General features: G+C 63.3%; 53 protein-coding genes and 1 pseudogene (2 of these 54 only partly in view). 29 read left to right on the top strand and 25 right to left on the bottom strand.

The features are described 5' to 3' along the window. From U4Y88_RS02540 to U4Y88_RS02500, 9 genes are all read right to left on the bottom strand, one after another. Positions 1-1,331, bottom strand: partial view of a BNR repeat-containing protein gene (locus U4Y88_RS02540; protein WP_321782004.1) — the 5' portion only. It extends 10 nt beyond the left edge of the window; 1,331 of the gene's 1,341 nt are visible here — the first part of the coding sequence; the start codon lies at positions 1,329-1,331; the stop codon falls past the left edge of the window. A gap of 19 nt (positions 1,332-1,350) precedes the next feature. Then, a complete protein-coding gene (locus U4Y88_RS02535; RefSeq protein ID WP_321782003.1) occupies positions 1,351-2,514 on the bottom strand; it encodes a glycosyltransferase family 2 protein in 1,164 nt (387 codons plus the stop codon). Continuing rightward, a complete protein-coding gene (locus U4Y88_RS02530; RefSeq protein WP_321782001.1) occupies positions 2,511-3,761 on the bottom strand; it encodes a hypothetical protein in 1,251 nt (416 codons plus the stop codon). Before U4Y88_RS02530 ends, U4Y88_RS02535 begins: the two co-directional genes overlap by 4 nt. Next, positions 3,758-5,038, bottom strand: coding sequence for an O-antigen polymerase (locus tag U4Y88_RS02525; RefSeq protein ID WP_321781999.1), 1,281 nt, complete (start codon positions 5,036-5,038; stop codon positions 3,758-3,760). The genes U4Y88_RS02530 and U4Y88_RS02525 overlap by 4 nt, the downstream gene beginning before the upstream one ends. Then, positions 5,038-5,859: a hypothetical protein gene (locus tag U4Y88_RS02520; protein WP_321781997.1), complete on the bottom strand. Its 822-nt coding sequence runs from the start codon at positions 5,857-5,859 to the stop codon at positions 5,038-5,040. The genes U4Y88_RS02525 and U4Y88_RS02520 overlap by 1 nt, the downstream gene beginning before the upstream one ends. Positions 5,860-5,977: 118 nt before the next feature. Next, positions 5,978-8,242, bottom strand: a complete 2,265-nt coding sequence (locus U4Y88_RS02515) for a polysaccharide biosynthesis tyrosine autokinase (protein WP_321781995.1) — start codon at positions 8,240-8,242, stop codon at positions 5,978-5,980. Between the two features lie 82 nt (positions 8,243-8,324). Continuing rightward, positions 8,325-8,765: a low molecular weight protein-tyrosine-phosphatase gene (locus U4Y88_RS02510; protein ID WP_321781993.1), complete on the bottom strand. Its 441-nt coding sequence runs from the start codon at positions 8,763-8,765 to the stop codon at positions 8,325-8,327. Then, a complete protein-coding gene (locus tag U4Y88_RS02505) occupies positions 8,762-9,730 on the bottom strand; it encodes a UDP-glucose dehydrogenase family protein (RefSeq protein WP_321781991.1) in 969 nt (322 codons plus the stop codon). The genes U4Y88_RS02510 and U4Y88_RS02505 overlap by 4 nt, the downstream gene beginning before the upstream one ends. 46 nt (positions 9,731-9,776) lie before the next feature. Next, positions 9,777-10,970: a polysaccharide biosynthesis/export family protein gene (locus U4Y88_RS02500; protein ID WP_321781989.1), complete on the bottom strand. Its 1,194-nt coding sequence runs from the start codon at positions 10,968-10,970 to the stop codon at positions 9,777-9,779. A 985-nt stretch (positions 10,971-11,955) separates the two neighbouring features. On the opposite strand from U4Y88_RS02500, the gene U4Y88_RS02495 reads away from it, so the two are divergent. Beyond that, positions 11,956-12,330 (top strand): hypothetical protein, encoded by a 375-nt coding sequence (locus U4Y88_RS02495; protein WP_321781987.1) that lies wholly within the window; start codon positions 11,956-11,958, stop codon positions 12,328-12,330. Between the two features lie 1,443 nt (positions 12,331-13,773). On the opposite strand, the gene U4Y88_RS02490 is transcribed toward U4Y88_RS02495, so the two are convergent. Next, complete coding sequence (locus tag U4Y88_RS02490; protein WP_321781985.1) at positions 13,774-14,730, bottom strand: GlxA family transcriptional regulator; 957 nt, start codon at positions 14,728-14,730, stop codon at positions 13,774-13,776. A 302-nt stretch (positions 14,731-15,032) separates the two neighbouring features. After that, a pseudogene (locus tag U4Y88_RS02485) lies at positions 15,033-15,483 on the bottom strand (IS5/IS1182 family transposase); the annotation flags it as partial. Between the two features lie 474 nt (positions 15,484-15,957). Between U4Y88_RS02485 and U4Y88_RS02480 the strand changes: the two are divergent. The 13 genes from U4Y88_RS02480 to U4Y88_RS02420 all read left to right on the top strand — a co-directional run bounded on the left by U4Y88_RS02480 (position 15,958) and on the right by U4Y88_RS02420 (position 26,092). Next, the gene (locus U4Y88_RS02480) at positions 15,958-16,296 is read left to right on the top strand and encodes a hypothetical protein (RefSeq protein ID WP_321781983.1); all 339 of its coding nucleotides are present in this window, start codon (positions 15,958-15,960) and stop codon (positions 16,294-16,296) included. Further along, on the top strand, positions 16,293-16,775 hold the full coding sequence (locus U4Y88_RS02475) for a type II secretion system protein (RefSeq protein WP_321781981.1): 483 nt from the start codon (positions 16,293-16,295) through the stop codon (positions 16,773-16,775). The genes U4Y88_RS02480 and U4Y88_RS02475 overlap by 4 nt, the downstream gene beginning before the upstream one ends. A gap of 8 nt (positions 16,776-16,783) precedes the next feature. Next, positions 16,784-17,167: a prepilin-type N-terminal cleavage/methylation domain-containing protein gene (locus U4Y88_RS02470; protein ID WP_321781979.1), complete on the top strand. Its 384-nt coding sequence runs from the start codon at positions 16,784-16,786 to the stop codon at positions 17,165-17,167. Continuing rightward, positions 17,161-17,631, top strand: a complete 471-nt coding sequence (locus tag U4Y88_RS02465; RefSeq protein WP_321781977.1) for a type II secretion system protein — start codon at positions 17,161-17,163, stop codon at positions 17,629-17,631. Before U4Y88_RS02470 ends, U4Y88_RS02465 begins: the two co-directional genes overlap by 7 nt. Before the next feature lie 362 nt (positions 17,632-17,993). After that, on the top strand, positions 17,994-18,959 hold the full coding sequence (locus tag U4Y88_RS02460) for an AraC family transcriptional regulator (protein WP_321781975.1): 966 nt from the start codon (positions 17,994-17,996) through the stop codon (positions 18,957-18,959). Positions 18,960-19,187: 228 nt separating this feature from the next. Beyond that, positions 19,188-19,787 carry a carboxymuconolactone decarboxylase family protein gene (locus tag U4Y88_RS02455; RefSeq protein ID WP_321781973.1) on the top strand — a complete coding sequence of 200 codons (600 nt, stop codon included), beginning with the start codon at positions 19,188-19,190 and terminating at the stop codon, positions 19,785-19,787. Continuing rightward, positions 19,784-20,899: an acyl-CoA dehydrogenase family protein gene (locus U4Y88_RS02450; protein WP_321781971.1), complete on the top strand. Its 1,116-nt coding sequence runs from the start codon at positions 19,784-19,786 to the stop codon at positions 20,897-20,899. The genes U4Y88_RS02455 and U4Y88_RS02450 overlap by 4 nt, the downstream gene beginning before the upstream one ends. After that, positions 20,896-21,741 carry an ABC transporter ATP-binding protein gene (locus tag U4Y88_RS02445; RefSeq protein ID WP_321781970.1) on the top strand — a complete coding sequence of 282 codons (846 nt, stop codon included), beginning with the start codon at positions 20,896-20,898 and terminating at the stop codon, positions 21,739-21,741. The genes U4Y88_RS02450 and U4Y88_RS02445 overlap by 4 nt, the downstream gene beginning before the upstream one ends. A gap of 90 nt (positions 21,742-21,831) precedes the next feature. Then, the gene (locus tag U4Y88_RS02440; RefSeq protein ID WP_321781968.1) at positions 21,832-23,022 is read left to right on the top strand and encodes an ABC transporter substrate-binding protein; all 1,191 of its coding nucleotides are present in this window, start codon (positions 21,832-21,834) and stop codon (positions 23,020-23,022) included. Continuing rightward, entirely contained in the window at positions 23,015-23,860 is an 846-nt protein-coding gene (locus tag U4Y88_RS02435; RefSeq protein ID WP_415774381.1) for an ABC transporter permease, read from the top strand. Before U4Y88_RS02440 ends, U4Y88_RS02435 begins: the two co-directional genes overlap by 8 nt. A gap of 118 nt (positions 23,861-23,978) precedes the next feature. Then, positions 23,979-24,980, top strand: a complete 1,002-nt coding sequence (locus U4Y88_RS02430; protein WP_321781966.1) for an aliphatic sulfonate ABC transporter substrate-binding protein — start codon at positions 23,979-23,981, stop codon at positions 24,978-24,980. 157 nt (positions 24,981-25,137) lie between these two features. Next, positions 25,138-25,467, top strand: a complete 330-nt coding sequence (locus tag U4Y88_RS02425) for a DHCW motif cupin fold protein (protein ID WP_321781964.1) — start codon at positions 25,138-25,140, stop codon at positions 25,465-25,467. A gap of 64 nt (positions 25,468-25,531) precedes the next feature. Then, positions 25,532-26,092 carry a DNA-binding protein gene (locus tag U4Y88_RS02420; RefSeq protein WP_321781962.1) on the top strand — a complete coding sequence of 187 codons (561 nt, stop codon included), beginning with the start codon at positions 25,532-25,534 and terminating at the stop codon, positions 26,090-26,092. Positions 26,093-26,117: 25 nt separating this feature from the next. Here U4Y88_RS02420 and U4Y88_RS02415 read toward each other — a convergent pair whose 3' ends face one another. Continuing rightward, on the bottom strand, positions 26,118-26,366 hold the full coding sequence (locus U4Y88_RS02415; protein ID WP_321781960.1) for a hypothetical protein: 249 nt from the start codon (positions 26,364-26,366) through the stop codon (positions 26,118-26,120). A 75-nt stretch (positions 26,367-26,441) separates the two neighbouring features. Next, a complete protein-coding gene (locus tag U4Y88_RS02410; protein WP_224006185.1) occupies positions 26,442-27,092 on the bottom strand; it encodes a response regulator transcription factor in 651 nt (216 codons plus the stop codon). A gap of 507 nt (positions 27,093-27,599) precedes the next feature. On the opposite strand from U4Y88_RS02410, the gene pstS reads away from it, so the two are divergent. Continuing rightward, complete coding sequence (gene pstS, locus U4Y88_RS02405) at positions 27,600-28,679, top strand: phosphate ABC transporter substrate-binding protein PstS (protein WP_415774380.1); 1,080 nt, start codon at positions 27,600-27,602, stop codon at positions 28,677-28,679. A 49-nt stretch (positions 28,680-28,728) separates the two neighbouring features. Here the strand turns inward: pstS and U4Y88_RS02400 are convergent, their stop codons facing one another. The 7 genes from U4Y88_RS02400 to U4Y88_RS02370 all read right to left on the bottom strand — a co-directional run bounded on the left by U4Y88_RS02400 (position 28,729) and on the right by U4Y88_RS02370 (position 33,597). Beyond that, positions 28,729-29,445: a 2OG-Fe(II) oxygenase gene (locus U4Y88_RS02400; RefSeq protein WP_321781959.1), complete on the bottom strand. Its 717-nt coding sequence runs from the start codon at positions 29,443-29,445 to the stop codon at positions 28,729-28,731. Positions 29,446-29,482: 37 nt separating this feature from the next. Continuing rightward, entirely contained in the window at positions 29,483-30,235 is a 753-nt protein-coding gene (locus U4Y88_RS02395; protein ID WP_321781957.1) for a 2OG-Fe(II) oxygenase, read from the bottom strand. 108 nt (positions 30,236-30,343) lie between these two features. Beyond that, complete coding sequence (locus U4Y88_RS02390) at positions 30,344-30,619, bottom strand: DUF3325 domain-containing protein (protein ID WP_224006176.1); 276 nt, start codon at positions 30,617-30,619, stop codon at positions 30,344-30,346. Beyond that, a complete protein-coding gene (locus U4Y88_RS02385; protein ID WP_415774379.1) occupies positions 30,619-32,286 on the bottom strand; it encodes a PepSY-associated TM helix domain-containing protein in 1,668 nt (555 codons plus the stop codon). Before U4Y88_RS02385 ends, U4Y88_RS02390 begins: the two co-directional genes overlap by 1 nt. Further along, positions 32,286-32,597, bottom strand: a complete 312-nt coding sequence (locus U4Y88_RS02380; RefSeq protein WP_224006170.1) for a DUF3649 domain-containing protein — start codon at positions 32,595-32,597, stop codon at positions 32,286-32,288. The genes U4Y88_RS02385 and U4Y88_RS02380 overlap by 1 nt, the downstream gene beginning before the upstream one ends. Further along, positions 32,594-32,839 carry a hypothetical protein gene (locus U4Y88_RS02375; protein WP_321781955.1) on the bottom strand — a complete coding sequence of 82 codons (246 nt, stop codon included), beginning with the start codon at positions 32,837-32,839 and terminating at the stop codon, positions 32,594-32,596. Before U4Y88_RS02375 ends, U4Y88_RS02380 begins: the two co-directional genes overlap by 4 nt. Before the next feature lie 98 nt (positions 32,840-32,937). Further along, on the bottom strand, positions 32,938-33,597 hold the full coding sequence (locus U4Y88_RS02370) for an NADPH-dependent F420 reductase (RefSeq protein WP_321781953.1): 660 nt from the start codon (positions 33,595-33,597) through the stop codon (positions 32,938-32,940). 166 nt (positions 33,598-33,763) lie between these two features. On the opposite strand from U4Y88_RS02370, the gene U4Y88_RS02365 reads away from it, so the two are divergent. Beyond that, on the top strand, positions 33,764-34,651 hold the full coding sequence (locus tag U4Y88_RS02365) for a LysR family transcriptional regulator (RefSeq protein ID WP_224006161.1): 888 nt from the start codon (positions 33,764-33,766) through the stop codon (positions 34,649-34,651). Positions 34,652-34,688: 37 nt separating this feature from the next. Here the strand turns inward: U4Y88_RS02365 and U4Y88_RS02360 are convergent, their stop codons facing one another. Next, positions 34,689-35,030, bottom strand: a complete 342-nt coding sequence (locus U4Y88_RS02360) for a hypothetical protein (RefSeq protein ID WP_065063018.1) — start codon at positions 35,028-35,030, stop codon at positions 34,689-34,691. A 681-nt stretch (positions 35,031-35,711) separates the two neighbouring features. Here U4Y88_RS02360 and U4Y88_RS02355 point away from each other — a divergent pair. The 7 genes from U4Y88_RS02355 to dbpA all read left to right on the top strand — a co-directional run bounded on the left by U4Y88_RS02355 (position 35,712) and on the right by dbpA (position 43,707). Then, entirely contained in the window at positions 35,712-37,631 is a 1,920-nt protein-coding gene (locus tag U4Y88_RS02355; protein WP_321781951.1) for an SMP-30/gluconolactonase/LRE family protein, read from the top strand. 120 nt (positions 37,632-37,751) lie between these two features. After that, entirely contained in the window at positions 37,752-38,399 is a 648-nt protein-coding gene (locus U4Y88_RS02350; RefSeq protein WP_310631098.1) for a TetR/AcrR family transcriptional regulator, read from the top strand. A 57-nt stretch (positions 38,400-38,456) separates the two neighbouring features. Further along, the gene (locus tag U4Y88_RS02345) at positions 38,457-39,440 is read left to right on the top strand and encodes an MDR family oxidoreductase (protein ID WP_321781949.1); all 984 of its coding nucleotides are present in this window, start codon (positions 38,457-38,459) and stop codon (positions 39,438-39,440) included. A gap of 197 nt (positions 39,441-39,637) precedes the next feature. Next, positions 39,638-40,537 carry an alpha/beta hydrolase gene (locus tag U4Y88_RS02340; protein ID WP_321781947.1) on the top strand — a complete coding sequence of 300 codons (900 nt, stop codon included), beginning with the start codon at positions 39,638-39,640 and terminating at the stop codon, positions 40,535-40,537. Between the two features lie 51 nt (positions 40,538-40,588). After that, positions 40,589-41,188 (top strand): CGNR zinc finger domain-containing protein, encoded by a 600-nt coding sequence (locus U4Y88_RS02335; RefSeq protein WP_321781945.1) that lies wholly within the window; start codon positions 40,589-40,591, stop codon positions 41,186-41,188. A gap of 202 nt (positions 41,189-41,390) precedes the next feature. Further along, entirely contained in the window at positions 41,391-42,044 is a 654-nt protein-coding gene (locus U4Y88_RS02330; RefSeq protein ID WP_321781944.1) for a DsbA family oxidoreductase, read from the top strand. A gap of 265 nt (positions 42,045-42,309) precedes the next feature. After that, complete coding sequence (gene dbpA, locus U4Y88_RS02325; protein WP_224006136.1) at positions 42,310-43,707, top strand: ATP-dependent RNA helicase DbpA; 1,398 nt, start codon at positions 42,310-42,312, stop codon at positions 43,705-43,707. A 42-nt stretch (positions 43,708-43,749) separates the two neighbouring features. Here dbpA and U4Y88_RS02320 read toward each other — a convergent pair whose 3' ends face one another. Further along, a complete protein-coding gene (locus tag U4Y88_RS02320) occupies positions 43,750-44,868 on the bottom strand; it encodes an ATP-binding protein (protein WP_321781942.1) in 1,119 nt (372 codons plus the stop codon). Continuing rightward, positions 44,868-45,581, bottom strand: coding sequence for a response regulator (locus tag U4Y88_RS02315; protein ID WP_321781940.1), 714 nt, complete (start codon positions 45,579-45,581; stop codon positions 44,868-44,870). The genes U4Y88_RS02320 and U4Y88_RS02315 overlap by 1 nt, the downstream gene beginning before the upstream one ends. Before the next feature lie 296 nt (positions 45,582-45,877). On the opposite strand from U4Y88_RS02315, the gene U4Y88_RS02310 reads away from it, so the two are divergent. The 4 genes from U4Y88_RS02310 to U4Y88_RS02295 all read left to right on the top strand — a co-directional run bounded on the left by U4Y88_RS02310 (position 45,878) and on the right by U4Y88_RS02295 (position 52,773). After that, the gene (locus U4Y88_RS02310) at positions 45,878-47,119 is read left to right on the top strand and encodes an efflux RND transporter periplasmic adaptor subunit (RefSeq protein ID WP_321781938.1); all 1,242 of its coding nucleotides are present in this window, start codon (positions 45,878-45,880) and stop codon (positions 47,117-47,119) included. A gap of 8 nt (positions 47,120-47,127) precedes the next feature. Continuing rightward, a complete protein-coding gene (locus U4Y88_RS02305; protein WP_321781936.1) occupies positions 47,128-50,259 on the top strand; it encodes an efflux RND transporter permease subunit in 3,132 nt (1,043 codons plus the stop codon). After that, on the top strand, positions 50,256-51,779 hold the full coding sequence (locus U4Y88_RS02300) for an efflux transporter outer membrane subunit (RefSeq protein WP_321781934.1): 1,524 nt from the start codon (positions 50,256-50,258) through the stop codon (positions 51,777-51,779). Before U4Y88_RS02305 ends, U4Y88_RS02300 begins: the two co-directional genes overlap by 4 nt. Positions 51,780-51,879: 100 nt before the next feature. Next, positions 51,880-52,773, top strand: coding sequence for a LysR family transcriptional regulator (locus tag U4Y88_RS02295; protein ID WP_224006116.1), 894 nt, complete (start codon positions 51,880-51,882; stop codon positions 52,771-52,773). Positions 52,774-52,817: 44 nt separating this feature from the next. Here the strand turns inward: U4Y88_RS02295 and U4Y88_RS02290 are convergent, their stop codons facing one another. After that, a complete protein-coding gene (locus U4Y88_RS02290) occupies positions 52,818-53,828 on the bottom strand; it encodes an aldo/keto reductase (RefSeq protein WP_310634056.1) in 1,011 nt (336 codons plus the stop codon). Positions 53,829-54,109: 281 nt separating this feature from the next. On the opposite strand from U4Y88_RS02290, the gene U4Y88_RS02285 reads away from it, so the two are divergent. After that, positions 54,110-54,811 (top strand): carboxymuconolactone decarboxylase family protein, encoded by a 702-nt coding sequence (locus U4Y88_RS02285; protein ID WP_321781932.1) that lies wholly within the window; start codon positions 54,110-54,112, stop codon positions 54,809-54,811. Positions 54,812-55,086: 275 nt separating this feature from the next. Then, entirely contained in the window at positions 55,087-56,400 is a 1,314-nt protein-coding gene (locus U4Y88_RS02280) for an MFS transporter (protein ID WP_310634058.1), read from the top strand. Positions 56,401-56,427: 27 nt separating this feature from the next. On the opposite strand, the gene U4Y88_RS02275 is transcribed toward U4Y88_RS02280, so the two are convergent. Continuing rightward, on the bottom strand, positions 56,428-57,169 hold the 3' portion of the coding sequence (locus tag U4Y88_RS02275) for a CoA transferase (RefSeq protein ID WP_321781930.1). Its footprint extends 494 nt past the window's final position; 742 of the gene's 1,236 nt are visible here — the last part of the coding sequence; its start codon lies off the right edge, out of view; the stop codon is at positions 56,428-56,430.

Genomic DNA, 57,169 nt, shown 5'->3' with positions numbered 1-57,169 from the left:
TCAAGCTGGATCAGGAACAACTTCGATGACAAAACGCACTTGTCCTCCTGATCGCCGCATCGTCGTGGCTCGTCATGGTTGTCTGGTGGATAAGTCCCCCAGATGATGGCAAATCTGCCGACGCCAGGACCTCGTACTCTCATCGCGTTGCGCTTCAACGGTTTGACGATATCGACTGCCGTGGTTGCGGCTAGCGGCGTCTCGTCTGCGATTTCGACGACATCTAACCCGCGTGCATCGAACAAATAGCGCTTGGTACCGTACTTTCGATGCGTAATCGTCTCAATCGATCGACCGCTATCTGTTCGCAAACCGGAAAACGAGATCTCGCTTTCGATGGAGTGTGTCCCGCCAAAATCCCACCGGTAGTCCCATTGCGTCACGCTTTTAACAATCCATCGGCCATTCATAAGTACGGCGTGGAATAGCTGGGTGAATCCCTTATCGTCGTATTTCAAGAAAGATATGACCGGGTCACCCTGCTCATTCCTGCCGAGTTCAATGTTGTTGAATAGCCCTGTATTCTCTGGCACGTCCACAACCTCGGCCCCATCGCCCTGATTTATCGGAAGCCTGAGTGCGACACCGTCAAATCGCGTCCAGACTTTCATGTCCGCACTACATGCGTAGGCGATGTCAGAGTTGGTCCTGACGTCTGGAGTACGCCGCCAGACCCATGCAACACAATATCCACCGTTCCGACGTGCCTGAAACTGCGTCGGATACGCGCTCACAGTACCAGCGACGCCCTTGTCGCCAAACAAGGGGCTGCTCAACATATCTTTCCACGCGCCGTCAACAAACCGCTTTATAACGTAGTTGCCGTCTCCACTTCCACCATCCCGATAGATAAACAGCGTGTCACCACGATCGTCGTTGAGAAACTTCGGATATGTGACACGTTGCTCCCGGTTTCCATTCATGCGATTGATTAATGTCAGCGACGTTAGATCATTTGACCGGTTCGTCCTTGCGTAGAGAAGTGGTGTTGCGTGTTCATTTCCGGAAACGTGAAGGATGCCGGCGCTGTCGTAGTCTAGCGCTATGTAGTTATGGGAATCCCATCCCGCAAATTGACTGGCAAGACGAATCGTTCGCACCGCTCCGGTCCTCAAATCTGCCTCAGCGACAGTCAGGTAGCGAGACGCGTCGTAGTAGCCGACATATGCCTTATCACCGACTCTCAACGCATCAAAGCCGACGCGCGTGCCAGCCCACACGTTATCAATGAAGATTCTTGACTGCAGCGGAGAGGCGGCCTGCGACACTATCGACAAGCCTTGGAGAACACACCACGTGATGGCCACCAATCCCGATGTGAATCGCTTCATTCCCTCCCCCGTTTAATGTTCATTGCCGCACGCTACCCGCCTTTTCCCAGACAGATACGCGCTGACCTACAACAAATCGGAAAATCGCAACGGCGGCGGCTATGTTAACCATGCAGAAGTAGAACGGAATCGCAGCAATTTTTTTCCTCCTAATCTCGAACACGTTCACCGCTCCAAGTAGAGCGAAGAGGTAGAAAATACCTTGCCCAGTGAGCGCAACCGTCGCAATCAGCGGATTGCTGTCGATGAGCAAAACGCTCAGCAACAGGATGGCGACCTGAAGAAAGGCGCCAAACCAGCGAATTACCTTGTGAGAGACGAACACAAAAAGCCGGGCACCCCGCAGCTCCTGGATATTTCTGAAGAAGCCTGTGAGTCCGCGAACCACGATACGAGTCTTGCGGCGATATTCCTCCCCTGCCTTCGTCGCCGAATTTTCGAAGGACAATGCCTTATCCTGGAAGACAACACGCCATCCACTGTTGCCAATCTGCATCGGTGTCTCGAAGTCGTTAGCAACATCGTCACTAAGTTGACGAAACAACTCGCGCCGTATCGCCAGGATCGGTCCGTTACCCACAATCACAAGCCCAAACCGGTTCAATGCCTCCTTGATTCTATTCTCGAATCGCCAATAGACACCATCGCTTTTCGCTGTCCCGCTATCCTTCTTCGCGGACCGACTTTCCTTGCCTACAACGCATCCAACGTCCGCAGAATCGAATCCTTCCACCAGATAGAGAATCGCCATCTCGTCGAACATCGCGTTCGCGTCCGTGAAGGCGACAACTTCACCATCCGCGATCGCGACAGCTGAGTTCAGACACGCATTCTTGCCGCGCCTGACGTCGGAATGCAAGAGCACTACGCCTTGATCACGGTAGGAATTGACAATTTCTGCCGTCGCGTCGCGCGAGCCGTCGGACGCAACAATAATCTGTAATTTATCGAGCGGATATTTTGACGCCAACGCATTTTTTATCTTCTCGCGTATTACCATCTCTTCGTTATACGCGGAAATTATGAGTGACACCTTCGGAAGATTACTATGCCTCTTTGCATTCTTCTGATCTGCATTCCGCGGCGAAAATCTTTCTATGATTAGCAATCCTAAAGGAAAAAGTGAATATGGGTAAATAAATAGTGTGACAAGAAAGATGAAGGTCCAAAGCATCATGTTCATACCCCGATCTGGCTGTTATTAGTCAACTTTTCTTTCTCTGCCATGCGTCCCAAAGAAAGTGCGACGATGCAATAGACGGATCCACTCAAGAGGGATCCGGCGGCAAACCCTGAAATGCCAAAAGTTCTGTAGAGAACAATTGAGGGGAGCAATCCGCAACACAGATATGCGAAGAATAAAATCCCCACCATCGTCGATATCCGCTTCTTGCATTCAAGAAGTTTTTGGCACATCAATGCAATCTGCCAGCAACACGCGCCTACCGACAAGAATAAAAATACCCCAACCGACAGGTGCAGATTGATGTTAAAGATCGGCAAAATTTGAAATATGAGACCATAGAGCACACCAATAAATAATGTGCCGAAAGCACCCTGTATCAGCACACCCTTTCGAATCAGTGAGTTGACCAACCTGTGCTGGTCGTCGGCATAGGCTTTAAAGATTGCTGGCTGAACCATCAACGTCACTGGCAATAAAATAAACGTGAATGCCCGAAAAACGATGTCATATTGATAGGCGTAGCTCCCCATTGCGTCACTGCTTGCGATCCTTGATAGTACAAACCGGTCTGAAAACGGGATTGCGAGTGACGATGCAAGCCATATCGCAATCGGCCAGCTATAACCCAGAACCGGACGCAGTCGATCGCTCATTGCGCTTGCTTTGGCGAGCCCGAATGTCACATATCGCCGCGCCGACATGCAGACAATTAACATGTCGAGTACCATCCCAACTGCAAGCGCTGCCACGAGCCCGATGTAGTCGTGCGCCCAACTGAGTGCCGCGAGAATCACGCTCGCGGCAATGCACACCGCGCGAAATGCTTCGAGCCCGAGATACTGACTGATCCTGAATCGCGCCTGATGCATGGAGATGACGAGCAGATGCATTCCTTGCGCACATGCTGCGAGTGCCGCAAGAATCAGAACGGATCCCGGCGACCAAAATAGTGAGCAGAACAAGGCCACCGCCAATATCAATGCAGCCGACACGCCCCAGCCAAAGAAGAACGCTTCTGGACAGCCGCCAAGCAGATCGTCGCGCCCATTGGCGAATCGCGCGACTCCCTGCGAGAGCCATCCGAAGAACAACGCGGCAGCTGCGAGCGCCCCAGTAAACACAATCGAGAATTCACCGTATGTGGCGGGACCCATCGCGCGCTCCACCACATACGCCATTGCGAGTGTCCCCAATGCGGGGCATGCACGGGCAGCGACGAATATCGGTAATCTTTTGATATTCACGCTAGCTCCCGAGCAGGCTTAACGAGGCGTCGCCTGCGTCCAAAAAATCTGAAATAAATGGCAAGGCCAACATATGCGCCGATGTGCGCTGTGTAGCTGAACAGGCTGACGATAGGTGTCCAGAAAACAAAGCCATACATAGCCACCAGGAGGGCGGCCCATACCACTTCGCCACGCACGCAACGGCGAAATGCCACGGAGCTCAGAAAGCCGATTGTCGCCATGTACATCATCGCGCCAGGAAGTGAGAAGTCCTGGATTAATCCCCGAAATGCGGTATAGATATTTCCCCATGAATCTCCGCCACCGAGATTCACATACTGGTCATACAGACCCGCCTTCCGCGCCTGAATACCGAAGAGATCGAAAATACCAACAAAGGTCAGGTAGCCATTCGTCACGGCAGATCTGAAATCGTACGCATCGACCCACAGGCTGAAGCCTGCTATGCTGCCGACCGGCCACTGCCGGAGGTGCATTAGGACCTCCTTTAAACGGCCGAGATCAGTAATGCCCCCACGCATGAACTGCAACGAAATAAACATGAAGGCGACCAGAATTGCGCCGACACTGCCATATAGCACGACCTTTTTCGATAAAAGCCTGAGATTTACACGGCCTCCGCCCAAAATCGCACCGCAGAAATTCCCCGCCACCCAGAATATCAAGTTAAAAAGAACCGCTGCCCGCGTCGTGAGAATAATCGCAATCAGGAGCGATGGAATGATCGGGATGTAATACTCGAATCGACGATAGCGATCTGGATAGAGAGATTTGAATAATCCCCCTATTGTTGTGGCAAAAAAAATGAACATCTGGGCAACGCGTGCACCTAGTGGAAGTTGAAACTGCTCTTCATATCTGGCAATGGACATCGCGTGGCTGATTTCCATGATCCCACTGAAAGAAAACAGCTTGGTCACGCTGATTCCCTGTGTTCGAAGGATCGACGCGATTGCGACCAGTCCAAAAAACAGAGAGCCATATACGATTGGCCGAAAATGCAGAAATTCCTGCGGTTCCGGTCGTGATACATTCGCCTGGTCGGAAGAGACAAGAAAATATGCTAGCGCGCCAAGTACCGCGCTTACCTGCATACTCAGGATCAACATGTACGCCATCGGCGAATAGTAGTAGTCCGGTGCGAACACACCCGTACAAATTGAAATTACCAACCACAATTGGCACAAAATTACCACTGGATGATAAGGCGCTTTTAGTATCCTGAGCGCGACACGAGCCAGAACATACTGCAGAAATATGATCAGATATTCCATTAGAAATAGTTATCCCGGCAAAATGCATGTGAGCGGCGCAAATATTCAACGATAATTCTGCTCGGAACCAAGCCAGTACTCGAATGCTCACGATGAATGACCTGCAGCTCTGGCTGGTAGACAACTTTCAGTTTGGAGACCCTACATTGTTCGGCGACAAACATCTCCTCGCAGAACAGAAACTCCGGGTAGTTCAGGTCAAGCCCATTTTCGAAGTACCGAGCAAGAAATATCATGAACGCTCCGTGGGCGCCGTAAATCTCTCGGGATTGTTCGGCCGCGCGCACGCCGGCCGCCTTCGCCAGAATGCGCTTTACGTTTGCAAGCAGACGATGTGCGACGCCTAGTGCATATACCGAGTACACCTGGCTTAACAGGGAAAATTTCTTTCTTTGAGGCTTGGTCGAGTACAACGGATTCTGATCTGTGCCAGTTATCGACGATCGGATTGACGGTGCGATGACGCCGATATCTCCACCTTCGACATTAGCGAGCATGCCAGTCAGCTTGTCAAAGAAGTCTTTACCGACGAGCTCGATATCAGTATTTGAGACGATGGCGCAGGCAAACTCTTTATCAGCAAACGCCTTCATCGCCTGCTGATACGCGAAGTGCATACCACCAAAGTATCCAAGGTTTTCGCCGTTTGAAGAGACAACCACCCGATTCCCAAACGAATCGAATCTTCTAACGAACAGGGACCACTCTGATTCGGTCTTTTTCGAATTGTCTACAACTGAGAAGAATACGCGTGACTCTGCGTCGACTGAAAGGACGTTGCGCACAAAGCCTTCCGTCTCGGCGTCGTTCTTGTAATCCACACATAGAATTAGGATATTTTTTCCCAACGCGATCCCCTGGTGAGAAGTACCTTATTGGTGCGCGACCCGGAAGGGCACATCGATTCAGGAGGCAGCCCCCGGGTCGGCACATCCGATTTCACTTAATGAACGAGAAAATTCGACGTTTCCTCTTGTCCCTATCCTTCGCATAATCGTAGGCGTAGTAGCGATAGCCACCGTACTTGGACCCGTAGCGATAGCGGCCACGGGTCGTGCTCACTGCATTCAGCACGACTCCTGCAACATGCGCCGGTACTTGACGAAGCCGGCGTACCGTCTCGACAATTTCACCGATCTTGGTGAGACCTGCCCGTGCAACGATGAGTACCGTGCCAGCATAGCGGCTCAGCATTTCCGCGTCTGCGGCGGCAAGAACAGGCGCCGTATCGAAGATCACGATGTCGTACGCAGTATTGAGGTGCTTCAGCAATTCAGCCGTGCGCGGACTGTCAAGGACTTCAGACGGATTTGGGGGCAAGATTCCCGTCGTCAGCAAGTCGAGGTTCTTCGATACATCGCGGCGAATCACTTCTTCAAGCTGTGCAGAGCCGGCAATCACCTCTGACAGGCCGCGTTCACGTTCCGTCCCGTAGACACCATGCAGACGCCCGTTGCGAATATCGCCGTCAACCAGCAACACCTTCCTGCTGCCTGCCGCAATGAGCGCGGCAAGGTTACTTGCAACGAACGATTTGCCAATCGATGGAGCGGGGCCGGTGATAAGCACAAGGTTATTCTTCGCATCGAGCAACGCGAACTGCAACGCCGTTCGCAGGCTGCGCAGCGTTTCAACGGCAACGTCGTTCGGATACAAGTCCGCCAAGGTGCCAGGTTTGTCGCCAGGCCCGTGCACGAATTCGTTGCGGGACTGAAAGACGGACGCGTAAACGTGCAGGCCGGTGTGCTGTTCAATCTCGTGAGCAGAGTTAATTCCGCCGAACCACAGATCACTCAAGATCGCCGACGCGATTGCACATAACAGCCCCAGCAAGGCAGCGATCGCGATGACAAGTGCTTTGCGTGGCTTGACAGCCACTTCCGGCTCCAGAGCACGGTCGACAACCCGTACATTGCCCGTTGCCCCGGCCTGGACGAGCTGCAGTTCCTGTGCGCTGTTCTGCAGCGAAGCATAAAGCTGCGTGTCGATATTCACTTCCAGTTGAAGACGCACTGCCTCCTGCTGCAGATTCGGCAATGTACTGATTTTTCCGAGAATGCGCTTTTGGTCCGCCTGCAGCGTATCGATCTGCTTGCCGATCCCGACGACGCTCGGGTGATCCGAGGCGAAGCGCTGGAGAAGATCGCTTCGTTTTGCCTGCAGTTCGACGATTTGCGCTTCGTCCTGTGACGACTGCTGTAGCGCGAGCAGTGCCTCCTGCGAGAGGTCAATGGTGCCGTGCTGATTGCGGAAGTCTGTGAAGCGCTGTTCGGATTTCTCGAGTTTCTTTTGGAGAACAGGTAGCTGCTGATTCAGGAACGACAAGGACTGCGCCGCCTGAGCCGCTTTCCGCTGTGCGTTCTGGAGCACATATTCATCCCCGATCGCGTTGACGATCTGTGTTATCTTCCCTGGATTCGTATCGGTCAGTGAGACGGACATCACGTTGGACTGCTTGTCCGACTGCTGAACAATAACTGACGTCTGCAGATTCTGGATTGTGTCAAGATACGAATGGCGGTAAAGATTGAACCGTGTTCCCGGGTTCGCGCGTACGCTCTCTACGAGCAGCCGGATTGGACCCGCATCCGTTCGAATGACTTCTTCCTTTCCAATCGTGCCGACCACTGGCTCGTCAAGATCTCCTCCGTCGAAGGTGTACTTGCCTCCCTCCAACAGGGTAAGCTTGAACTTGTCGTCCTCGTAGACCTGCGGCACGTCGAACCGGTTGATCTGTATGTCTTCGTTGCCCCACGCGAAGCCGCCGAAACCAAGAAGACCTGGCGCCGACATGCCCAGGGAGTGACTGGTCCGGTATTTGGCGATCCAGAAACCGATCACCGGAAAGTAGCGCGGGGTAGCGTCGATATACAGTTTGACCTTATCGACTGCAGCGGCGACTACACGCCGTGACTGAATGATCTGAGTTTCGTCTGCGCCCGTGGACTGGACATCGAACAGCGACGAAACATCCCCAAGTACGCCCTTGGACAGGGTTCCTTGCGGGCTGTCCTCCACTTGAACCAGGATATCGGCCTGATACTGTGGCTTGGCAAGAAATGCGTAAGCGACACCTGCTAGCAGGAAGAGCGAAAACACCAACGCAACCATGCGCTTATGGTCGAAAAGCACGTCGAGGAGCGGATACGAGTACTCCTCGACGACATCCTGATCGCGCTGGCCTTTGAGAGGGTCAATATTCATTTATTCAGGTTCTTACCAGCTTTTTGGGAAATGATGGGCGCGTGAGACTTCCACGAATTCGTTGACAACGCGATGTGTTGGCCTAAGGTATGCCCATGCGTCGAAGCTTGCCCAACCAAAATGCACCGTGTTGCTCGATCTGGGAGTAGATGAACTGGAATTTGTCCAATCCACCCCGATATGGATCCTCGATCTCCGTTCCCTGTGCCCCGAAGAGAAAAACCTTTCCCCTCGAGAACGGAGCGACTTTCTCAATATGTAGTCTCTGCGATCGTTCCATTGCCAGAATCAGGTCATAGTTGCGGCCCATCCAGCTTTCGAACTGCCGCGCACGGTGGGATGCGATGTCGATACCTGAAGCGGCCGTTGCCACTTGTGCCAATGGGTCTGCGGCTCCTCCGACCACAGCATCGACGCCGGCAGATTCGATCCGCAACATCGGCAATTGCATTCGCAGATACCCTTCAGCCATGGGGCTACGGCAAATGTTTCCAGTGCAGACAATCAGGATCGATTCGATCACGTCATGCTCGCGGTGGACACACGCGCCTTGGCTACTTCATTCTTTCGGCCAATTCCGTAGTACTCGATGCCAAGCGAGTCCATCATTCCAAGCTCGTAAATGTTGCGGCCATCGAAGATGATCGGATGCTTGAGCAAGCTCCGGACAGGCGTCAGGTCCTGACTTCGAAACTCCTTCCACTCGATCAAAACGATCAGGGCGTCTGAGTTTGCGAGTGCGTCCATCTTGTCCGAGACGTACCGCACGTTGTCTGCCCATGGCTGCCCTTCCAGGTCGGCTTCGATCGCTGCTTTGGCTTCTGGCATGGAGACAGGGTCGTAGGCAAACACCTTTGCGCCTTTCTCGAGAAGACTCTGGATCAGATGACGACTAGGTGCCTCGCGCATGTCATCGGTGTTTGGCTTGAACGCGAGTCCCCAGATTGCAAAGCGCCGATTTCTGAGGTCGCCCCCGAATCGCGCTATGACTCTTTCTCCAAGCAACGCCTTCTGCATTGAGTTCCGTTGCTCAACGGAATTCAGAATTACCGCATCGGTTTCAACGTCCGCGGCCATCCGTACAAGAGCCTTAACATCCTTTGGGAAGCATGATCCACCGTAGCCACACCCCGCATAGAGAAAGTGGTATCCGATGCGCGGATCCGAACCGATACCACGGCGTACGTCTTCCACGTCGGCGTCGACCTTCTCCGCAAGCTCAGCGATTTCGTTCATGAAGGAGATGAACTGAACTTCGCCGTGTTCTGCTGCCGCCTCGATGTTCGACGAAAACTGCAGGCGCGACGCCGCCACGTTCCGTTTGATGATCTCTGAAAGACCGGACTCGTAGATCGGCACATCGCCGTTGTTTAGCCTGTCAATCTTTCGCTCGTTCACGTCAAGGCACAAGACGTCGTTGCCGACTTCCGCAAGGCAGGCGCCAGTGACAAGGCCAACGTAGCCGGACCCGATTACTGTGATCTTCATGTTTCTATCTTCCGTTCGCCATGAGATGAAGGTCGGACACTAGCCGTCACTTCGTGTAATAGACGCCTGCGAGCCCCGCGTTGATTGCCGGTAGCAACAGGTTCAGGACGCGGCTGATGCGCACAAGACCGTTGCCGTCAACAAACACAATGTCTTTCGGTTGGAGCTCAAATTCAGTCGCAAGCACCATTGATACAGGCGACGAAGCATTGAGGTGATAGACCTGCGGTGTACCAATGAGTGAACCTCGAATGACATAGAATTGGGCAGCGTCTGCCGTATTCGAGTTGATGCTGCCCGCCTGTGCGATCGCCTGGCTTAGCGTGATTCGCCCGTCTTTCATGGGCACCGCGATCGCAGGCTTTGTGACCTCACCCATCACGAAAATGTTGTTGTCGTCACGGGCCATCACACGGACGAAGTCGCCATTCCGTAGCACCAGATCGGACGGGTTGATGCCCTTCTCGAGCATTCTCGAAAAGTCGAGCTGGTAGGTGACACCACTTCTTACGAGCATGACGCGGCTCTGGTCTGCGGCAGGTGTAAATCCGCCACTTCCCGATACCGCTTCATAGAGGTTCATCGGGATATCCGTCAACGAGACCGCGCCTGGCGCATGCACCTCGCCGTCGACATAGATTTTCTTCGATCTGAAGGAAGCAATGCGGACCGTCACTTGAGGGTGCGTGAAATATCTAGCGAGGCGCTCGGTGAGCGTCCGCTGAATCTGTTCGGTCGTCATTCCGCTCACGCCAATCACGCCGATGTACGGAAACTGAACCCTGCCGTCCTGATCAACAACGACGCCCGACGCGGGATCTCCCGTCTTCACGACATTCGTCGGCTGGGCTCCAAGTGCCTCGGCGAACTCAGGGTGATCCCAGACCGTAATCTGAAGGACATCTCCGGGCCCGATGTTGTATTTCTCCTTCGGTTGAGAAACGAGAGCCAGTATCTCGGAATTTGTCGCACTTGCAGATTGCTCGCGCATTCGACGAATCAGATCGACGTTGACTTCCTGGATCGGAACTTCAATTTGCTTCTGCCCTTCAGGCGAAGAAGCGTCCGACACAGGTATCGTCGCGGGTTCCATCATTCGCATCCCTGGCGCTATGCCGCACGCCGAAAGCATGAGACACGCGAACGGTACAGCCATGTCACGAAAAGCGCGCTCGATAGCCGTCTTCCCGGTAATCGACTTCAAATTCCCCCCGCGTCGTACATTCTTCACGCCGACCATCTCATTTCCCTATGAACTAAGCCATCAACCAGTTTGTATTCAGGCAATCAGACTGCATACTGCGCGAGCAAACAGACGCAGCGCTTCGTTTCATCAGAGTGTTCGAAATCCTCTCTTCTCATGCTGAGAAGGATCGCGAAACACAGGCCGCACCGAGCAAGCTCTTTCATGCGGTTCACGCGGCTAAGTGCAATCTACGGCCGGCGATAAGACAGAGTCGATTCTGTGCGGGTCGATGCTGCCCACCCATTGTCACTGTGCATTCAAGCGGGTCGGAAGACTTTAGGCCGCAGAGCGTCATATGCAATTGCCCTCCCTCGCTGTCTACCGCTTTAACCAACGCGAGTACGCACGCAATGGTATTGCCTTGATGAGGTAGACGGTGCGCGACCCATGCACTCAGTTCAATACGTTAGCTCCATCAATTCCCTTTTTAATCGTGTGTCGAGCACGATAAACCTATCACGTTCAAGTGATCAGTCCTGCAAATAATATAAATTACTCTCTATTCTCTTCGCCATCTTCTCAATGCGATCGGTCTCGCTCCCGCCTTTTCATGTCATTGATGAATTGTGGAAATTCGCCCAAGCTTATAGGATAGCTGGGGGGCTGCGCCGAACGGACTCGTCGACTTAGTCAGTTTTCGTATTAAAGTCTTCTAAATCCGACACAATTACATTCCTATTTAGTATCAGCGAGGCGTGGTCGTGAAGTGACTTAAATACCGGATATGCCACCGCTCTACAGCGGCTTGAGCTATAGACTCCGCCAGCCTCCTGACCAGGAGACGGTAACCCGATACTCCGAAGGCGATACAGGCCGTTCTCTGAAAATCTTTGCCACACCACTTGACGACAGCGCGCATTGCAATCTAACGCGCTGCTTCGTCCCCCAAGGTCACGCTTAACAGCCGCCAGCGCGGGAATGTCCACGACCTGATCCACGACTAGCACGCTACGCTACCGCCTAACGCAGGAAAAGACGCATGTCGCACAATCGCTCCCCCTTCTCAGTCGAACTGATTGCTGGAAGCCGCGTAAGACATAAGCTTTCCCTGAGCGAATTTGCCTTTTTCGTGCTTAGCGCTACTACGGTTTCTAAAAAACTATTGAGTGCTTCCGTTGCGTTGCATCATATCCACACCGTTAGGTGGCACAATCAGCCTGACCGATACAACCAAAGTGTTGGCGGATTAGCCCTCGTGAACCGGCGGCGCGACGTGGAAAAAGCCCTAGTAACAATCCGGGAGAGCCAAGGAAATATCGCGGCATGCACAGCATTATCTCTTCGCGCCGTCAAGCACGCGCAGGTTCAGTTCCGCCATGCTGATCCGAATCCTCCGGCCATTGGGGCGCGCTGAGAGGACGCAACGCATACCTCGCAACGCAACACGACTTGATTGGCTTAGCTGAAGCAATCGCGGATGAGCGAAAAACGTGAAGGTACTTTATCGACGAATTTAAGTTAGCTACCCGCCCGCTTCGACCTGAGCCTTCTGATGTCGGATGCGAATATGCCGGTGACGAAGCCCCCGACGCGCCAGCGGCGCCGCGCAAAGTTTTTGTGGTTTATTCGTACGCGGCAGCGACCGACATCATGGCGTAGTCTTATGTAGTCGCGGTCGACTCTGAACGCGCGCGTTCGTTTCGTAGGTTCACTAAATGGATTTACGAACTCGCCGTCCGGCGCAAGCAGACCTGGAATCACTCGGTGGCAATGGAATCGGCGGCCATCTACTGAATTCCGGTGTTCGAACCCTTGAAGGCGCTCCGCTTCGAGGTGGTTCTCGCCAACCTCTGCGACGCGAAAAAACGCGCCCGGGCGTAAGTCCGAAGTGAACCATGCGCCATGGCTCCAGAAACTGCACTCCTGCGGGCTATGTCGGGCAAGCTTGCGCCCGAGCCAAGACGTCGCGACACTGCCCTCCAATCCCAGGCTGCTGACCTGGACGAATTCTCTTGGCCATCTACTCCGCGCAGGCGTTGAGGGAATCGGGACCTATGGCGCAGGCCTTGCCCGTCTATTACGCGATCACGGGATCGAAGTGCTGGTGGTTAATCGCCCTGAGAGGGCTGCGCGTCGCTCTCCCGGAAAGTCCGATCCCACCGATGCGGAAAACGCGGCGCCATCAGTCCCCACCGGAAAGCAACGACGACTCCCAAAGAGCAATCTGGTGCGGCCGAACGATGCGATCTGTTTCCATTGCTCGCCGCATCGCCGTGACGGCCAAGACGCAGGCGAGCAATCAGTTGTGGGGCTCGGTGGTAAGCGCGCCGCAGGTCATCCGCGAACGTCTTCTGGAGACAAAGACTGCCGAATGCGTTGCTAACTGCACACGGCTACGCTCATTGGGTGACACGCGTATGTTGCAGACTTTGAGCGAAAAACCAAGGAAGGTACGTCGTACAAGGAAATGCACCGCGCTCTGACGCGCTAAATCGCCCATGAGCTCTATCCGCTCATTTTTCCTGATCTGGCTGATTCGACCCATGCTACTTGACATAGGAGCGACAACGCCGCGACGGGAAGCTTCGCACCCTGAAAACGGAGCGCGTGAACGGAAGCATCTATCGCACGAGGGACGCGGGTCAACGTGCCGAGTACATCGAGCGCCCTCACAACCGCGCCACCGCTGCAAAAAATATCCTTAAGTGCCAATATATCACTCGCCAACGTTCGGAATAGATGCTATTGAGAATGCCAGAAATTCTGATTATCCGCTCCGACACTCAACAAGGATTGGGATACATTAACAGCACGAAATGACAGTGACTAACGGGCCGCTGTTTCATCTGACACGTACTCAGGCGCCAGCATGGCGCATCCTCGCGCGATATTCTCCGGGCGTGGTCGATAAGTGCCTGCGAAACAGCTTGGAGAGCCATCCTCCACTGCCCAGCCCACAGTGTCGTGCAACTTCGTCGACCGACAGGTCCGTCTCGATCAACAAACGGCATGATGTATTGATGCGAATGCGCAGCAGGTAGTCCGATGGCGTGACCCCCATCTCAGCTCGAAATCTACGCAGAAAATTACGCCCACTCATTGAGCTGAACTTCGCAATCTCTTCGATCGTAAGCGCACGCGCGCAATTTTCCTCCATCCATCGCGCTGAGGCATGAATGCGCTCGCTGACGACGCCCGCCCCCGTCTCGTGGATTGTTGCGGTAAGGGACGCAGGCGGATTTTCGGCTAGTACTCGCCCAACAGCTTCAAGCGCGAACTCCCCGCCCAAGTCCTGCTCGATGAGTGCAATCGCCTTCCGAACGGGTGCTGTTGCCATCAGGCCGAAGTCACCCTTGCCGCGGCGATGTGGTTTCATCGCTTCACTGCAAACCGCGTCCCAGCCACTCATCGAGCGTTTTACGCCTGCAGCATCGAGCAGGAGCCGCCCGTTTCCGATAGGAACCACTACGTTACAAAGTGAAACCTCTCGTTGCAGCCAGCGTATCAGGCGTTCGTCGCGCAGCGCTTGGGGTGCACCGGCGCCCCCCGCTACGAACAATGTATGAAAGCCCCCCACGATGCGATGATTCTCGACACGCTCAGTCCACACAAACACGGACGAAGAACTGTCTACGCTCCCGCCCGCGACAGATAGCAGGGTGACGTCATAGCGAATCCTGGCACGGGCGAGGGTCTTCGACTGAGTTAGTTCATTTGCCGATTGAAAAATCTCCAGTATGATTGCCGTTTCTGAAAGCGAAAATCCACTAAAGAGCAGTATTCCGATCGACCTCACCTCGTCCAGACTCGGCAACGCATGTATCTCCGTGACATTGTTTTTTCGGGTTTGTTTCTGACACTCCACACGCTACCCCGCGATGGAAATATAATTCAGCTCACATTGAGCGATATAGATAATGACGAGATTAATATTACTGCACGAATGTGCACACTGAAGCCAGAAATGGCGGAAATCGCCAACACCTTGGCGTCAAATGACATCTAGAAGTTCAGCACTTTTTTTCTTTCAAAAATCACAAATACAGTAATTCACCGAATCAAAATATTACATCACCTAAATTCTCATAAATATAATACTCTCTGCGCCTGGAGCGGTTAACACAAATCGTCGACGAAGCGTAAACAGATAACGGCGGCGGCCAAAGACAGCAACGCAACATGAATGTCGGGACAACGCTCGCACAGGCGAACCAGGCACGCGTACGCTCGACCACTCAGCGATGCCGTCCGAGTCGCTCCTTGCTTTCTACTGCGCGAGGCCCGATACGGGCAGCAATACCCCGATGCTTCAGGTAACGTCGACAGCAGGCAGGGCGTTTGCGCGGCTGGCCGTGCAGGCCCGACACTGCCGGAATGCCATCGCGCGTGGGCTCGAATGCCATCGAATCGTGTCGGTGGCACCCGTGACTGTGATGGCCAACGGAATGCCGCGCGCATCTACGACGATGTGCCGTTTCGACCCGAGCTTGCCCACGTCTGTCGAGCTGGGGCGGTTACCGCCGACAATATCGCCGATGGTTGCAGTGGGCTTGTTCTTGCGTATCCAGGTTGCGAGATTGGTCGACAGTCGATGCAGTTCCGAGCGAGTGCCGTTGCGGTTCAGCCCTCGCACCTGATCCGGCGTAACGGTCGCACCCGAGTTCGCGGTGGACAGAAAACTCGCTGCGCTGTACCCAGCTGCCACGCCAAGATCGACTCCGAACTTGACCACGTGAGGCTTGTAACTCGGGTCGAACTGGTACCACGTGCCGCCTATATTGACCTTCACCCAAAGGTGCTCAATAGAGACGTCAGTCATCGCAGCCTTCAGGCCGGGACAATTTCCCGCCTGCGTGGCGTTGATGCCGTAGATCGGAATCTGGCCTTGGCCAAGCAGTCCCCTTCACGCCTGGCGATGCAATGCTCCGCGACTCACGCATCAGTCGGGACCAACTCACGAATGATCACCTGAGGAAAGGTGCTGGGTGTGTGCGCTGTCGTGGCAGTGGATACCGGGGGCGCAGGGCACTAACGGAACTGCTTGTCCTCGACGACGAACTGCGGGAACCTGCTCTCACGCGGACGAACGTTCGGGAGGGCTGAACTCGATCTCGTGATCGACCAGCCGCACATCAAGCTGCTGAAGGCGGTGCCTCAAGATGGCATCGTCGTCGAGACAAAACAGGACGGCAATATTGTCCATATCTCGATCGGAAAGGCCGCTTCGGAAGGGACGCTCGCCGTGCTCACGTTCCAGCCGGAAGACACTGTCGCAGGACTATTGAACCTGTCGCTGCAGAATCCCAAGGCCGAACAGGAGGACAAGGTTCAGATACGGAGCGCGGTCGCATTGCCCAAACAGATCACGATATCGCAATGATGAAATATCGCCGCCGCTCCTCCGGCTTCACATTGATCGAGATGATCGTAACCGTCGCCCTGGTGGCAATCATTGCGTCGATCGCCGCGCCATTTGCCAAATTACATATCGAGCGGGAAAAGGAACGCGAACTGAAGGACGCATTACGGGAGATTCGCACAGCGATTGATCGGTACAAGCGCGCAGGTGATGAAGGTCTGATTGCTCGCTCGGTCGATTCAACCGGCTATCCCAACTCCCTGCAGGAACTCGTCGACGGCGTAAAAAACCAGCGTGATCCGCACGGGAAAAAGATCTATTTCCTCCGGCGGATCCCTCGTGATCCGATGAGCGATTCCGCTGTTCCCGCTGCAGAAACCTGGGGCAAGCGTAGTTACGCGAGCGACGCCGATAATCCGGAAGAAGGTGATGACGTATACGACATCCATTCCCTGAGTGCGAAGGCCGGGAGCAACGGCATACTGTATCGGCAATGGTGAAACTGACCATGGATCAACGAACTTTGCACCGAGGCTTCACACTGATCGAGTTGCTCGTCGTGTTGGCAATCGTGGCCACACTCCTCTCGATTGTTGCGCCACGCTATGTCCATCAAACCGATCGCGCCAGAGAAGCCGCACTCAAAGCAGATCTTGCAGTCTTGCGCCGGGCGCTGGACGACTACTACAGCGACAACGGCCACTACCCTGACAAATTGACGGCGCTCGTGGAACACAGATATCTACGCGCACTGCCAGTTGATCCTCTAACGAATCGCTCTGATACGTGGATTCCTGTCGAAGGCAAGGACGGAGACGAAAAGACGCTTGTCGACGTGAAGAGTGGCGCGAAAGGCAACGCACCCGACGGTACGGAGTACAGCGCGTGGTGAGTACCTACAGCAATCGAAAGCGCCAGCAGGGCGTAGCGCACCTTTGGGCGCTGATGCTCGTGCTGGTCATTTCGCTTGGCGTGGGAAAACTCGTCCAGCGTATGTCCATAGTGAACCAGCGTATGCGCGAAGCCGAATTACTATACGTGGGAGGCCTGTATGGAGAGGCGATCCGGCAATACCATGAGAGTACGCCCGTCGGGTCTAACCCTTATCCAGAACGACTTCAGGATCTGTTGCGCGATCCACGTTACCCGGTGACAAGGCGTTATCTGCGGCAGCTTTACCGAGATCCGGTCACGGGCGAGCCATTTGAAACCATCACGGCCGCAGAGGGAGGCATCAGGGCAGTACGCAGCACATCGCCTCGAACACCCGTCAAGATCGCCGGCTTTAATGCCGACGAGCAGCAATTCATGAACGCGAAGACTTATCGTGAATGGGAATTCGGCATCGCTCCTTGAGCGCGTTGCCAATGCCAGACGGTAACGTGACGCGTTACTGACGGCCACATGCTTCCTGCCAACCATGAAAATGCGATCGAGATAGAAGTAAAACGTATCGGAACCCGCCAGCAACCATGGAACGTCCACACGATGATGCTCGAACAACCCGACGAATTTTGCCGGATACGTCGCGGACATGACCATCAACATCGCCGACGCGTAGCGACTAACCCAACCTAAACTAACCTCACCGCACCGCGCAAAACCAATCCCCAATCCCCCATAAGCATCGAACAATAACTTCGTAGGCCCCGAGCCAAAACGCATTATGGTGAGAGACCGTGCGCAACGTCCGCGCACGCTTTTACCGTTCCGATTCCATGCCGTCCCAAGTCGATGCGTTTTCCTCCTGGCTGATCGAAGGCCTCGAAGTCACCAGCACGCTGTTTCACGTCGGCCAGTATTGCGGCGCGTGGCAGGCTTCGACGAGCGGCCATCGCCGCGCCAGCTTCCACCTCGTCCTGCATGGCCGCTGCTGGCTGCATCTTCCGGCGCGGGCGGGCCGCCCGGCGCGCAGCGTGGCGCTCGTGGCCGGCGACGCCGTGTTCCTGCTCGACGATGTCACGCACTGCCTGTCGCCGCACGCGCTGCCGCCCGAAGCGGGCCAGGAGCGCGCGCGCCACGGCACGATGACGCCGCTCGACACGGCGAGCCTGCCCGTGCCCGATAGCCTCGGTCTCGCGTGCGGCTTCTTCGAGTTCAAGTCCGGTCTCGACAGCCTGATGCTCGACCTGCTGTTGCCCGATCACGTGATCGCGCGCCACGATCAACCCGCGCTGCACGGCGCGCGCCAGATCTTCGAGTTGATCCGCGCCGAGGCGCATCTCGATCCGCACACGCCCTCGCCCTTGATCGCTCGCCTGACGAGCCTGCTGTTTCTCTACACGCTGCGCGCGCTCGATTCGAACGACGAACTCACGCCCTGCTTCTGGGCGCTGCTGCGTCGTCCGGCGTTCGCGCCGCTGGTGGCGGCGATCGTCGCCGAGCCGGGCAAGCGCTGGACCACGGCGAGCATGGCCGATTTCGCGCACATGTCTCGCGCGCGTTTCTGCAAGCAGTTCGCCGATCTCTGCGGTCAGCCGCCCGCGCAGTTCCTCACGCTCGTGCGCATGAAGCTCGCGGCGTCGATGCTGAGCACCGGCACGAGCATGCCCGATGCCGCCGAGCAGGTGGGCTACCAGTCCGAATCGGCGTTCGCGCAGGCCTTCAAGCGCGTGACCGGCGTGCAGCCCGGCGCGTGGCGTCGCGCGGCCGCGGGCGACGCGGCGCTTGCCGTGCTGCACTGAGCGGACTCACTTCGAAACACGCCGAACGCACGCCCGACCCACCGCGAACGCACAGCGCCAAGCAAGACAATCGCGCATGAATCGCGGACAGCGGCGCATTGTCCGCGCCCCGTGCGGCGCCCACAATCGGCGCATCGATCTGTACATCGGTATGCAAGCCGGTCGCCCTACCGATCCGCCTGTCGCTGCCGATTTCCGCCTATATCCGCCTGTCCGCGAGGAACCGAAATGAGCCGTCTGCCGCTGCACACCGTCGAAAGCGCCCCCGAGGCGAGCCGCCCTTTCCTCGAGCGTTCGCTCGCCGCGAACGGCTTCCTGCCGAACCTCGTCGCCTCGCTCGCGAATGCGCCGGTCGCGCTCGAAACCTATCTGAGCGTCGCCGAAATCAATGGCCGCAGCGGCCTCACGCTCGCCGAGCGCGAAGCCGTGCAGATCACCGCCGCCGCGATTCACGGCTGCGGCTTCTGCGTCGCGGGCCACACGGCCGTCGCGTTGAAAAAGGCGCAACTGGCCGCGCCCGTGGTCGACGCGCTGCGCACGGGCCGCCCGAGCGGCGACGCGCGTCTGGACGCCGTGGCCGACTTCACGCGCGAAGTGATCGCCACGCGCGGCGCGGTCGCCGATGCGGCGCGCGCCGCCTTCACCTCCGCCGGTTTCAGCGACGCGAACGCGCTCGAAGTGATCCTCGGCGTGAGCCTCGCCACGCTCTGCAACTTCGCCAATAACTTCGCGCAGAACGAACTCAATCCGCAACTCGCGGGCTATCGCTGGAACGCGCACGACTATCTGCCCGGCCAATCGACACCCGCCACGGAGCACAGCGCATGACACGTCCCGCCGAGCTCACGCTGCCCGCCGATCTCGCCGCCTGGCTCGACGCGCACGCCGAATCGCTCGATACGGACAGCACGCACGCGGCCGAGGTCGTGCCGCGCCTGGGCCGCGCCGGACTGTTCCGCATCGGCGTTGAGCAGGCGTTCGGCGGTACGGGCGGCACGACCGTCGATGCCATCGAGGCGATCGCCGCCGTCGCGCGCCGTTCGCTCGCGAGCGCGTTCGTGTTCTGGGGCCAGCGCACCTTCATCGAATATCTGCTGCAAAGCGCGAACGCCGCGTTGCGCGCGCGCTGGCTGCCCGCCCTGCTCGCGGGCGAACATGCAGGCGCGACCGGCCTCTCGAACGCGATGAAATACCTCAGCGCGATCGAGCCGCTGCAGATGCGCGCCGCGCCGCTCGACGCCGCGCAGACGCGCTTCGCACTCGACGGCGCGTTGCCGTGGATCACCAATCTGCGCCGCGAGGGCTTCGTGGTCGCGGCGGCGTTCGATCGTCACGACGGCGCACCGCCCGCGATCTTCGCGCTGCCGCACGATGCGCCCGGCGTCGCGCGCAGCGATGACCTCGACCTGATCGCGCTGCGCGGCAGCAACACGGCGGCGCTCACGCTCGACGGCGCGCAACTCGACGCCTCCTGGCTGATCGACGCCGATGCGCGCGCCTTTCTCGCCCGCGCTCGCCCGGCCTTCCTCGGCCTGCAATGCGGCATGTCGATCGGGCTCGCGCGCCGCGCGCTCGATGCCGTGGACGCAAGCAGCCCGGCCGTGCGCGCCGCGCTGATCGACGACGCCACCGCGCTGCGTCACGAACTCGACGCCCTCGCCGCGCGCCTCTACGCCGGCGTGACGAGCGGCGCGTTCGTCGCCGCGCCCGCCGCGCAGTTCGAGTTGCGCATCGGCCTCGCCGCCGTCGTGGACGCCGCCGCGCGGCTCGACGTACAGGCCGCGGGCGGACGCGGCTATCTGCGCTCGCACGCCACGCGCGCCACGCCGAACGACACCGCGCGCCGCAGCCGCGAAGCCGCCTTCGTGCCGATCGTCACGCCGAGCCTCGTGCAACTGAAGTCGCAACTCGCGCAGCAACGGCGCAGCGAGGCCGCATGAACGGCGCGAACGCCATGAACGGCGACGTCGGCGCGCCGCAGGGAACGCCGCGTCTGCGACTGCGCGGCGTCGGCCTGCGCCGCCAGCAGCGCAGCGTGCTCGCCAACGTCGATCTCGACGTCGCGCCCGGCGAACTCGTCTCGATCATCGGCGCGAGCGGCGCGGGCAAGTCGACGCTGCTGCGCGTCGCGGCGGGCCTGATCGCGCCGCACGCGGGCAGCATTCACGTCGATGGCGCGCCGCTCGACGGTCCGCACCCCGACGTCGCGCTCGCGTTTCAGGACGCCTGTCTGCTGCCGTGGCTCTCGGTTGAGCGCAACGTGGCCTTCGGCCTCGGTTTTCGCAAGCAGCCGAAGCTCGCGCGCCGCGAACGCGATGCGCGCGTGCGGGCCGCGCTTCAGGCCGTCGGGCTCGCGCACGCCGCGCATTTCGCGCCGCGCCAGTTGTCGGGCGGCATGGCGCAGCGCGCCGCGCTGGCGCGTTCGCTCGCGCGCGCGCCGCGCACGCTGCTGCTCGACGAACCGTTCGGCGCGCTCGACGAAGTCACGCGCGCCGACATGCAGCGCCTGCTCGTGCGCGTCGTGCGCGAAAGCGGCGCGGCGACGCTGCTCGTCACGCACGACATCGACGAAGCGCTGCTGGTGTCCGACCGCGTCGCCGTGCTCGGCCCGGACGGCATCGCGCTCGATCTTCGCGTCGCGCTGCCCGAGCCGCGCGCGGACCAGGTCGAAGCGCTCGGCGCGCTGCGCGTGCGGCTCGTCGGCGCGCTGCACGCAAGCATCCATTCGACGATCCACGCCGCGCGTCACGCAAACGCGGATCACGCGCCGCTGCCGGCCTGAATCACCGCATCGATTCACTGCACCGAATCACTGCACCGACTCACTGCATCGACTCACTGCAACGCCCCACCACAAGAGGAAGACCACCGCATGTGCCAGCTCCCCATGACCCGCCGCGAGTGGCTCAAGCTCGCCTCGATGTTCACCGTCGCGGGCGCGGCGCCGCTGCTGGGCGCCGCCACGGCACGCGCGGCCGTCGAGCCCGACGCGCCGCTGCGCATCGGCTATCTGCCGATCACCGATGCCGCGCCGCTGCTCGTCGCGCACAACAACGGCTATTTCGAGCAGGCGGGCCTCAAGGTCGAAAAGCCGACGCTGCTGCGTAGCTGGGCGCAGCTCGTCGAGGCGTTTCTGTCCGGCCAGGTCAACGTCGTCCACCTGCTCGCGCCGATGACGATCTGGGCGCGCTACGGCAGCCACGCAAGCGCAAAAGTGGTCGCGTGGAATCACGTGAACGGCTCGGCGCTGACGGTCGCGCCCGAGATCGGGCAGATCAAGGATCTCGGCGGCAAGACCGTGGCCGTGCCGTTCTGGTATTCGATTCACAACGTCGTGGTGCAGGACATGCTGCGCGCGCAGGGCCTCACGCCGGTGCTGACGCAGGACGGCGCGCTCAAGCCCAACGAAGTGCGGCTCGTCGTGATGGCGCCGTCGGACATGCCGCCCGCGCTCGCCGCGAAGCAGATCGCGGGTTTCATCGTCGCCGAGCCGTTCAACGCGGCCGCCGAAGCGCTGAAGGTCGGCAAGGTGCTGCGTTTCACCGGCGACGTCTGGCGCGATCACGCCTGCTGCGTCGTCTTCATGCACGAGCGCGATTTGAGCGGACGGCCCGAGTGGTCGCAAAAGGTGGTCGACGGCATCGTCAAGGCCCAGGCCTGGACGCGCGCGCATCCGCAGGAAGCGGCGCAATTGTTGTCGAAGAGTGGGCCGAACCGCTATACGCCGCACGCGGCGGGCATTCTGCAAACCGTGCTCGCGCCCTCGCCCGCCGACGAAGGCCGCTATCTCGCCGACCGCGCGATCGTCCACGCCGACTGGCACGAGAAGCGCATCGACTTTCAGCCCTATCCGTATCCGGCCTACACCGAGGAACTCGTGCGGCGGCTCAAGACCACGCAACTGCAAGGCAACGGGCAGTTTCTCGCCGCGCTCGATCCGGCCTTCGTCGCACGCGATCTCGTGGACGACCGCTTCGTGAAAAAGAGCATCGACGCCGTGGGCGGCATGAAGACTTTCGGCCTGCCCGACACCTACGCGCGCACGGAGACCATCGTTGTCTAGCCTCAGCGATACATCGGGCGAGCGCGATGCCGCACACATCGCCCTAGCCGCAAACAAGCCCGCCAGCCGCCTGCGCCAGCGCGCGGCGCGCGTGCTGCTCGGCGTCAGCGGACTCGCGGCCATCGTGCTCGCGTGGTGGATCGGCGTGGCGCTGGTCTCGCGTCACAGCGCGCTGGCCGCGCAGTTCGGGCCGCTCGCCGCATGGCGCACGTTTCCCGCATTGATCGGCGAGGATCAGCTGTTCACGCATATCGGCGCGAGTCTGCGCAGGATCGGCGTGGGGCTCGCGTGGGCGATGCTGTTCGGCGTGCCGCTCGGCTTTCTGATCGGCCGCTTCAAGGCGCTCGAAACCGCGCTGTCGCCCGCGCTGCAATTCCTGCGCATGATCTCGCCGCTCGCGTGGATGCCGATCGCCGTGATGTCGCTCGGCGTCGGCGACCCGCCCGTGTATTTCCTGCTGACCTTCGCGGCCGTCTGGCCCATCGTCATCAGCACGGCGGCGGGCGTGCAGCAGATCGACACGCGCTGGGTCCAGCTCGGCGAGAGTCTGGCCGCCACGCGCGCCGAAATGCTCTGGCACATTTACGTACCCGGCATCGCCGCGCATGTGCTGACCGGCGTGCGGCTCGCCATCGGCATTCTGTGGATCGTGCTGGTGCCCGCGGAAATGCTCGGCGTGAATTCCGGGCTCGGCTTTCTGATTCTCGATTGCCGCGACCGGCTCGCCTATTCCGAACTGATGGCGGTCGTGCTCGTGATCGGCGCGCTGGGCTTTGCGCTCGATACGGCGGCGCGTGGGGTTTATCAGCGCTTTGGCGCGGTGCGCGAACGCGACTGAACACGGCGGCGCGCTTCGATGCTTATCAGCATTGCTTGGTTGGTGCGCGGCGGTGCGGGTTTTAGAGTGCTCGTTTTGCTCAACGCCGCTCAACGCGACGCAACCTCACGGACCCGCCATGTTTTCGAGTACCCGCCGACGTTTTCTCTTCAACGCCTCGATGCTCGGCGCGGGCGCGCTGCTCGCGCGGCCCGGTTTCGCGGCGGCAGCAACGGCGGCGACATCGACCGTGCGCATCGGCTATCAGAAGTCGTCGACGCTGATCACCGTGCTCAAGACGCAAGGCACGCTCGAAACGGCGCTCGCGCCGCTCGGCGTGAACGTGAGCTGGAGCGAGTTCGCCAGCGGCCTGCCGCTCACCGAGGCGCTCAACGCCGAAGCGATCGACCTCAGCGCCGACGTCGCCGACACCGTGCCGATCTTCGCCCAGGCCGCCCACGCGCGCTTCGTCTATCTCGCCCAGGAAGCGCCCTCGCCGGGCGCGCAGGCGATCATCGTCAAGCGCGCGGGCGCGCTGCACACGGCCGCCGATCTGCGGGGCAAGGACATCGCCGTGACCAAGGCGGCGGGCAGCCATTACCTGCTGCTCGCGGCGCTCGCGAAAGCGGGCGTGCCGCCGGACGCCGCGCGCATCCACTACCTCACGCCCGCCGATGGGCGCGCCGCCTTCGAGCGCGGCAGCGTCGATGCGTGGGTGACCTGGGATCCGTATGTGGCGTCGGTCGATCAGCAGGCCGACGTGCGCATTCTCGCGGACGGCAACGGGCTCGCCTCGTACCAGCGCTACTATCTGGCCTCGACGCGCTACGCCGAAGCGCGCCCGGACGTGCTCGCCGCCGTGTTCGCGCAACTGCGCGAGGCGGGCGACTGGGTGCGCAAGTCGCCGCAGGACGCCGCGCGTCTGCTCGCGCCGGTCTGGGGCCTCGACGCCGCCACGATCGAGCGCGCCAACGCGCGCCGCAGCTACCTCGTGCGCCCGGTCGAAGCGGCGAATTTCGGCGAGCAGCAGAAGATCGCCGATACCTTCCTCGCGGCCCGTCTCCTGCCCGCCGCCGTCGACACCTCGCACGCGCAGCGCTGGGATTTCAGCGGCAAGCGCGCGGTGACGATTGGGGCGTAACCGGCGCTTGATGTTGTTTCAAAGCGTTGTTTCAAAGCGTTGGCCCAAAACGTCGCCGCATAACGCCTGTATCGGTTCAAATCCGCGCGGGCTGCATCTGACGCTCGCGCTGCCGGATCGGTAAGGTCGATGCTTCATCGATCGAACCGGAGCCCGCATGCGCATCGACGCCGTACCGTTTGGCATCACGAACTGGGACACCGTGGAGCCGACGCTCCACGCGGGCGAGCACGGCAGCGCGTCGTGGCGCACGCGCCAGTTCGGCGCGATCCGCGTGCGTTTCGTCGAATACAGCCCGGGTTATGTCGCCGATCACTGGTGCACGAAGGGCCACGTGCTGCTGTGCGTGGCGGGCGAACTGGAGACGGAACTCGCGGACGGACGCCGCTTCGTCTTGACGCCCGGCATGAGCTACCAGGTCGCCGACGACGCCGAACCGCACCGCTCGTTGTCGCCGAAAGGGGCGACGCTGTTCGTGGTCGATTGACTCGCGCCCACGTAAAATCCGGTCCATCAGCACATTACGCACAATCACGGACAGGAGGAGCGCGGTGGCAATCGTTGGCGTCATGGGTTCCGGCAAGACCGAGTGGCCGGAACTGTCGGTCCCGCTGGGACACTGGATCGCCGGGCAGGGTTTCGACCTGCTGACCGGCGCGGGGCTGGGCGTGATGCTGTCGACGGCGCGCGCGTTCGCGACCACGCCCGGACGCAAGGGCCGCTCGATCGGCATCATGCCGAGCGAAGCGCATCCCGTGCAGGGTTTCGCGCCGCTCGCGGGCTATCCGAATCCCTATATCGACCTGCCGATCCTGACGCCGCTGCCGCGCAAGCTCGCCGACGCGCCCGACGACGCGCTGAACCGCAATTACGTGAACGTGCTGACGAGCGACGTCGTGGTGGCGCTGCCCGGCGGCCCGGGCACGCTCGATGAAATCCGGCTGGCGACGCGCTTCGGCAAGCCGCTGATCTGCGTCGGCCCCGAAGCGGCTTTCGAGGGCGCGCCGCCCGGCACGCGCATCGTCGCCGCGCTCGAAAACGTTTTCGCGTTCGTGCTCGACCAGACGCAGGCGGTGCTGGCCGCTCGCGCGGCCGCGCCCTCAGAGGGCTGACGAGGCTCAGCGGCGGCCGGCGCGCCTATCCGGCCGCGCCCGCGCCGAACAGGTCGTCGTCCTGATCGGGCTGCTCGGCGTAGAGCACCAGCACGCGCTGGACGTCGCGGACGAACGCCTCCATCGCATCGAGACACGCGTCGCTGCCGGCCGGGAAATCCTCAGGATTTTTCTTGCCCTGAGCCCGCCGGATCGCGCGAATGCTGGCCTCAAGGGCGCGTGCTTCAGCCCAGATGGGATCGTCCTCGGGAAGTTGGGATGAATCGTGCGTCATGCCCGGATTTTCGGCATCCGGCAGGCGAACTTTAGACGATTGGCACGATGTTTTTAGAGTCCCCGCCCCAGAACCTCAGCGCAGCCGATACCCCACGCCGCGCACCGTCACGATCTGCTCCGCGCCGAGCTTGCGCCGCAACGCGTGTACGTGCACGTCGACCGCGTTATTGACGACGCTTTTCCGGCGCCCGTAGATGCGCATCGCCAGTTCGGCGCGCGTGAAAATGCGCAGCGGCTCGTTGACCAGCGCGAACAGCAGCCGGAATTCGCTGGGCTTGAGCGCGACGGACGCGCTGTTGAACTCCACCGCGCAGCGGCTGTGATCGAGTTTCAGATCGGCGAGCGCGCCGTGTTCGACGTTTTGCTGCGGGCGGCGCAGCAGCACGCGGATGCGCGCGCTGAAATCGGCGGGATCGAACGGTTTGATCAGGTAATCGTCGGCGCCCGCGTCGAGCGCGGCCATCGGGTTCTCGGCCGTGTTCCGGCCGATCATGGCGATGACCGGCGCGCTGCCGCCGCGATGGCGATAGCGCCGCAGCATGTCGAGCGCGTCGAGGCGCGCGAAGCCTAGCGCAAGCAGCACGAGATCGTAGCTGCCGTTCTGGAGCGACAACTCGGCTTCGTAATCGTTACTGGCCCAGTCGGTTTCGTGACCGGCGCTGCACATCAACTCGTAAATCGGGCCAGCGATCGTTTCATCATCTTCAAGCAGCAGCAATCGCACAAGCGCCTCCCATCATCGAGAGGAATTTTCGCCGCCGCAGGCTTAGGAGAACCTTAATTGGCGCGCCTCGCAGCAATCGCCATGCCGGTTATCGCACCGTTTTTTATTTAAACCGTTCGTGACTGCGCGATTTTATTGAATCGATTTAAAACATGGCCGAATGAATTGGCGTGGAATTGGCGCGGTTTAATCGGGCTCCAGAGCGGCCCCTAGACCGGTCTCTCAAGCGGCGTATCAAACGGCCTCGTTAGCTATCCTCGCCGCCGTTATGTGCGCCAGCCCACCAATGGCTGCACGATAGCGGGATTCAATTTGAATCCCGCCGGTCATCGACCTGTAATGCAAATCTGTATCACGCGCTTTGGCCGAATAACAAGGCGTGGCGCGGCGCGCGACGGCCGCCCCGAACCCAGGTCGACCCGCATCGAATCCGACCCATCCGACCCATCCGCCGAATCGGGCCGTAATCGGGGCATGCCGTGCCGCGCCAATCGAGTGGAGACGCCCGTGAGAACAACGCGAAGCCTGATCACCGCGCTGACGGCCGCGCTGCTGGGCGCGTCGATCAGCGGTTTTTCCGGCCTGTGCCTGCCCAGCGCGCACGCGGACGGCGTGAGCGGCGCCGGCAGCACCTTCGCCGCGCCGCTCTACGCGCGCTGGGCCGCCGACTACCAGAAGTCGGGCGGCGGCAAGGTCAGCTATCGTCCGACCGGTTCATCGGAAGGGCTCAAGCAGGTGCTCGCGCGCGAAGTCGATTTCGCGGGCTCCGACGCCCCGCTCACCGACGATCAGTTGAACAAGGCCGGCTTGCGGCAATTTCCGACCGCCATCGGCGGCGTGGTGCCGGTCGTGAATCTGCCGGGCATCAAGGCGGGCGAGCTGATGCTCACAGGCGAAGTGCTCGGTGACATCTTCCTCGGCAAGATCCAGTACTGGGACGATCCCGCCATCGCGCGCCTGAACCCGAAGCTCAAGATGCCCGACACGCCGATCGCCGTGGTGCGGCGGCTGGACGGCTCCGGCACGACGCTGATCTGGACGCACTATCTCGCGCAGGTCAACGCAGAATGGAAGCGGCGCGTCGGCGAAGGCACCAGCGTGCGCTGGCCGCTCGGCATCGGCGGCCGGGGCAACGAAGGCGTGGCGACGTTCGTCGGTTATCTGCCCGGCGCGATCGGCTATATCGCCTGGGACTTCACGAAGCACAACCGCCTGACCTACACGGCGATGACCAACGCGGCGGGCACGGTCGTCGAACCGGGCGCGGCGTCGTTCAGCGCGGCGGCGGCGAATGCCGACTGGTCCGGCTCGCTCTATCAGGTGCTCACGAATCAGCCCGGCAAGGACGCCTGGCCGGTGATGGGCGCGACCTACGTGCTGCTGAGCACGACGCCCGCGAAACCGGGCCGCGACAAGGAAACGCTCAAGTTCTTCGACTGGGCGCTCACGCATGGCGAGCCCACGATTCAGGCGCTCGATTACGTGCCCTTGCCGGACATGGTCGTGGCGAAGATCCGCGCGCAATGGCATGAAGGCGACACGCGCAACGCCGAGGACGTGGCGCGAAAATCGATCGCGGGACAGTGAGCGGCTTTGCCTGGACGCTTAAGTTTGAGGACGACGATGACGCTCGCGGTCAGCGCGCGTCAACGCCCGGCGCGTGATGAAAGGCGAGTTCGAGCCCGATGCGCTCGCCGCCGCGCACCCGGCTGATGGCGTGCTTGAGTCCGACGCGATAGACGCCCTGCGCCCCATCGCACGGACGCAGCGAGGTCGCCACGATGGCGAGATCGCCGGGCCGCAGCGGCACCACCATCGGCCGCGACTGCATGCGCGGCCGGCGCTCCGTCATCACGAATTCGCCGCCCGTGAAGTCGCGCTGCGGCTCCGAAAGCACCGCGACGGCCTGGAACGGAAACACTTCGCCGCCGTCGTCGCGCTGATGCAGCGCCTGCCAGTCTTCGGCGCGCAAACGCGAGACATTCGATTGCGGCTGCGTGTGTCCGGCCGCGAGATTGGCGTCGAGGAAGGCGCTCCAATGCGGCGCGAAACGATGCGGCGCGCCGAGCTTCGCGCTCCATCGGTTCGCAATGGGCGCGAGATGGCGATACAGCGCGTCGCGCCACGCGCTCAGCGGCGCGGGCAAGGCATCGCCGAAATAGCGCAGTTCGCCGCGCCCGAGATCGAGCGATTCCAGCGCAACGCTGCGCCGATACACCGGCTCGCCAGCGCGCGCGAGTTCGTGTCCGAGCGACAGCGCCTGAGCCGTCTCGATGCAGCCCGCCAGCACCGCATAGCCTTCGGCGTTCAATTGCGTTTCGATGGTCGCCCAGTCCAGCTGATCGAAAGGCATGTCGAGCTTCGTCATAATCGTTCGGCATCCTTGCTATCTAGCGTGCTTCGTGAAAAATCAGACCGACGGTGTAGCGATTGCCGCTACGCACGACGCTGACGCCGTGCCGCATCGCGACTTTGCGATGTCCGCCGCGCTTGCCCGCCGCCGGACGATGATGCACCGCGAACACCACGGCATCGCCTTGCGCGAGCGGCACGACTTCGGCGCGCGGTGCGCTCGATCCACTCGACGCGGATTCCGTCATCACGAATTCGCCGCCCGTGAAATCGCGCTCCGGCGCGCTGAGCAGAATGGCGACCTGCAACGGAAAGACATGGTCGCCGTAGAGGTCCTGATGCAGACAGTTGTAGTCGCCGCTGCCGTAACGCAGGATCAGCGGCGTCGGACGCGTTTGTCCGGCGCGATGGCAGCGCGCGAGAAAGGTGTCGAGATCGTCGGGATAATGTTCGTCGATGCCCAGTTGACGATGCCACCGGTTCGCGATGGGCGCGAGCCGCGCATAGAGCGCGTGGCGCAACGCGTCGAGCAATGGCGGCAGCGGATACGCAAAATACCGATATTCGCCGCGCCCGAAATTGTGCCGCGCCATCACGATGGTCGAGCGGAACCGCGCGTCGTCCGCGTAGAGTGCGGTGAGCGAATCGCATTGCGCCGGGGTGAGCAGCGCGGGCAGGATCGCGTTGCCGTAGCGATCGAGCGATGTGGCCACGGCGTGCCAGTCGGTGCCCTCCGGCGCGGTGTCCGCGCGCGGCGTGAAATCGAAACCCTCCTGCACTGCAAGCGTCATGATGCGTACCTGAAAAGCCCTGAGCCGTTTCAGCCGCAGTGTACGCGCAACGCGCGCGGATCGAACTCCGCTTTTTGCGCTCGAATTGCGTTAGAAATCTGCTCGAATCTAGGCCCGCGCGCGCTGACGCCACAGAATCGCGCCATACACGATCCCCGCGGCGGCGCTCGTGCAGCCCGCGTAATAGACGAGCCCCATCGCCCAGCCCGCCTCGCCGACGATCATGCGCAGCGTGATCGCGAGCGCGCACCAGCCCGCGATCCTGAAGCCGCGCGTGCGCCCGGCGTCGAGCGCGCGCCCGAGCACGGCGACCTGATGCCGCTCCATCGCCATCGCGAGGAACGCGAACGCCATCACGCACAGCAGCAACGTGAGCCCGACCATCACGCCTCCTCCTCTTGTTGCACCGGCGCCGTCGCGCCCCGCCCCGCCGCCTTCACACGCGGACGATGATTCGCCGTGCGCCACGCGAGCACCGCATGCAGCGCGGCGAACGCCCACATCATCAGATCGAAGCCCGCGAACACGAAGTCGCCTTGCGCGAGGCTGCGCCAGAACGGACGCTCCGTGGTGACCGCGTTGAGCACCGGCAGCAGCGCGAGCAGCGCGGCCGCGAGCCAGAGCAATTCGATCCACGCGCGCTTCGCGGGACGCACGAGCGCGTAGAGCAGCGTCGCGGCCCAGATCGCGAAGAAGACGTTGATTTCCGTATCGGCGCGATGCGCAAGCGCCACGGGCAGCAGCCGGTTGCTCCACAGATACGCCGTCATCGCAATCGACAGCCCCGCGATGCTCGCGATGTTGAGCCGCTCCACGACGCGAAAACCGAAATAAGGACGCGCCGGATCGGCCAGCTTCTGGCGGCGCTTGACGGTCCACATCACGAGGCCCGTGCCGACCATCGCCGTGCCCGCGAGGCTGACGAGGAAATACAGCCAGCGCGCGGACAGATCGCCGAAACGGCCCATATGCAGCGCGTAAAGCACGCCGCGCGTTTCGGCCGCGCCGCCCACATGGTCGTGCGTTTCGAGCAGCTTGCCGCTCACGCCGTCGAACAGCAGATATTGCGGACTCACCGAGACGCGCAGCGCCTCGCCGCGCGAAACCGCCACGCGCGCGCTCGCGTCGCCGGGATTCGTCGCCGTCACGCGCAGCACGTTGTTTTCGCCCCAGCGCGCCTGCGCCTCGCGCACCATCGACTCGACGTTCGCGAGCGGCGCGGCCACGCCCTGCGGCTTGCCGGGACGGATGAACGCGTTCAGCTGCGCGGCGACTTCCTGGCGCTGCGCCGCCGTCTTCAGCGCGATCTCGCCGCCCCACGGCATGTACATCGTCATCAGCGTGACGAGGCCCGTGTAGGTGATCATCAGATGGAACGGCAGGCCGAACACCGAGAGCGCGTTATGCGCGTCGAGCCACGCGCGCTGGCCTTTGCCCCAGCGGAACGTGAAGAAGTCGACGAAGATCTTCTTGTGCGTAATCACGCCGCTGATGATGGCGACCAGCATGAACATCGCGCAGAATCCCGCGAGCCAGCGGCCCCACATCACCGGCATGTAATAGAACTGGAAATGGAAGCGGTAGAAGAATTCGCCGCCGAGCGTGTCGCGCGCCTTGACCGCGTGGCCCGTCGCCGGATCGAACACGCCTTCCTGGAACATGCCCTTCTGGGCGGAACCGGGCGGCGTGCGCCAGAAGGCGCTGGCGAGATTGCTGCGCGACGTCGGCAACTGCACGCTCCATTGCGTGGTGCCCGTGGCGAGCGTGCCGAGCGTCGTCGCCACGCGCTGCGCAACGGCGGCCGGATCGGGCACCTGCTGCTGATGCGCCAGCTCGGGACGCATCCATTGCGAAATCTCTTCCTTGAAATAGCTGACCGTGCCGGTCAGAAACATCGCGTAAAGCAGCCAGCCGACCAACAGGCCCGCCCACGTGTGCAGATCGGACATGCTCTGGCGCACGCCCTTGCCCTGCGGCTTGTTCGGCTTGTTCGGCTTGTTCGATTTGGCGCGGTTTCGCGCCGGCGGCGTTGCCGGGTTGGGATGCGTCATCACTTTGCGCCTCCGGCCGCCGTCCACACCGACCACGACGCCAGCAAAAGCGGCGCCGCCGCGATCAGCAGTCCGCCCCAGGCGCGCCGCGCGCTGCGCGCGAGAAACACGCCGATCACCACGCACGCGTAGACGACGAAGCTCGCCAGCATGCCCGCGATGACCGCTTGCGGCGCGGCGATCGGCAAGGCGAGCGTGGCGACGCTCGTGAGCGCGGCCAGCGCGTAGCCGCCGAAGATCGCCGCGACGATGCGCGAAATCAGCGAAACGAGCGGCGCCGCACGGCGCACGCGGGCGAGCGCGGCGCTCATGCGCGCCGGGCCGCGGCGGTGGCCGGGGTGGCGAGGATAAAGAGGGACAACTCAACGAAATACGCGGCGGACAACACAGGCATGGCGGTCATCATGAAAGCGGAAAGACGGAAAGCGGCGAGCGCCGCAATGATCTCGTAAGTTGCGCGCGTTCGCCAGCCATTGCGCATTGCCGCGGATTTCGCGGCGGTCGATTCGGCGTTCGATGGCTTGTTCGATCCCACGTACGTTTGCGCGCTCATCTTTCATGACACGCGAGCCGCCCCAAAAGGGACAGCCGCGCGCCCGCTTTTTGTAACGGCGCATGACGCACGCCGTTTCCCGAAGCGCCGTCCGTCCGCTATTTGCGCCAGGACCCGTGCGGCAACTCCACGTCGCGCCGCGCGTCGGCGATCGCCCGCTCCATGCCAGCGCGGTCGAGCGGAATGCAGTACGCGGGCTTCGCGCGCTCGAAGCGCCAGCTTTGCGCCAGCCCGCCCGTCTCGACGACATCGAAACCATAACGGTCCTGCCAGGCGCTCACGCGGTCTTGCGCGGCCGCGTCGTCGCTGGCGAGCGGCAGCGCGCGCCGCCCCGGCTGGCCGCCGGGCGCGCCCGTGGTGCCGATATCGGCGGCTAGGATCGCGTTGAACGCCTTCACCACGCGCGCGCCCTGGAAATGCGCGGCCACGATCTGGCTCGTGGTCGTCTCGCGCGCGTCGAGCGCGGCGACGTGGCCGTCACGGTCCGGGTAGTAATTGCAGGTATCGACGACGATGCGTCCATCGAGCAGGCCCGGCGGCAACTGCGCGAGATTGCCGAACGGCACGGCCAGCACGACGATGTCGCCGAACGCCGCCGCCTGCCCGATCGTCCCGAGTTCGCAGCCGATGGCCGCGCGCGTGCTCGTCAGCGTCTGCGGGCCGCGCGAGTTGCTGAGCATCGCGGAGTCGCCGTGACGCAGGGCGAGTTCCGCCATCGCCCGTCCGATAAAGCCTGCGCCAATGATGCCGATTTTCATGCCGATGTCCTCCTGACGGCCTCGCGCCGTCGCCAAGTGGTGATTGCGGTTTTCGCGGCGCATCACACGCACGCCCCGGATGCCACTATGATTCGAACATTCAACGCGATAAAGCGGCGAGAATGATTGACTGTCGAAAAGGATCGTTTCGAATGAGGAAGCTGCGATGGATCGATTGACCGGCATGGCGGCGTTTGTGAAGACGGTCGAATGCGGCTCGTTCGCGGCCGCGGGCAAGGCGCTCGGCATGACGCCGCAGATGGCCGGGCGCCACGTCGCCGAACTGGAAACCCGCATCGGCACGCGCCTGCTGAACCGCACCACGCGGCGGCAGAGCCTCACGGAAGCGGGCCACGCGTTCTACGAGCGCTGCCGCGCGCTGCTCGCCGACGCCGAAGCCGCCGAGGCCCAGGCGCGCTCGCTGGCCGACACGCCGCGCGGACGCCTGCGCATCACCGCGCCCGTCACCTTCGGCGCGTTCGCGCTGCCCGAGGCGATCGCGCGTTTTTTGAGCCGCTATCCCGAGGTGCAGATCGATCTCACGCTGACCGATCGCTTCGTCGATATCATCGACGAGGGCTACGACGCCGCGATCCGGCTCGGCGCGCTCAACGATTCGACGCTCGTCGCGCGCGCGCTCAAACCGTATCGCTTCGTGGTGTGCGCCTCGCCCGCCTACCTCGCGGCGGCGGGCGCGCCCGAGACGCCGCATGCGCTGATCGAACACGAATGTCTGGGCTTCGCCTACACATCGGCGCCGCCGGCGAGCGGCTGGGGATTTGTCGAGAACGGTCAGGCGTGGACCGCACCGATCGCGCCGCGCCTGCGCGCCAACGACATGAAGGCGCTGATCACGGCGGCCATCAACGGACTCGGCATTGCGCTCGCGCCCGAGACCGCCGTGCGCGACGCGCTGCGCGACGGCACGCTCGTGCCGCTGCTCACCGGATACGAACTGGTGGCGCGGCCCATGCACATCGTGATGGCGAGCAGTCCGACGACGCTCAAGCTGCGGTATTTCGTGGAGGAAGTGGTGGCGGCGTTCGGCGCGTGAAACGGTCGCCGCGCGGCAAGGAAAGCGACGCGGCGCGTCAGAGCGCCTCGTGGCACAGCGACATCATCCGCTGCACCATCGTGGAAGCTTCGTTGAGTTCCATCTCGGCGGTAAAGAGCACCGAGACGCTCGACAGACGCACGGCGATGCCCGCGCCCAGCAGGTCGCGGCTCGCGATCTTCAGCGCGAGCTGGCCGAGGCGCACGCGGTCGAGCCAGTGCATCGTCAACGCGCTCTTGTCCAGCCATTCGCGGCAGCACTGCACGACGTGATCGACGCGCCATTCCTGCGTGAGCGCATACGACGACGCGGCGATCGCGACCAGATAGCAGAGCAAGTCGGGGCGTGCACTGCTCGCTTCGACAAATTCGACTTTCACGGCTTGCTGTCCCTGATTTCCCGGCGTGGAATCAGTCCACGCCGCTACTGAAACGAAGTCCTCTACCTATGGGCGGGTGCGGCAAAAGCAAGCATTGTGCACCCGAAAATACTCGCAGATTCATCTGGCCAGCATGAAAGTTTCGCGACTGGATTTGCCGACCGGATTCGCCGATCTGCCGACTGAATTTGCCGACCGAATTTGCCGACTATACGCGCACTCGGCGACAGCAGGCATAAACGGCGAATCGGTCTGCATGAGATCGCTGCGCGCGAAGGGAGTTCGCATCCCGTTCATGCGAGCCCCGCCGCAAAACACGCCGTAAACAAAAACGTTGCGTGCACTTTCTTCCCGCGCGCTGCCGGGAATCTGCACCGCGAATCACCGTTCGCCGATGTCTTGCAATCCGCATAGCGCGCGCGTCGAACACCAACTCATTGCTGCATAACGCAGTTTCGATTCCTCGCGCATAGCGTGCAAAAAAAGCCGCCGCGCGGCATGCCGCTTGCTCCGATGCGCGCGCGTTAACCCGCAAATTCGCCCGCGAAATCGCCCGCACCCCCGAAAGCGACACGCGGATCACGCACATCGATTCGTCCCATTTCCGCCATGACATCGAGCGCCGCTTGATGTGCTCATCGTCATCGCGTCACCGGTTTTTCCGCATCAGGAGTTTCATCCATGTTCACGAAGCGCATGTGCGCCACGCTCGTCTGCACCGCGATTGCCACGATCTCGCCCGCGTCCCACGCGCAGCAGTACACCACCGACTGGCTCGCCAACACGTACGGCACACTCGCGGCGCACGTCGGCAACGGCGCGCGCTCGATGTGGGTCGCGCCCGAAGGCGTCATCTATACGTCGTCGCTCTGGGACGAGAACGAAGGCGGCGTCGCGATCTATCAGAACGACAAGAGCCTCGGCTCGATCGGCATCCACGACGAATTCCAGGGCGGCGCCATCACCGGCAACGCCACCGATATCTTCGTCGCGCTCTCGGCGAACACCTCGTACGGCAGCGGCACCGTGGGCCGCTACAACCGCGCGAGCGGCCAGCGCGACCTCACGTTCAACGTGAGCGTGTGGAACGCCCTGAGCCGCGTGGATGCCATCACCGGCCTCGCCACCGCCGGCACGCTGCTCTACGTGAGCGACTTCTACGGCAACCGCGTGCGCGTCTACACGACCGACGGCGCCTGGCAGCGCGATATTTCGATCGGCAACCCAGGCGCGCTCGCGCTCGACAACGCGGGCAACGTCTGGATCGCGCAAAAGAGCGCGGGCACCGTGACCGCGTTCAGCCAGGCGGGCGCGCAGCTTCAGCAGATCCAGATGCCGGCGGGCTCGCAACCGTCGGCGCTCTACTTCGACGCGACCACCGCGCAGCTGATGATCGGCGACAGCGGCCCCGACCAGAACATCAAGCTCTACAGCCTCGCGGGTACGCCGACGCAAACCGGCAGCTTCGGCGTGAAAGGCGGCTATCTCGACACCACGACCGGCATCAAGGGCCAGGTGGGCGACAAGCGCTTCACGCGCGTGACGGGAATCGGCAAGGACAGCACCGGCAATCTCTATGTGCTCAACAATCCGTGGGGCGGCGGCTGGGATCTCGGCCGCAACGGCGGCACCGACATCCACGCATACAACGCGGCGGGCGCGCTGCTCTGGAAACTCCAGGGCCTGAATTTCGAAGGCGTGGCCGCGCCCGATCCGGTCACCGACGGCGCGCTGTTCTACAGCGGCACCGCCATCTACACGGGCACGGCGGGCGGCACCTTCGTCGCCAATACGGTCGATCCGTTCACCTACCCGAACGACCCGCGCCTGAACATGAACGACACGCAGCGCGACGAACACTTCGGCCAGCTCGTGACGGTGAACGGCAACCGCATCCTGGTGGCCTCGGGACAGAACCCCGGCATCTTCTACTTCTATCACTTCAATGCCGCCAGCGGCTATATCGCCATTCCCGACGGCTCGATTCCGGGCACGCCGTTCAACACCTCGCTCCAGGTGACGGGCGGCTTCTGCCTCGACAGCCGTGGCGACGTCTGGGCCGGACTCAACCGCACGAATCACATCTACCACTATCCGCTCACCGGCTTCGACAGCACCGGCAAGCCGCAATGGGGCGCGGCCACGACGATCTCGACGCCGGAAAGCGTGCGGCCGACGGCGCGCATCGTCTATCTGCCCGAAAGCGACACGATGATTCTCGCCCAGGGCCTCGCGGGCAACTGGGACTGGACCGCGATGAACGGCTATATCGAGGTCTATCACGGCTGGAGTTCGGGCAACATCAACCGGCCGAGTCCCGTCATCACGCTCACCAGCGCGAATCCGAAGTCGATCGCCGCAGCGGGCAACTATCTGTTCGTCGGCTACGTGCATACGGTGCCCAACATCGACATCTACGATCTGACGACCGGCAAGCTCGTCACCACGCTGACCAACGCGAACCCGACCAACGTGGACGTGGGCAACGACGTCGATTCGATGTACGGCCTGCGCGTGTATCTGAATTCGGCCGGGCAATACGTGATCACCAAGGACAATTACAACGGCACGAGCGTGATCGTGCATCGCTGGACGCCTTGAGATCGCACGCGGATTCGCACGCGGATTCGCACGCGTATCAGCACGCCGATTAGCGTGTGAATTCGTGCATCTTCAAGCCGGGGATTGAATTTTCGAGACGATCGGTCTAATATCCCCGGCATGGATGAATCGACCGACCGGCCGCGACGCGGCCGCCCTCGCAAAGACCCGCACGCGCACGCCGATACGCGCGCCACGCTGATCCGCGCGGGCATGGAACTGCTGACCGGGCAAAGCTTCGCCGCCACCGGGCTCGACGCCGTGCTCAAGCGCGTGGGCATGCCGAAGGGCTCGTTCTATCACTACTTCGAGAGCAAGGAAGCGTTCGGCCGCGCGCTGCTCGACGCCTACGACGCCTACTTTCTCGCCAAGCTCGATCGCTGGCTGCTCGATACATCGCGGCCCGCGCTCGATCGCCTCGCCGCTTTCGTCGACGACGCCAAGGCCGGCATGGCGCGCCACGACTACACGCGCGGCTGCCTCGCGGGCAATCTCGGCATCGAAGTCGACATCCTGCCCGAAGACTTCCGCGACACGCTCGAACGCGTGTTCCAGGGCTGGCAGGCGCGCGTGGCGGCCTGTTTGCGCGATGCGCAGCAAGCCGGCGAACTCGCCGCCGACGCCGACCTCGACGCGCTGGCCGCGTGCTTCTGGATCGGCTGGGAAGGCGCGGTGATGCGCGCGCGGCTGGTGCGCAGCGCCGCGCCGCTCGATACGTTTTTCAAGGGATTCATCGCCGGGCTGCCGCGCGCGCGTTACGCGCAATAGCGCCGCAGCCGTCCATCCATTCGAGCGGCACCGCTCACGTCACACGGGAGACGAATGATGTTCAAAGCCATTCTGATTGAAAAGGAATCCGAAGCATACTCGGCGCGTATCGCCGAACTCGACGACGCGCAATTGCCGCCCGGCGACGTGCTCGTCGACGTGCAATACAGCACGCTGAACTACAAGGACGGCCTGGCGATCACCGGCAAGGGTCCGGTCGTGCGCAGCTTTCCGATGGTGCCAGGCATCGACTTCGCGGGCACGGTCGCGCAGAGCGCGGACCCGCGTTATGCGGTCGGCGATACGGTCGTGCTCAACGGCTGGGGCGTCGGCGAACAGCATTGGGGCGGCCTCGCCCAGCGCGCCCGCGTGAAAGCCGACTGGCTGATTCCGCTGCCCGCCGGACTCACGCCGCGCCAGACGATGGCCGTCGGCACGGCGGGCTATACGGCGATGCTCTGCATACTCGCGCTGGAGCGCCATGGCATCGCGCCCAGTCACGGCGACGTGCTCGTGACGGGCGCGAGCGGCGGCGTGGGCAGCTTCGCCATCGCCCTGCTCGCGCGGCGCGGCTATCGCGTGGTCGCCTCGACGGGCAAGTTGCAGGAAGCCGATTATCTGAAGCAGTTGGGCGCCGCGGACGTGATCGATCGCGCCGCGTTCACCGAACCGGGCAAGCCGCTGCAAAAGGAGCGCTGGGCAGCGGCGATCGATTCGGTCGGCGGGCACACGCTCGCGAACGTCTGCGCGAGCCTGCGCGCGGATGGCGCCGTCGCGGCCTGCGGCCTCGCGCAAGGCATGGATTTGCCGGCCACGGTCGCGCCGTTTATTTTGCGCGGCGTGAGCCTGTTGGGGATCAACAGCGTGACGCGTCCGTTCGAGGAACGCCAGGAGGCGTGGCAAGCGCTGGCTTATACGCTCGATCTGAGCGATCTTGAGACGATCACGCGTGAGATTGAGCTGGCGGAGGCGATTTCCGCTGCTGGTGATCTGCTGGCGGGACGCGTGCGTGGGCGGATTGTGGTGGATGTGAATCTGTGAGGTTGGGCTGGCGAAATGCTGGCGTGCATGTTCGGAAGCCCGCGAGATCGCGGGCTTTTTTTATTTCGGCGGGCGAACGGGAGCACAAGCAGGTAACCCCTAAAAAATAATTTGACAGGTTACACATCCGCGCCCAGAATGAAACCGTCAATTCGACGTTTTACCGGTTTCAAACCTACCCACCCCGGAGCCCCGCCATGCCGACCGCCGCCCCCACCGCACTGCCCACCTACCCCGCCGTCGCCCTCAAGACCGTCGAAGCCGACGGCGTGCAAGTGTTCTACCGCGAAGCCGGCCCCGCCGACGCGCCCGTGATCCTGCTGCTACACGGCTATCCGTCGTCGTCGCATATGTTCCGGCACCTGATTCCGCGGCTCGCCGCGCGTTACCGCGTGATCGCGCCCGATCTGCCGGGCTTCGGCTTCACCCAGGTACCCGAAGCGCGCGGCTACACGTATTCGTTCGACGCGCTCGCGGCCACCACGGCGGCTTTCGTCGATACGCTCGGCCTCGAACGCTACGCGCTCTATGTGTTCGATTACGGCGCGCCGGTCGGCCTGCGCCTCGCCCTGAAGTACCCCGAGCGCGTGAGCGCGCTGGTCTCGCAAAACGGCAACGCCTACGAGGAAGGTCTCGGCGACGCGTGGGATCCGATCCGCCGCTACTGGGCCGATCCGAGCGCCGCGAACCGCCAGGCCGTCGCCGACGCCGTGCTCAATCTGGAAGGCACGCGCTGGCAGTACGTGCACGGCGTGGCCGATCCGTCGACGGTCGAGCCCGAGGCGTATTACCTCGACACCGCGCTGATGCAACGCCCCGGCAACAAGGACATCCAGCTCGATCTGTTCCTCGATTACGCGTCGAACCTCAAGCTTTATCCGCGTTTTCAGGCGTTTTTCCGCGAATACACGCCGCCGACGCTCGCGATCTGGGGCAAGCACGATCCGTTTTTCATTCCGCCGGGCGCGCAGGCGTATCGACGGGACAATCCGAACGCTGAGGTGACGATGCTCGACACCGGCCATTTCGCGCTCGAAACCCATGTGGACGAGATCGCGGCAGCCATCGCCGGATTGATGGAACGGGCGCGGACGTAACCAGTTAATCGACGAAAAACGGTTACAATTCGCGGCAAGGAGGAAGCGGACATGGACGCAGCATCAGCGCATGACAGCGACGCGCACGACCACGGCGAAGTTGATTTTCTCGGCGGCCATCCGGCGCTCGACGCCCTGAACACCGTGCAGATGACCGACGGCGAACTGATCGACACCTGGCAAAGCGACGCCGACGTGGCCGCCTGGCTGGCGCGCCACGATCTGGCCGCCGATGCGAAAAAGCCGCGCTTCAAGGCGCACGCTCTGCTCGATGCGGCACGCCATCTGCGCGAGACGGCGCGTGCGCTGGTCGACGCGCGGCGCGCGGGCGAGCCGGTCGATGCGCGCGCGCTCAACCGCTTTCTGGCGCAGGCGCCGCGCACGCTGGAACTGACCGTCGACGAAAGCGGCGAGCCGCGCCTCGTCGAGCGTCACGCGCACGGCACGCCCGAGCAGTACCTCGCGCCGCTGGGCGCGGCGGTGGCGGAACTCGTCTGCGAGGCCGATTTCGCGCTTGTGAAAAAGTGCGAGAACCCCGAGTGCGTGCTGCATTTTCTCGATCGCACCAAATCGCACCGGCGGCGCTGGTGCAGCATGGCGATGTGCGGCAACCGCGCCAAGGTCGCGGCCTTCCGGCGCCGCCAGCAATAGCGCGGCATGAGCGGCCTGAATAGCGCGGCCTGAGTGGCGAAGGCGGCGCAGGCGGCGTGGCGGGCCGCATCTGGCGCAAACCCAGCTTGGGCGCGCTCAGCAGACATCGCCGTTTCCGGCTAACCTTGCGCCATTGCTGCGTCGCGGCGGCGCATCGCAGGTCCGCCGCGCGCCGCGCCCTTCTTCATTTCCCGGGATCGCCATGAAACAAGCGCTACAAATCGACTTCATCTCCGACATCGCCTGCCCGTGGTGCGCGATCGGCCTCAGCTCGCTGCAGCGCGCACTCGCCAATCTCGGCGACAGCGTCGACGCGAACCTGACCGTCCATCCGTTCGAACTGAACCCCGACATGACGCCGGGCGGCGAGTCCATCGTCGATTATCTCGGCAAGAAATACGGCCGCACGCCCGAGCAGATCGCCGAAACGCAGGAAGCGATCCGCGAGCGCGGCGCGAGCGTCGGCTTCGAATTCGGCCCGCGCACCCGCATCTACAACACCTTCGACGCGCATCGCCTGCTCTACTGGGCGCGCCTCGAAGGCCGGCAGGTGCCGCTCAAGCTCGCGCTGCTGCGCGCCTATCACGGCGAAGGCAAGGACACGAGCGATCACGCGACGCTCGTGGCCGCCGCGCAATCCGTGGGGCTCGACGCCCAGAAGGCGCGCGAGGTGCTCGAAACCGGCGCGTATGCCGACGAGGTGCGCGGCGAGGAGCAGCAGGCGCAGGCGATGGGCATCCAGTCGGTGCCGGCCATCGTGTTCAACGAGCAGTACCTGATCAGCGGCGGCCAGCCGGTGGAAACCTTCGAGAACGCGATCAAGCAGATTCTGGAAGAGGCCGCGAAAGAGGCTTGAGCCTCGCTGGATGCCCGTTTGAGTCCTGCCCAGGCCCGACGCCGCGAGACCCGCGCGTCGGGCCTGGCTGTTTTCCCGCCCCGCCCGTTTCAGGACGAATTCGTTCGATTCCGTCCGAATCCGCCCGTTCCAGCACGCTGGAGCCGCCGACCTGCGCGCATCCGGTAAAATTGCGCGACGCGCGACTTCCGTCGCCGCCTGATCCATCCTGCAGCGCGCCCGCCCGCGCCGCGCGCTGCCCACGCCTTAGGGCGCGAGACCCCGTATGACGAAATCACCCACTGCCACGCCCTTCAGCGAGCTTGCGCTCGCGCCCGCCACGCTCGAGAACCTCGCGCGCCTCGGCTACGTCGAGATGACGCCGATCCAGGCCGCCAGCCTGCCGCTCGCGCTCGCCGGCCACGACCTGATCGCTCAGGCGAAAACGGGCAGCGGCAAGACCGCGGCGTTCGCGCTCGCGCTGCTCGCGCGTCTGGACGTGCGCCGCCAGGACGTGCAGACCGCCGTGCTGTGCCCCACGCGCGAACTCGCCGACCAGGTCACGCAGGAAATCCGCCGCCTCGCGCGCGCGGAGGAAAACGTCAAGGTGCTCACGCTCTGCGGCGGCACGCCCATGCGTCCGCAGACCGCGAGCCTCGAACACGGCGCGCATATCGTGGTCGGCACGCCGGGCCGCATCATGGATCACCTGGAGCGCGGCAGCCTCGACCTGAGCGCGCTGAACACGCTCGTGCTCGACGAAGCCGACCGCATGCTCGACATGGGTTTCTTCGACGACATCGCCAAGGTCGCGCGCCAGTGCCCGAAGGAACGCCAGACGCTGCTGTTCTCGGCGACCTATCCCGAAGGCATCGCGAAGCTGAGCCAGCAGTTCCTTCGTAATCCGAAGGAAGTCAAGCTCGAAGAACATCACGACGACAGCAAGATCCGCCAGCGCTTCTACGAAGTCACCGAAGACGAGCGCCTGCACGCCGTGGGCATGCTGCTCAATCATTTCCGCCCGGTCAGCACGATCGCGTTCTGCAACACCAAGCAGCAGTGCCGCGACCTGCTCGACGTGCTGCGCGCGCAGGGCTTTCACGCGCTCGCGCTGCACGGCGAACTCGACCAGCGCGACCGCGATCAGGTGCTGATCCAGTTCGCGAACCGCAGCTGCTCGGTGCTCGTGGCGACCGACGTGGCCGCGCGCGGTCTCGACATCGCCCAGCTCGAAGCCGTCATCAACGTCGACGTGACGCCCGATCCCGAGGTCTACGTGCACCGCATCGGCCGCACGGGCCGCGCCGATCAGGACGGCTGGGCGCTGAGCCTGTCGACCATGAACGAAATGGGCCGCGTGGGCGGCATCGAGCAGGCGCTCAAGCGCGAAGTCGAATGGCATCCGCTCGCCGAACTCAAGCCCGCCAGCGACGCGCCGCTGCTGCCGCCGATGGAGACCGTGCAGATTCTCGGCGGCCGCAAGGAAAAGATCCGTCCGGGCGATGTGCTGGGCGCGCTCACCGGCGAGGCGGGCTTCACCGGCGCGCAGATCGGCAAGATCAACGTGACCGATTTTTCGACCTACGTGGCCGTGGAGCGCAGCATCGCGCGCGACGCGGTGCGCAAGCTCAACGCCGGCAAGGTCAAGGGCAAGAAGGTGCGCGCGCGGTTGATGGACGAATAAACCGCGCGGGGCGGCCGCGCAAGTGCGAGCGGGCCAAGGAAGCTAAGCGGCCCGCTCGCGCGGCAGCACGAGTTCGAACACCGAGCCGCCCGCCGCCGAGGCGCGGTAGCGCGCCTGGCCGCCATGCGCGAGCGCGATCGCCCGCACAACCGACAAGCCGAGCCCCGAGCCGCCGAATTGCCGCGAGCGCGAAGCGTCCGCGCGCGTGAACGGCTCGAACACCTGTAGCGCGAATTCGGGCGCGAGGCCGGGGCCGTCGTCTTCCACGCCGAGCACGACCGTCTCGTCCGCCCGCGCGAGCGCAATGCGCAGCCGCCCCGGCACCGCATAACGTCGCGCGTTGTCGAGCAGCGCCAGCAGCGCCTGGCGGATGCGCGCGCCGTCGCACGGCACGCTCGCCGCCGCGAGATCGAGTTCGAGCACGAAACCCGCTTCGTGCAGCGCATCGGCGATCGACTCCACGGCGCGGCGCATTTCCACGTCGATACGCGTGGGCTCGACGCGCATCTCCAGCCGCCCGATGTCCTGCAAGGTCACGATATGCAGATCGTCGACGAGGCGCGTGAGGCTTTCCACCTGAAACAGCAGCCCGCGGATCTGCGTCTCGTCGGGCTGAAACACGCCGTCCTTCATGCCTTGCAGACGCCCGCGCAGGATCGTCAGCGGCGTGCGCAGTTCGTGCGCGATCGCCGCGTTCCAGGCCGTCATGTCGGCGGCCATGCGCTGCAGGCGTACCGCCATCGCGTTGAAATCGTCCACCAGCAGCGCCGTTTCGCCGAGCGAGCGGTCGCCCGGCTGCGCGCGCGCCGCGAGATCGCCCGCCGCGATGCTGCGCGCGCTCTGCGCGAGCGAATTCAGCGGCGCGAGAATGCGCCGCGCGAGCCGCGTCGCCATGATCGCCGCCACCACGAGCCCCGCCAGCAGCAGGATCGCGAAGACCAGATAGTCGCGCGGGTCCGGAATGAAAAGTTCTTCGGTCGTGAGCGGACCGTGCGGCGGCGCGAGCAGATACAGCAGCCCGTAGATCACGATCGAGCCCACGAACGCGATCAGCATCGTGATGCTCGACACCAGCCCCATCGAAAGCACGATCTGGCGCACGAGCCGTCCGCGCTGCTGCCGCGAGAGCGCGGACGAGGGGTCGGGGTGCGTCGGCTGCATCATGCTCCGCCCAGACGGTAGCCGACGCCGCGCACCACGGCGATCACGTCGGCCGCGCCTGCCTTGTCGAGTTTCTTGCGCAGGTTGCTCATGTGGCTGTCCACCGTGCGCTCGAGCGCGTCGCCGCCGGGCAGGCAGGCGTCGATCAGCTCGCTGCGCGTGAACACGCGATTGGGCGATTTGGCCATATGCGCGAGCACGCGGAACTCGGTCAGCGTGAGCGCGAGTTCGACGCCGCCTTGCGCGCTGGCATCAGGTTCGCCCGACTCCGCCGGACGCACGCGCGCCACGTAGCTCTGCGTATCGATTTCCAGTCGCCCCACGCGCAGCACCGGCTCCGCGCGCGAACCGCCCGTGCGCCGCAGCACCGCGCCGATGCGCGCGACCACTTCCACGGGATTGAAGGGCTTCACCACGTAATCGTCGGCGCCGATGCGCAAGCCTTGCAGACGGTCGATGTCCTGATCGAGCGCCGTGACGATCACCACGGGCGTGTCGCCGCGGCGGCGCAGTTCGGCGAGCACTTCCCAGCCGTCCTTGCCCGGCATCTTGATGTCGAGCAGCACGAGGTCCGGCTTGAGCAGCGGCTGCACGTCGAGCGCCGACTGGCCGTTGCCGACGCGATAGGTGCGATAGCCCTCGCGGGTCAGATAGGCATCGAGAATTTCGGCGATTTCGGGTTCGTCTTCGGCGATCAGAATCAGCGCGTTCATGGTGCGTCGCGTGCGTCGGGGCGGACCGCTCATCGTGAGCGCACGCGGGGCGCGCCGCAATCCGCTCCATCAAATCTCCATCATAGCTCAACAGTTTGACGCGCTTGCCGCGTTAGCCGACGCGCGCGTGGGCGTCGCCTGGCCTTGCGCACGGTCAGACGAAGTTGCATTTCGATGCCCCAGGCCGCGCGCTCCACGCGATCTCCACATAGCCTCCATGGTCCACGAACGGCCGCACGCGACGATTCACGCTCCGGCATCACGCCGCATCACCGCACACCATGAACAGACACTCGATGACAACAGCGGCCACGGCCGCCCTGCTGCTGGCACTCGCGGCCTGCGGAAAGTCGCACGGCGACGCCGACGCGCAAGCTCAGCCCCAGGCGCACGTGAGCGTGGTCACGCTGCACGCGCAAGCGGTGCCGGTCACGGTCGAACTGCCGGGACGCGTGGTCGCGTTTCTCGAAGCCGAGGTGCGCCCGCAGGTCGGCGGCCTGATCGAGCGGCGGCTGTTCACGGAAGGCGCCGAGGTCAAGGCGGGCCAGCCGCTCTATCAGATCGACGCCGCCAGCTACAAGGCCGCGCGCGACAACGCGCGCGCCGCGCTGCAACGCGCCGAAGCCACGATTCCGGCCGCCCAGGCGAAGGCTGCGCGCAACGCCGGGTTGATCGCGCAAAACGCGATCAGCCGTCAGGATTACGAAGAATCGATGGATGCGCTCGCGCAGGCGCGTGCCAGCGTGGCGTCCGCGAAGGCGGCGCTCGAAGCGGCGCGCATCGACCTCGACCGCACCACGATCCGCGCGCCCATCTCGGGCCGCATCGACCGCTCGACGCTCACGCCTGGCGCGCTCGTCAGCGCGAGCCAGAGCACGGCGCTCACGGCGATTCATCAGATCGACCGCGTCAACGTCGATCTCACGCAGTCGAGCGCGAGCCTGCTCGATCTGCGCGCGGCCGTCGACGCGGGCCACCTCGTGAGCCGCGAGGGCGGCGTGCCGGTCAAGCTGCGGCTCGAAAACGGCACCGACTATCCGCTCGAAGGCCGCCTCGAATTCGGCGAGTCGAGCGTGGCCACGGGCACCGGCACCTACACACTGCGCGCGACCGTGCCGAATCCGCGCCGCGTGCTGCTGCCCGGCATGTACGTGCGCGCGATCGTCGAGGAAGGCACGGTGCCCAGCGCTTACTTGCTGCCGCAGCGCGCCGTGAGCCGCAACGCGCGCGGCGAGGCGACGGCGCTGTTCGTGCGCGGCGGCAAGATCGAGCAAGTCGTGCTCGGCCACGCGCGCGAGCACGGCAACAACTGGATCGTGACACAAGGCGTGCGCGACGGCGATGCGCTCGTGGTCGAAGGCAGCCAGCAGGTGCGCGCGGGCGACGCGGTCGCGAGCACGACCGTCACGATCGACCCGGCGACCGGCAAGGTCCGCGCGGCCGATCGCGGCGCCGCCGCGAAGGGCACCCAAGACGCTCAAGACACGCAAGACACGAAGGCTGACCACGCCGCTCCGTCCGCCGCCACCCGCACCTGAGGAATCCCATGTCGGCATTTTTCATCAAACGTCCGGTGTTCGCGTGGGTGCTCGCGATCGTCGTGATGCTCGCGGGCCTGCTGGCGCTCAAGCGCCTGCCGGTCGCGCAGTATCCCGAGATCGCGCCCACCACGATTTCGATTTCGGCCAGCTACGCGGGCGCCGATGCGCAGACCATCGAGAACTCCGTCACGCGCGTGATCGAGCAAGGCCTCACCGGGCTCGACAATCTGCTCTATATGTCGGCGGGCTCGGACGCCTCGGGCGAAGTCGAGATCCGCCTCACGTTCAGCAACGCGGCGAATCCCGACGTCGCGCAGATGCAGGTGCAGAACAAGCTCCAGCTCGTGACCGCGCAGCTGCCTTCGGTCGTGCAGAGCACGGGCCTCACGGTCACGAAGTCGTCGGCGAGCTTTTTGATGGTGATCGGCATCGTCTCGAAGGACGGCAAGCTCAGCTCCGTCGATCTCGACGACTACGCGGGCAGCACGCTGCAAGACCCGATTCGCCGCGTGCCGGGCGTCGGCAATACGCAGCTGTTCGGTTCGAGCTACGCGATGCGGATCTGGCTCGATCCGAACCGCCTCGCCAAATACAGCCTCATGCCCGGCGACGTGGAAACCGCGCTGCGCGCCCAGAACGCCCAGGTCGCGGCGGGCCAGCTCGGCGCGCAGCCCGCACGGCCCGGCCAGCAGCTGAACGCGACCGTCACCGCGCAAAGCCGCCTGCAAACCGCGCAGCAATTCCGCGACGTGATCGTCAAGAGCGCCGCCGACGGCGCGCTGGTGCGCCTCAGCGACGTGGCGCGCGTGGAACTCGGCGCGGAAAACTACACTTACGCCTCCACCTACAACGGCATGCCGGCGTCCTCGCTGGGCGTGAATCTCGCGACCGGCGCAAACGCCATCGAGACCGCGAAGGCGATCAAGGATCTCATCGCCTCGCTCAAGGGCACGCTGCCGGCGGGCGTCGACGTGGTCTATCCCTACGACACCACGCCGTTCGTCCAGCTTTCGATTCACGAGGTGATGAAGACGCTCGTCGAGGCCATCGTGCTCGTGTTCGTCGTGATGCTGCTGTTCCTGCAAAACGTGCGCGCGACGCTGATTCCCACGCTGGCGATTCCGGTCGTGCTGCTCGGCACCTTCGGCGTGCTCGCGGCGTTCGGCTACTCGATCAACACGCTGACCATGTTCGCGATGGTGCTGGCCATCGGCCTGCTCGTCGACGACGCCATCATCGTGGTGGAAAACGTCGAGCGCGTGATGGCCGAGGAGCAGCTTTCGCCGCTCGACGCGACGCTCAAGTCGATGCGCGAGATCACCGGCGCGCTGATCGGCATCGCCACCGTGCTCTCGGCCGTGTTCGTGCCGATGGCGTTCTCGTCGGGCTCGACGGGCACGATCTACCGGCAGTTCTCGGTCACCATCGTCACGGCGATGCTGCTGTCCGTCGCCGTGGCGCTGATCCTCACGCCCGCGCTGTGCGCGACGATCCTGCGCCGCCCGCACGCGCATGACAGCGATGGCGCGGCGCACGGCGCGCCGCGCGGTTTCGCGGCCTGGTTCAACCGCGGCTTCGATCGCACCTCGCACGCCTACCGCGACGGCCTCGCGGGCATGCTCGCGCGCGGCAAGCGTTTTCTCGCGATCTTCGTGGCGCTCGTGGTGGCGATGGGCTGGATGTTCATGCGTCTGCCGGGCTCGTTTCTGCCGGTCGAGGATCAGGGCATTCTGCTGACCGCCGTGCAACTGCCGTCGGGCGCGATGAGCGAGCGCACGCGCGACGTGCTCAAGGACGTGAGCCGCTATTACCTGACCAAAGAAAAGGATGCGGTGGAAGGCGTGCTCGCCGTCGAAGGCTTCGGCTTCGGCGGATCGGGGCAGAACGCGGGCATGGTGTTCGTGCGCCTGAAGGACTTCGACGCACGCCAGTCCGCGAAGCTCTCCGCGCAGGCCGTGGCGCAGCGCGCGAGCGCCGCGTTCGCCGCTATCGGCGACGCCCAGGTATTCGCGCTGCTGCCGCCCGCCATCGACGGCATGGGCACTTCGAACGGTTTCGACTTCTATCTGGAAGACACCAACGGCGCGGGACGCGAGCGGCTCGCACAGGTGCGCGACCAGTTGCTGGGCGCCGCCGCGCGCGACAAGCGGCTCGCCAACACGCGGCCCACGGGCCAGGAGCCGACGCCGCAATTCGCCGTCGATATCGATCAGGCGAAGGCCAGCGCGCTCGGCCTGAATCTTTCCGATATCAACACGACGCTCTCGGTGGCCTGGGGCAGCGACTACGTGAACGATTTCATCGACCGGGGCCGCGTGAAGCGCGTCTACGTGCAGTCCGACGCCGACTTCCGCATGCAGCCGAGCGACCTCGACGGCTGGCACGTGCGCAACGCGAGCGACCAGATGGTGCCGTTCGCCTCGTTCGCGCAGGGCCGCTGGACCTTCGGTCCGACGCGGCTCGCGCGCTACAACGGCGTCTCCGCGCTGGAGATTCAGGGCGAGGCCGCGCCGGGCGTGAGTTCCGGCACGGCGATGCACGCGATCGATCAACTGGTCGCGCAACTGCCGCCGGGATTCCGCCACGAATGGACCGGCCTCTCGTATGAGGAACGGCTCGCGGGCGATCAGGCGGCGGCGCTCTATGCGATCTCCGTGCTGGTGGTGTTCCTGTGCCTCGCGGCGCTCTACGAGAGCTGGACGATTCCGTTCGCGGTGATGCTGACCGTGCCGGTCGGCATGGCGGGCGCGCTGCTCGCGGCGATGCTGTGCGGCCAGACCAACGACGTCTACTTCAAGGTTGGCCTGCTCACGACCATCGGCCTCGCGGCGAAGAACGCGATCCTGATCGTCGAGTTCGCGCTGGAACGCGAGGCGCACGGCGCGAGCCTGATCGACGCCACGCTCGACGCCGCCCGCCAGCGCCTGCGGCCGATCCTGATGACCTCGTTCGCCTTCATCCTCGGCGTTGCGCCGCTCGCGGTGGCGACCGGCGCGGGCTCGGGCGCGCAGAACGCCATCGGCATCGGCGTGATGGGCGGCATGATCGCCGCGACCGTGCTCGGCCTGTTCTTCGCGCCGCTGCTTTACGTGGCCGTGCGCATGGTTTTCTCGAAACGCAGGAGCACGCGCGCATGAACGCCGTCGAACCCAGGCTCACCATGAATCACGTCCGTCACCGTGCCGCGCGTGCGGTGCTCGCCGCACTGGTTATCGGCGCGCTCGCGGGCTGTGCGGTCGGCCCCGATTACCGCGCGCCCGAGGCCGACGTGCCCGCGCAATGGATTGGGCGCACCGGCACGCAGCAAGCCGGACACGCCGATCTGCAGCGCTGGTGGACGCGGCTCGACGACCCGCTGCTGAACGCGCTGATCGAGGAAGCCGTGCGCGGCAACCTCGACGTCGCCACCGCCGATGCGCGCGTGCGCGAAGCGCGCGCCGTGCTGCGCCAGGCGGGCGGCGCACTGTGGCCGTCGTTGACCGGCGGCGCCGCACTCACGCGCTCGGGCGCGGGCGCGACGGCCGCGAGCAGCGGCTCGTCGGGCAGCGCATCGTCGGGCAGCGGCTCGGACACGTCGTCGCTCGGCGCCCTCGCCGGAACCGGTCCGTCGAATCTGTTCCGCGCAGGCTTCGACGCCAGCTGGGAAATCGACGTGTTCGGCGGCAACCGGCGCGCGCTCGAAGCGGCGCGCGGCGGCCTCGACGCCGCGCAGTGGGATTTGCGCGCCGCGCAACTGACGCTGATCGGCGACGTGACCACGCGTTATGTCGAAGCGCGCGCCTATCAGGCGCGCCTCGCGCTCGCCCGCGCGACCGCCGACGCGCAGCAGGAAACCGCGCGCCTCACCGAAGTGCGCCACGCGGCGGGCTCGACCTCGGGACTCGACACCGCCAACGCCACGGGCGAGGCGCAATCGACGCAGGCGGCGATTCCGGCGCTCGAAGCCGCCTACGCCGAAAGCGTGCACAGCCTCTCGGTGCTCACGGGCCGCGCGCCGGGCGCGCTGCTCGAACGCCTGGACGCGCCGCGCGCCGTGCCCGCGCCCTCGGTGCCCGTGGCGCTGGGCGTGCCCGCCGACGTGCTGCTCGCGCGCCCCGACGTGCGCGCCGCCGAACGCCGCTACGCGCAAAGCACGGCGCGCGTGGGCCAGGCCGAAGCCGCGCGTTATCCGCGCGTGACGCTGACCGGCTCGCTGAGCACGTCGGGCACGCAGTTCGGCGACCTCGCGCGGCATTCGTCGATTGGCTGGTCGATCGGGCCGTCGGTGACGATTCCGCTGTTCGACGCGGGGCGGCTCAAAGCCGCCGTCGAGATCGCCGATGCGCAGCGCGACCAGAGTTTCATCGCGTACCGCTCGGCGGTGCTCACGGCGCTCAACGATGTGGAGAACGCCAGCGTCTCGCTCGCGCGCGAGAGCGAGCGCGTGCAAAGCCTGCAACGTTCCGCCGATGCCTACCGCTCGGCGGCCGCGATTGCGCAGTCGCTCTATCGCTCGGGATCGACGGGCTTTCTCGAAGTGCTGACCGCCGAGCGCTCGCTCTATGCCGCGCAGGACGCGCTGATCCAGAGCCGCGTGCTCATCGCGACCAACTACATCGCGTTGAACAAGGCGTTGGGCGGCGGATGGGATGGCGATGCCGGCGCGACGCCCGAGTAAGTCAATCGGCGAACACACCTTGTGAACGCAGCGCGCCGCGATGGACGGTGCGCGCGCCGATGGTACGATGCGCACCACCGTCAGCGAACCCGGACCCATCATGGCGCGCGAAAATTTCAGCGATCTCCTTGCCTTTCTCGCCGTCGCGCGCGAACGCAGTTTCACGCGCGCGGCCGCGCAACTGGGCGTGTCGCAATCGGCGCTGAGCCACACGATCCGCTCGCTCGAAACGCGGCTCGGCCTGCGCCTGCTCACGCGCACGACGCGCAGCGTCTCCACCACCGAAGCGGGCGAGCGGCTGTTTCAATCGCTCTCGCCGCGCTTCGAACAGATCGACGCCGAACTCGCCGCGCTCGCCGATCTGCGCGACAAACCGGCCGGCACGATCCGCCTCACCGCGACCGATCATTGCGTCGATACGGTGATCTGGCCGAAGCTCAAGCACTTCCTGCCGCAATATCCCGACATCAAACTCGAAGTGAACGTGGATTACGGGCTGCGCGATATCGTGGCCGAACGCTACGACATTGGCGTGCGCGGCGGCGACCAGGTCGCGAAGGACATGATCGCCGTGCGCATCGCGCCCGATCTGAAGATGGCGATCGTCGGCTCGCCCGAGTACCTCGCGAAACGCAAGGCGCCGAAGTCGCCGCAGGACCTGCTCAAGCACGACTGCATCACGCTGCGCCTCACGAGCGCGGGCGGCCTTTACGCGTGGGAACTGGGCCGCGACGGCGAGGAGCTTTCGGTGCGCGTGGACGGCCAACTCACCTTCAACACCGTGCCGCAGATGCTCAACGCGGCGCTCGCGGGCCTCGGCCTCGCCTTCATCCCGCAGGACGTCACGCTGCCCTACGTGCGCGCGGGCGCGCTCAAGAGCGTGCTCAAGGACTGGTGCCCGGAGTTTCCGGGCTACCACGCGTTCTATCCCAGCCGCCGCCAGTCGTCGCGCGCGCTCGGACTCGTGATCGACGCGCTGCGCTATCGCGGCTGACGGCTTGATCGGACGCGCAATTAGACCCGCATTCAGACCCGCATTCAGACGAGCTTGCGCCCTTCGATCGGATAACCGGGATCGGTATAACCGGGCGTCGAAGCGTGGCCCGGCGGCACGAGGCTGTCGATGAAGCGCTCGTCGTCGGCGTTCAGTTTGAAATCGAGCGCGGCCATATAGCTGTCCCAGTGCGCCTCGGTGCGCGGACCCGCAATCGCCGAACTCACGCAGCGATTGTTGAGCACCCACGCGAGCGCGAACGCGATGCTGTTCGTGCCGCGTTCGGCCGCGTGCTTCGCAATCTGCTGCGCGATATGCAGCGACTCCGGCCGCCACTCGGTCTGCTGGATGCGGCGGTCGCCACGACCCACGCGGCTGTCGGCGGGCGGCGGCGTATCGACGGCATATTTGCCGGTCAGCACGCCGCGCGCGAGCGGGCTGTACGGCACCACGCCCAACCCGTAATGCGCGGCGGCGGGCAGTTGCTCCACTTCGGCGGTACGGTCGACGATGTTGTAGAGCGGCTCGCTCGCGACGGGGCGATCGATACCCAGCTGATCGGCGAGACGCACGACTTCGGCGATGCGCCAGCCGCGGAAATTCGACAGCCCGAAATAGCGCACCTTGCCCTGGCGGATCAGATCGGCCACGGCGCGCACGCCCTCTTCGAGCGGCAGATCCGGCAGCGCGCGATGGAAATACAGCACGTCGATATAGTCGGTGCCGAGTCGCTTGAGGCTCGCCTCGACCGTCTGGAAGATCCACTTGCGCGATTGGCCCTGCTGATTCGGCCCCTGCGCCGGGCCCGCCGGAAAGCCGAACTTGGTGGCGACGACCCAGTCGTCGCGGCGCGCGGCGATGGCGCGGCCGACGATTTCCTCCGAGCGGCCCGCGTGATAGACGTCGGCCGTATCGATGAAATTGATGCCCTGATCGAAGGCCTTGTCGATGATGCGCACCGACGTGGCTTCGTCGGTTTCGCCGCCGAACATCATGGCGCCCAGACACAACGGCGACACCTTCAATCCACTGCGGCCCAGATTACGATAGTCCATTCGCTTTTGCTCCAAGGTTGCTGCGCGTCCCGTCGACGGCGTATTCGTTTGACTCGCTTATTAGAAGGCTTTCCAGCCATGAAATAAATACCGATGCGTGGCATGGCTTCATGAATGCGATTCATGAATAGATCGGTGCTGCCATCCTTAGCGGCTAACGCAATCCCCGAGCGATTCATGAATGGCGCTCATGAGGGCATGCGCCCGGAGGGTCTCAATCGAAACCGTCCGATCTGATAGAAATATCGCGTTTGCGCCCTCCCCAGCCAAGGATACCGATCATGCAGAAAACGCCCTCTCTCGCCGACATGCAAGCCGTCGCGCCCGCCTTCGCGCGCTACACGTCGGAGACCGTGCTCAACGGCCTGTGGAAGCGCCCCCAACTCACGCCGCGCGAGCGCAGCATCGTCACCTATGCGGCGCTCGTCGCGCGCAATCAGGTGGTCGAGCAGCCGCGCCACTTGCGCCTCGCGCTCGACAACGGCGTGACGCCCGCCGAAATCTCGGAGATCGTCACTCATCTCGCGTTCTACGCGGGCTGGGCCAATGCGAGCGCGGCCGTGGCCGCCGCGCTGCCCGTGTTCGAGGAACGCGAGATCGGCGCGAGCCAGCTCGCCGACGCCGTGCCCGATCCGCTGCCGCTCGACGAAGCCGCCGAAGCGCAGCGCGCCACGCTCGTCTCGCAACTGTTCGACGACGTCGCGCCCGGCGTCGTGCAGTACACCACCGACGCGCTGTTTCGCGACCTCTGGCTGCGCCCCGGCCTCGTGCCGCGCGAGCGCAGCCTCGTGACCGTGACGGCGCTGGTCGCCAATGGCCAGGCCGCGCAAATCACCTATCACCTGAATCGCGCAATGGACAACGGCCTCACGAAAGCGCAAGCCTCGGAAATCCTCACGCAACTCGCCTTTTATTCGGGCTGGCCCAATGTGTTTTCGGCGATGCCGGTATTCAAGGAAGTGTTCGAACGGCGCGGAGTCTGATTTTATTCCGGCATCCTGATTAATTATCAGCAGCGAGTCATGCATTCTGATTACTCGCCGCCGTGCCCCGCCTCTTTCCCCTCCGCAACGATTTCCCATTCCCTCTTCCCGCTGCGCGCCCAATAGCGCAGAATGGTCTGCAAACGCGTTTCGCGATTTCGAGCCTGAAAACAAGGCTTGAAATCGCGTCGCGTCCCACATTCTGGGCGAATCACCTCCCTCGGCCTCGAGCCGAACCGTCCAGGGCTCACGCAGACCACACAGGAGGAGACACGATGGACAACAAGGTGCTGACGCCCGCGAGCGCAGCGGCGGCCACCACACGCGCGAATTTCCGCTGGCGCGTGCTCATCTGGCTGCTGATCGGCGGCATCATCAATTATCTCGACCGCGCCAATCTCGCCATCGCCGCGCCCGGCATGATTCACGATCTCGGCCTCACGCGCACGCAGATCGGCCTGCTCGGCACCGTATTCGCCTGGACCTATGCGGTCATGCAATTGCCCGCAGGCTGGATCATCGACCGCTTCGGCGCCAAGCGCGCCTACGCGATCGGCATGATCTGGTGGAGTCTCGCCACGTGGCTCACGGGCGTGGTCGGTTCGATCGCCGGGCTCGTCGTGATGCGCGTGCTGCTCGCCGTGGGCGAAGCGCCGTGCTGGCCCACGTCCGCGAAAATCACCGCCGCGTGGTTTCCCGCCAAGGAACGCGGCTTCGCAACCGGCATCTGGGACTCGTCGTCGAAGTGGGGCCCGGCGCTCGCGCCCGCGTTGCTCGTCGCGCTGATGATCGCGTTCGGCTGGCGCTCGCTCTTTCACGTGACAGGCGCGATCGGCATCGTGTTCGCCGTGCTGTTCCTGATGCTCTATCGCAATCCGATGCAGAGCAAGCGGCTCTCGCGCGAGGAGTTCGCCTATATCGAAGCGGGCGGCGGCGGTCATGAGCAATCTCTCACGAACGCGCCGATCAAATGGCGCTCGCTGTTCGCTTCGCAAAGCGTGTGGGGCATGATTCTCGGCTACTTCTGCGCGATCTGGCTGTGGAATCTCTTTCTCGTGTTCCTGCCGCTTTATCTGCTCGACCGCTTTCACATCACGCTCGTGCAACTGGGTCTCTACGCGAGCATTCCGTGGTTCGGCGGCGCGGTGGGCGAAATCGTGGCGGGCTATGTCGCCACCAAACTCGTCGATGGCGGGCTCGCCACGCCGATCGTCGCCAAGCGGCTCATGATCGTCGTGACCTCGCTCGGCGCGGCCGTCTGCGCGGTGGCGCTGCCGTTCGTCGATAGCATCGGCGCCACCGTCACGCTGATGACGCTCGGCCTCGCCTGCATCGCGGCGACCATCGGCAACGCGTGGGCGCTCGCGGGCGACATCGCGCCGAATTCGATGATCGCCTCGGTCAGCGCGATCCAGAATTTCGGCGGCTATTTCGGCGGCGCGTTTTCGCCGGTCGTCGCGGGCTTCATCGTCGACCGCACCGGTTCGTATCTGCTGGCCTTCGTGATCGGCGGCGCGATCGCGGGCTGTGCCGCGCTGTTCTACTGGTTCATGGCGCGGCGCGCGATCGTGGACGCACGCGCCGCCTGAAGCGAGTTGAAGCGGGTTGAAGCGGCTTCAAGGCGCGGCCAGCACCGCCCCTTCCTGTTCCAGCACGCCGATCTGCGCCGCGTCGTAACCGCATTCGCGCAGCACCTCGCGCGTGTGCTCGCCGTAAAGCGGCGCGGGCCGCGCATGCGTGGTCGGCGATTGCGAAAAATGAATCGGCAAGCCGATGCCCGACATCGTCCCGCCCAGCGGATGCTCGGTCTCGACGATCATGCCGCGAGCGATCGCCTGTTCGTGCGCGGCGGCTTCCGGCACGCTGAGCACCGGCCCGCACGGCAAGCCGATTTCGTCGAAAGTCGCGAGCCATTGCGCGGTCGTGCGTTCACGCAGACGCGCGCTCAATATCGCCACCAGATCGGCGCGATGTTCGAGCCGTCCCGCGTTGGTGGCGAAGCGCGCGTCGTCGGCGAGACCGGGAATCGCCAGCACGGACACAAGGCGCTCGTAATTGCTCTGATTCGCCGCACCGATATTGATCCAGCCGTCGCGCGTTTCGAAGGCCTGATACGGCGCGCTCGTCGGATTCGCCGACCCCGCTTTTTGCAGCACGGTGCCGTCGGCGAAATAATTCGCGAAGGCCCAATACATCTGCTGCAATCCCGCTTCGAATAGCGACGTGTCCACCATCTGCCCGAGCCCGGTCACTTGCCGCCCCGCATAGGCCGCGCAAATGCCGAGCGCCGCGAGGATGCCCGCGTTGATATCGGTGACGGGAGAACCGGCCTTGATGGGCGCCTGCCCCGGCTCGCCC

The organism is Paraburkholderia sp. J94, from assembly GCF_905220285.1.
Classification (GTDB): domain Bacteria; phylum Pseudomonadota; class Gammaproteobacteria; order Burkholderiales; family Burkholderiaceae; genus Paraburkholderia; species Paraburkholderia tropica_A.
This window is presented reverse-complemented; position numbering and strand designations above follow the sequence as displayed.

Bases quoted from the DNA above. Each gene is read 5' to 3' on its own strand.
- U4Y88_RS02350 (WP_310631098.1), top strand. From the start codon at position 37,752: ATGGATGAATCGACCGACCGGCCGCGACGCGGCCGCCCTCGCAAAGAC.
- U4Y88_RS02425 (WP_321781964.1), top strand. From the start codon at position 25,138: ATGCGCATCGACGCCGTACCGTTTGGCATCACGAACTGGGACACCGTG.
- U4Y88_RS02330 (WP_321781944.1), top strand. From the start codon at position 41,391: ATGAAACAAGCGCTACAAATCGACTTCATCTCCGACATCGCCTGCCCG.
- U4Y88_RS02415 (WP_321781960.1), bottom strand. From the start codon at position 26,366: ATGACGCACGATTCATCCCAACTTCCCGAGGACGATCCCATCTGGGCT.
- U4Y88_RS02430 (WP_321781966.1), top strand. From the start codon at position 23,979: ATGTTTTCGAGTACCCGCCGACGTTTTCTCTTCAACGCCTCGATGCTC.
- U4Y88_RS02320 (WP_321781942.1), bottom strand. From the start codon at position 44,868: ATGCAGCCGACGCACCCCGACCCCTCGTCCGCGCTCTCGCGGCAGCAG.
- U4Y88_RS02460 (WP_321781975.1), top strand. From the start codon at position 17,994: ATGCCGTCCCAAGTCGATGCGTTTTCCTCCTGGCTGATCGAAGGCCTC.
- U4Y88_RS02385 (WP_415774379.1), bottom strand. From the start codon at position 32,286: ATGACGCATCCCAACCCGGCAACGCCGCCGGCGCGAAACCGCGCCAAA.
- U4Y88_RS02380 (WP_224006170.1), bottom strand. From the start codon at position 32,597: ATGAGCGCCGCGCTCGCCCGCGTGCGCCGTGCGGCGCCGCTCGTTTCG.
- U4Y88_RS02470 (WP_321781979.1), top strand. From the start codon at position 16,784: ATGGATCAACGAACTTTGCACCGAGGCTTCACACTGATCGAGTTGCTC.
- U4Y88_RS02440 (WP_321781968.1), top strand. From the start codon at position 21,832: ATGTGCCAGCTCCCCATGACCCGCCGCGAGTGGCTCAAGCTCGCCTCG.
- U4Y88_RS02340 (WP_321781947.1), top strand. From the start codon at position 39,638: ATGCCGACCGCCGCCCCCACCGCACTGCCCACCTACCCCGCCGTCGCC.
- U4Y88_RS02525 (WP_321781999.1), bottom strand. From the start codon at position 5,038: ATGGAATATCTGATCATATTTCTGCAGTATGTTCTGGCTCGTGTCGCG.
- U4Y88_RS02505 (WP_321781991.1), bottom strand. From the start codon at position 9,730: ATGAAGATCACAGTAATCGGGTCCGGCTACGTTGGCCTTGTCACTGGC.
- U4Y88_RS02375 (WP_321781955.1), bottom strand. From the start codon at position 32,839: ATGAGCGCGCAAACGTACGTGGGATCGAACAAGCCATCGAACGCCGAA.
- U4Y88_RS02515 (WP_321781995.1), bottom strand. From the start codon at position 8,242: ATGAATATTGACCCTCTCAAAGGCCAGCGCGATCAGGATGTCGTCGAG.
- U4Y88_RS02305 (WP_321781936.1), top strand. From the start codon at position 47,128: ATGTCGGCATTTTTCATCAAACGTCCGGTGTTCGCGTGGGTGCTCGCG.
- U4Y88_RS02290 (WP_310634056.1), bottom strand. From the start codon at position 53,828: ATGGACTATCGTAATCTGGGCCGCAGTGGATTGAAGGTGTCGCCGTTG.
- U4Y88_RS02455 (WP_321781973.1), top strand. From the start codon at position 19,188: ATGAGCCGTCTGCCGCTGCACACCGTCGAAAGCGCCCCCGAGGCGAGC.
- U4Y88_RS02345 (WP_321781949.1), top strand. From the start codon at position 38,457: ATGTTCAAAGCCATTCTGATTGAAAAGGAATCCGAAGCATACTCGGCG.
- U4Y88_RS02310 (WP_321781938.1), top strand. From the start codon at position 45,878: ATGACAACAGCGGCCACGGCCGCCCTGCTGCTGGCACTCGCGGCCTGC.
- U4Y88_RS02300 (WP_321781934.1), top strand. From the start codon at position 50,256: ATGAACGCCGTCGAACCCAGGCTCACCATGAATCACGTCCGTCACCGT.
- U4Y88_RS02400 (WP_321781959.1), bottom strand. From the start codon at position 29,445: ATGCCTTTCGATCAGCTGGACTGGGCGACCATCGAAACGCAATTGAAC.
- U4Y88_RS02335 (WP_321781945.1), top strand. From the start codon at position 40,589: ATGGACGCAGCATCAGCGCATGACAGCGACGCGCACGACCACGGCGAA.
- U4Y88_RS02500 (WP_321781989.1), bottom strand. From the start codon at position 10,970: ATGGTCGGCGTGAAGAATGTACGACGCGGGGGGAATTTGAAGTCGATT.
- U4Y88_RS02295 (WP_224006116.1), top strand. From the start codon at position 51,880: ATGGCGCGCGAAAATTTCAGCGATCTCCTTGCCTTTCTCGCCGTCGCG.
- U4Y88_RS02535 (WP_321782003.1), bottom strand. From the start codon at position 2,514: ATGAACATGATGCTTTGGACCTTCATCTTTCTTGTCACACTATTTATT.
- U4Y88_RS02370 (WP_321781953.1), bottom strand. From the start codon at position 33,597: ATGAAAATCGGCATCATTGGCGCAGGCTTTATCGGACGGGCGATGGCG.
- U4Y88_RS02315 (WP_321781940.1), bottom strand. From the start codon at position 45,581: ATGAACGCGCTGATTCTGATCGCCGAAGACGAACCCGAAATCGCCGAA.
- U4Y88_RS02390 (WP_224006176.1), bottom strand. From the start codon at position 30,619: ATGGTCGGGCTCACGTTGCTGCTGTGCGTGATGGCGTTCGCGTTCCTC.
- U4Y88_RS02395 (WP_321781957.1), bottom strand. From the start codon at position 30,235: ATGACGCTTGCAGTGCAGGAGGGTTTCGATTTCACGCCGCGCGCGGAC.
- U4Y88_RS02365 (WP_224006161.1), top strand. From the start codon at position 33,764: ATGGATCGATTGACCGGCATGGCGGCGTTTGTGAAGACGGTCGAATGC.
- U4Y88_RS02355 (WP_321781951.1), top strand. From the start codon at position 35,712: ATGTTCACGAAGCGCATGTGCGCCACGCTCGTCTGCACCGCGATTGCC.
- U4Y88_RS02495 (WP_321781987.1), top strand. From the start codon at position 11,956: ATGTCGCACAATCGCTCCCCCTTCTCAGTCGAACTGATTGCTGGAAGC.
- U4Y88_RS02475 (WP_321781981.1), top strand. From the start codon at position 16,293: ATGATGAAATATCGCCGCCGCTCCTCCGGCTTCACATTGATCGAGATG.
- U4Y88_RS02280 (WP_310634058.1), top strand. From the start codon at position 55,087: ATGGACAACAAGGTGCTGACGCCCGCGAGCGCAGCGGCGGCCACCACA.
- U4Y88_RS02285 (WP_321781932.1), top strand. From the start codon at position 54,110: ATGCAGAAAACGCCCTCTCTCGCCGACATGCAAGCCGTCGCGCCCGCC.
- U4Y88_RS02445 (WP_321781970.1), top strand. From the start codon at position 20,896: ATGAACGGCGCGAACGCCATGAACGGCGACGTCGGCGCGCCGCAGGGA.
- dbpA (WP_224006136.1), top strand. From the start codon at position 42,310: ATGACGAAATCACCCACTGCCACGCCCTTCAGCGAGCTTGCGCTCGCG.
- U4Y88_RS02450 (WP_321781971.1), top strand. From the start codon at position 19,784: ATGACACGTCCCGCCGAGCTCACGCTGCCCGCCGATCTCGCCGCCTGG.